The organism is Moraxella sp. TY6 (genome assembly GCF_048551375.1).
Classification (GTDB): domain Bacteria; phylum Pseudomonadota; class Gammaproteobacteria; order Pseudomonadales; family Moraxellaceae; genus Faucicola.
This window is the reverse complement of the sequence record NZ_JBLYZJ010000002.1, coordinates 57672-115342: the sequence shown is the minus strand read 5'-3', so window position 1 is coordinate 115342 and position 57671 is coordinate 57672. Positions and strand designations below refer to the sequence as shown.

Annotated in this window: 50 protein-coding genes and 1 tRNA gene (2 of these 51 cut by a window edge); 26 read left to right on the top strand and 25 right to left on the bottom strand. The window is 43.3% G+C overall.

Features of this window, described 5'->3' with window-relative positions; all coding sequences use genetic code 11:
* On the top strand, positions 1–302 hold the end of the coding sequence (gene recJ / locus ACK1U4_RS02405; protein WP_419400555.1) for a single-stranded-DNA-specific exonuclease RecJ. 1498 nt of this gene lie to the left of the window's left edge; the window shows 302 of its 1800 coding nt (coding positions 1499–1800); its start codon lies off the left edge, out of view; the stop codon is at positions 300–302.
* On the opposite strand, the gene pdxA is transcribed toward recJ, so the two are convergent.
* The 3 genes from pdxA to bfr (ACK1U4_RS02390) all read right to left on the bottom strand — a co-directional run bounded on the left by pdxA (position 299) and on the right by bfr (ACK1U4_RS02390) (position 2528).
* Positions 299–1324 carry a 4-hydroxythreonine-4-phosphate dehydrogenase PdxA gene (pdxA, locus tag ACK1U4_RS02400; protein ID WP_419400556.1) on the bottom strand — a complete coding sequence of 342 codons (1026 nt, stop codon included), beginning with the start codon at positions 1322–1324 and terminating at the stop codon, positions 299–301. The two genes, recJ and pdxA, sit on opposite strands and share 4 nt — an antisense overlap.
* 237 nt (positions 1325–1561) lie before the next feature.
* Positions 1562–2032, bottom strand: a complete 471-nt coding sequence (bfr, locus tag ACK1U4_RS02395; RefSeq protein ID WP_419400902.1) for a bacterioferritin — start codon at positions 2030–2032, stop codon at positions 1562–1564.
* A 16-nt stretch (positions 2033–2048) separates the two neighbouring features.
* Complete coding sequence (gene bfr / locus ACK1U4_RS02390) at positions 2049–2528, bottom strand: bacterioferritin (protein WP_419400901.1); 480 nt, start codon at positions 2526–2528, stop codon at positions 2049–2051.
* Between the two features lie 363 nt (positions 2529–2891).
* Between bfr (ACK1U4_RS02390) and ACK1U4_RS02385 the strand changes: the two genes are divergently transcribed.
* A complete protein-coding gene (locus tag ACK1U4_RS02385) occupies positions 2892–3299 on the top strand; it encodes a DoxX family protein (RefSeq protein WP_419400900.1) in 408 nt (135 codons plus the stop codon).
* Between the two features lie 2 nt (positions 3300–3301).
* Here the strand turns inward: ACK1U4_RS02385 and kdsB are convergent, their stop codons facing one another.
* From kdsB to ACK1U4_RS02335, 10 genes are all read right to left on the bottom strand, one after another.
* Entirely contained in the window at positions 3302–4114 is an 813-nt protein-coding gene (gene kdsB, locus ACK1U4_RS02380; protein WP_419400899.1) for a 3-deoxy-manno-octulosonate cytidylyltransferase, read from the bottom strand.
* Positions 4111–5244 (bottom strand): tetraacyldisaccharide 4'-kinase, encoded by a 1134-nt coding sequence (gene lpxK / locus ACK1U4_RS02375; protein ID WP_419400898.1) that lies wholly within the window; start codon positions 5242–5244, stop codon positions 4111–4113. Before lpxK ends, kdsB begins: the two co-directional genes overlap by 4 nt.
* Positions 5245–5456: 212 nt before the next feature.
* Positions 5457–7232 (bottom strand): lipid A export permease/ATP-binding protein MsbA, encoded by a 1776-nt coding sequence (gene msbA, locus ACK1U4_RS02370; RefSeq protein WP_419400897.1) that lies wholly within the window; start codon positions 7230–7232, stop codon positions 5457–5459.
* A gap of 19 nt (positions 7233–7251) precedes the next feature.
* Entirely contained in the window at positions 7252–7725 is a 474-nt protein-coding gene (locus tag ACK1U4_RS02365) for an ExbD/TolR family protein (RefSeq protein WP_419400896.1), read from the bottom strand.
* Between the two features lie 11 nt (positions 7726–7736).
* Complete coding sequence (locus ACK1U4_RS02360; RefSeq protein ID WP_419400895.1) at positions 7737–8405, bottom strand: MotA/TolQ/ExbB proton channel family protein; 669 nt, start codon at positions 8403–8405, stop codon at positions 7737–7739.
* Positions 8406–8416: 11 nt separating this feature from the next.
* Complete coding sequence (locus tag ACK1U4_RS02355; protein ID WP_419400894.1) at positions 8417–9604, bottom strand: ParB/RepB/Spo0J family partition protein; 1188 nt, start codon at positions 9602–9604, stop codon at positions 8417–8419.
* Positions 9605–9748: 144 nt separating this feature from the next.
* The gene (locus ACK1U4_RS02350; protein ID WP_419400893.1) at positions 9749–10549 is read right to left on the bottom strand and encodes a ParA family protein; all 801 of its coding nucleotides are present in this window, start codon (positions 10547–10549) and stop codon (positions 9749–9751) included.
* A 24-nt stretch (positions 10550–10573) separates the two neighbouring features.
* Positions 10574–11218 (bottom strand): 16S rRNA (guanine(527)-N(7))-methyltransferase RsmG, encoded by a 645-nt coding sequence (rsmG, locus tag ACK1U4_RS02345; protein ID WP_419400892.1) that lies wholly within the window; start codon positions 11216–11218, stop codon positions 10574–10576.
* A 211-nt stretch (positions 11219–11429) separates the two neighbouring features.
* Entirely contained in the window at positions 11430–13115 is a 1686-nt protein-coding gene (gene sthA / locus ACK1U4_RS02340; RefSeq protein WP_419400891.1) for a Si-specific NAD(P)(+) transhydrogenase, read from the bottom strand.
* Between the two features lie 165 nt (positions 13116–13280).
* Positions 13281–14159, bottom strand: a complete 879-nt coding sequence (locus tag ACK1U4_RS02335; protein WP_419400890.1) for a pyruvate, water dikinase regulatory protein — start codon at positions 14157–14159, stop codon at positions 13281–13283.
* A gap of 234 nt (positions 14160–14393) precedes the next feature.
* On the opposite strand from ACK1U4_RS02335, the gene ppsA reads away from it, so the two are divergent.
* From ppsA to yaaA, 13 genes are all read left to right on the top strand, one after another.
* Complete coding sequence (gene ppsA / locus ACK1U4_RS02330) at positions 14394–16763, top strand: phosphoenolpyruvate synthase (protein ID WP_419400889.1); 2370 nt, start codon at positions 14394–14396, stop codon at positions 16761–16763.
* A gap of 81 nt (positions 16764–16844) precedes the next feature.
* Positions 16845–18200, top strand: coding sequence for an adenosylmethionine--8-amino-7-oxononanoate transaminase (gene bioA / locus ACK1U4_RS02325; protein WP_419400888.1), 1356 nt, complete (start codon positions 16845–16847; stop codon positions 18198–18200).
* A gap of 257 nt (positions 18201–18457) precedes the next feature.
* The gene (locus tag ACK1U4_RS02320) at positions 18458–19255 is read left to right on the top strand and encodes a 16S rRNA (uracil(1498)-N(3))-methyltransferase (protein ID WP_419400887.1); all 798 of its coding nucleotides are present in this window, start codon (positions 18458–18460) and stop codon (positions 19253–19255) included.
* A 37-nt stretch (positions 19256–19292) separates the two neighbouring features.
* On the top strand, positions 19293–21158 hold the full coding sequence (locus tag ACK1U4_RS02315) for an EAL domain-containing protein (RefSeq protein ID WP_419400886.1): 1866 nt from the start codon (positions 19293–19295) through the stop codon (positions 21156–21158).
* A 255-nt stretch (positions 21159–21413) separates the two neighbouring features.
* Positions 21414–23207 carry an acyl-CoA dehydrogenase C-terminal domain-containing protein gene (locus tag ACK1U4_RS02310; protein WP_419400885.1) on the top strand — a complete coding sequence of 598 codons (1794 nt, stop codon included), beginning with the start codon at positions 21414–21416 and terminating at the stop codon, positions 23205–23207.
* A 141-nt stretch (positions 23208–23348) separates the two neighbouring features.
* A complete protein-coding gene (locus ACK1U4_RS02305) occupies positions 23349–23741 on the top strand; it encodes a hypothetical protein (RefSeq protein ID WP_419400884.1) in 393 nt (130 codons plus the stop codon).
* 169 nt (positions 23742–23910) lie between these two features.
* On the top strand, positions 23911–24333 hold the full coding sequence (rpsF, locus tag ACK1U4_RS02300) for a 30S ribosomal protein S6 (protein WP_419400883.1): 423 nt from the start codon (positions 23911–23913) through the stop codon (positions 24331–24333).
* Positions 24334–24348: 15 nt separating this feature from the next.
* On the top strand, positions 24349–24576 hold the full coding sequence (rpsR, locus tag ACK1U4_RS02295; RefSeq protein WP_419400882.1) for a 30S ribosomal protein S18: 228 nt from the start codon (positions 24349–24351) through the stop codon (positions 24574–24576).
* A 15-nt stretch (positions 24577–24591) separates the two neighbouring features.
* Positions 24592–25050 carry a 50S ribosomal protein L9 gene (rplI, locus tag ACK1U4_RS02290; protein ID WP_419400881.1) on the top strand — a complete coding sequence of 153 codons (459 nt, stop codon included), beginning with the start codon at positions 24592–24594 and terminating at the stop codon, positions 25048–25050.
* Positions 25051–25182: 132 nt separating this feature from the next.
* Complete coding sequence (gene dnaB, locus ACK1U4_RS02285) at positions 25183–26649, top strand: replicative DNA helicase (RefSeq protein ID WP_419400880.1); 1467 nt, start codon at positions 25183–25185, stop codon at positions 26647–26649.
* Between the two features lie 338 nt (positions 26650–26987).
* A complete protein-coding gene (gene alr, locus ACK1U4_RS02280) occupies positions 26988–28079 on the top strand; it encodes an alanine racemase (RefSeq protein ID WP_419400879.1) in 1092 nt (363 codons plus the stop codon).
* Between the two features lie 134 nt (positions 28080–28213).
* A complete protein-coding gene (argF, locus tag ACK1U4_RS02275) occupies positions 28214–29134 on the top strand; it encodes an ornithine carbamoyltransferase (protein WP_419400878.1) in 921 nt (306 codons plus the stop codon).
* Between the two features lie 282 nt (positions 29135–29416).
* Positions 29417–30223, top strand: a complete 807-nt coding sequence (gene yaaA / locus ACK1U4_RS02270) for a peroxide stress protein YaaA (protein WP_419400877.1) — start codon at positions 29417–29419, stop codon at positions 30221–30223.
* An 11-nt stretch (positions 30224–30234) separates the two neighbouring features.
* On the opposite strand, the gene ACK1U4_RS02265 is transcribed toward yaaA, so the two are convergent.
* The 4 genes from ACK1U4_RS02265 to ACK1U4_RS02250 form a co-directional block, all read right to left on the bottom strand.
* On the bottom strand, positions 30235–31308 hold the full coding sequence (locus tag ACK1U4_RS02265; RefSeq protein WP_419400876.1) for a hypothetical protein: 1074 nt from the start codon (positions 31306–31308) through the stop codon (positions 30235–30237).
* Positions 31305–31949 (bottom strand): DUF2625 domain-containing protein, encoded by a 645-nt coding sequence (locus ACK1U4_RS02260; RefSeq protein WP_419400875.1) that lies wholly within the window; start codon positions 31947–31949, stop codon positions 31305–31307. The genes ACK1U4_RS02265 and ACK1U4_RS02260 overlap by 4 nt, the downstream gene beginning before the upstream one ends.
* A 101-nt stretch (positions 31950–32050) precedes the next feature.
* Entirely contained in the window at positions 32051–33688 is a 1638-nt protein-coding gene (gene groL, locus ACK1U4_RS02255; RefSeq protein ID WP_419400874.1) for a chaperonin GroEL, read from the bottom strand.
* Between the two features lie 248 nt (positions 33689–33936).
* Positions 33937–34227 (bottom strand): co-chaperone GroES, encoded by a 291-nt coding sequence (locus ACK1U4_RS02250; RefSeq protein ID WP_419400906.1) that lies wholly within the window; start codon positions 34225–34227, stop codon positions 33937–33939.
* A 297-nt stretch (positions 34228–34524) separates the two neighbouring features.
* Here ACK1U4_RS02250 and ACK1U4_RS02245 point away from each other — a divergent pair, with 297 nt between their 5' ends.
* The 6 genes from ACK1U4_RS02245 (at position 34525) to ACK1U4_RS02220 (ending at position 40010) form a co-directional block, all read left to right on the top strand.
* Complete coding sequence (locus ACK1U4_RS02245) at positions 34525–35214, top strand: DUF3108 domain-containing protein (RefSeq protein ID WP_419400873.1); 690 nt, start codon at positions 34525–34527, stop codon at positions 35212–35214.
* 81 nt (positions 35215–35295) lie between these two features.
* Positions 35296–36042, top strand: coding sequence for a 7-cyano-7-deazaguanine synthase QueC (gene queC / locus ACK1U4_RS02240; RefSeq protein WP_419400872.1), 747 nt, complete (start codon positions 35296–35298; stop codon positions 36040–36042).
* A gap of 62 nt (positions 36043–36104) precedes the next feature.
* Positions 36105–36398, top strand: coding sequence for a hypothetical protein (locus tag ACK1U4_RS02235; RefSeq protein WP_419400871.1), 294 nt, complete (start codon positions 36105–36107; stop codon positions 36396–36398).
* A 180-nt stretch (positions 36399–36578) separates the two neighbouring features.
* A complete protein-coding gene (locus tag ACK1U4_RS02230; protein WP_419400870.1) occupies positions 36579–37064 on the top strand; it encodes a peroxiredoxin in 486 nt (161 codons plus the stop codon).
* 49 nt (positions 37065–37113) lie between these two features.
* Positions 37114–39381 (top strand): bifunctional 23S rRNA (guanine(2069)-N(7))-methyltransferase RlmK/23S rRNA (guanine(2445)-N(2))-methyltransferase RlmL, encoded by a 2268-nt coding sequence (gene rlmKL / locus ACK1U4_RS02225; protein WP_419400869.1) that lies wholly within the window; start codon positions 37114–37116, stop codon positions 39379–39381.
* A gap of 131 nt (positions 39382–39512) precedes the next feature.
* A complete protein-coding gene (locus ACK1U4_RS02220) occupies positions 39513–40010 on the top strand; it encodes a hemerythrin domain-containing protein (RefSeq protein ID WP_419400868.1) in 498 nt (165 codons plus the stop codon).
* Positions 40011–40100: 90 nt separating this feature from the next.
* Here ACK1U4_RS02220 and ACK1U4_RS02215 read toward each other — a convergent pair whose 3' ends face one another.
* On the bottom strand, positions 40101–40955 hold the full coding sequence (locus ACK1U4_RS02215) for a DUF4377 domain-containing protein (RefSeq protein ID WP_419400867.1): 855 nt from the start codon (positions 40953–40955) through the stop codon (positions 40101–40103).
* Between the two features lie 354 nt (positions 40956–41309).
* On the opposite strand from ACK1U4_RS02215, the gene ACK1U4_RS02210 reads away from it, so the two are divergent.
* The 4 genes from ACK1U4_RS02210 (at position 41310) to ACK1U4_RS02195 (ending at position 45966) form a co-directional block, all read left to right on the top strand.
* A complete protein-coding gene (locus ACK1U4_RS02210) occupies positions 41310–42611 on the top strand; it encodes an efflux RND transporter periplasmic adaptor subunit (protein ID WP_419400866.1) in 1302 nt (433 codons plus the stop codon).
* A gap of 17 nt (positions 42612–42628) precedes the next feature.
* On the top strand, positions 42629–44710 hold the full coding sequence (locus ACK1U4_RS02205; RefSeq protein ID WP_419400865.1) for a MacB family efflux pump subunit: 2082 nt from the start codon (positions 42629–42631) through the stop codon (positions 44708–44710).
* 345 nt (positions 44711–45055) lie between these two features.
* Positions 45056–45131 (top strand) — tRNA-Lys (locus tag ACK1U4_RS02200).
* A 178-nt stretch (positions 45132–45309) separates the two neighbouring features.
* On the top strand, positions 45310–45966 hold the full coding sequence (locus ACK1U4_RS02195; RefSeq protein ID WP_419400864.1) for a trimeric intracellular cation channel family protein: 657 nt from the start codon (positions 45310–45312) through the stop codon (positions 45964–45966).
* Positions 45967–46182: 216 nt separating this feature from the next.
* Here ACK1U4_RS02195 and ACK1U4_RS02190 read toward each other — a convergent pair whose 3' ends face one another.
* From ACK1U4_RS02190 to ACK1U4_RS02175, 4 genes are all read right to left on the bottom strand, one after another.
* The gene (locus tag ACK1U4_RS02190) at positions 46183–46461 is read right to left on the bottom strand and encodes a hypothetical protein (RefSeq protein ID WP_419400863.1); all 279 of its coding nucleotides are present in this window, start codon (positions 46459–46461) and stop codon (positions 46183–46185) included.
* 172 nt (positions 46462–46633) lie between these two features.
* On the bottom strand, positions 46634–48646 hold the full coding sequence (gene ligA, locus ACK1U4_RS02185) for an NAD-dependent DNA ligase LigA (RefSeq protein ID WP_419400862.1): 2013 nt from the start codon (positions 48644–48646) through the stop codon (positions 46634–46636).
* A gap of 121 nt (positions 48647–48767) precedes the next feature.
* Complete coding sequence (locus ACK1U4_RS02180) at positions 48768–49721, bottom strand: cell division protein ZipA C-terminal FtsZ-binding domain-containing protein (RefSeq protein ID WP_419400861.1); 954 nt, start codon at positions 49719–49721, stop codon at positions 48768–48770.
* Between the two features lie 133 nt (positions 49722–49854).
* Positions 49855–53607, bottom strand: coding sequence for an AAA family ATPase (locus ACK1U4_RS02175; protein ID WP_419400860.1), 3753 nt, complete (start codon positions 53605–53607; stop codon positions 49855–49857).
* 327 nt (positions 53608–53934) lie between these two features.
* Here ACK1U4_RS02175 and ACK1U4_RS02170 point away from each other — a divergent pair, with 327 nt between their 5' ends.
* Positions 53935–56019, top strand: a complete 2085-nt coding sequence (locus ACK1U4_RS02170; RefSeq protein WP_419400859.1) for a phospholipase D family protein — start codon at positions 53935–53937, stop codon at positions 56017–56019.
* Between the two features lie 11 nt (positions 56020–56030).
* Here ACK1U4_RS02170 and iscX read toward each other — a convergent pair whose 3' ends face one another.
* The 3 genes from iscX to ACK1U4_RS02155 all read right to left on the bottom strand — a co-directional run.
* The gene (gene iscX / locus ACK1U4_RS02165; protein WP_419400858.1) at positions 56031–56231 is read right to left on the bottom strand and encodes a Fe-S cluster assembly protein IscX; all 201 of its coding nucleotides are present in this window, start codon (positions 56229–56231) and stop codon (positions 56031–56033) included.
* Positions 56232–56240: 9 nt separating this feature from the next.
* Positions 56241–56741: an acyl-CoA thioesterase gene (locus tag ACK1U4_RS02160; protein ID WP_419400857.1), complete on the bottom strand. Its 501-nt coding sequence runs from the start codon at positions 56739–56741 to the stop codon at positions 56241–56243.
* Between the two features lie 84 nt (positions 56742–56825).
* A protein-coding gene (locus tag ACK1U4_RS02155) for an NAD(P)(+) transhydrogenase (Re/Si-specific) subunit beta (protein ID WP_419400905.1) crosses the window boundary here: on the bottom strand, positions 56826–57671 show its 3' portion. The gene runs 543 nt beyond the window's last position; 846 of the gene's 1389 nt are visible here — the last part of the coding sequence; the start codon falls outside the window, past its right edge; its stop codon occupies positions 56826–56828.

Here is a 57671-nt window from a genome sequence, read left to right as displayed (position 1 = left end):
TCGAGGCACTTAACGAACTTGCCATTTGGGGCAATGGCTTTGCACCGCCGATATTTGATGAAGTGTTTGTGGTGCAAGATGTTCGTGTGCTAAAAGACAAACACCTCAAATTATGGCTATCTCATCCACAAGTGGCATTTACCCTTGAGGCGATTTGGTTTAATGCGGATTTGGAAGCGGTGAATATCAGCCAAATTAACCGCAGTATTAGCCAAATTCATGTATTATTTGAACTACAAAAAAACACCTTTAATGAGCAACAAAGCTTACAATTATTGGTGAAAAAAGCGGTGTTGATTTAATACGCATCGCCAGCCATTTGATTCGCATAAATAATCGCATGATACAAACTTTCCGCACTCGCCTGCCCTGTCCCTGCAAGGTCAAGGGCAGTACCGTGGTCAACCGAAGTGCGAATATACGGCAAACCCAAAGTAATATTCACCGTTTCACCAAAACCATGTGATTTGAGTGGAGCAAGCCCTTGGTCATGGTACATGGCAATAATGGTATCCGCTTGCGATACATATTTTTTGGTAAACAGCGTATCGGCAGGCATGGCGAGGCTGATATCCACCCCTTGATTAATAAAACCTTGCAACACAGGATTAATCACATCTCGCTCTTCTGTTCCCAAATGCCCATGTTCACCTGCGTGTGGATTCAGTCCACAGACCAAAATTTTTGGGTTTTTTAAGCCAAATTTCATTTGGCAATCAGCTAGCACAATTTGTACGGTTTTTCGCACTTCATCTTGGGTAATGGCATTCGGTACATCTTTCAACGGTAAATGGGTGGTCACAAGGGCAACTTTCATGGTTTGATTAGCAAGCATCATCACCACTTTATCCAAGCCAGCTTGCTCCATAAAAAACTCAGTATGGCCCATAAAATGTGGGTCAAGCGTCATAATCACTGACTTTTGGAGCGGTGCAGTGACAATCCCTGCCACTTGCCCACGCATCGCCAAATCATGTGCCAGTTGTAGCTGTGCGAGTACCATTGGGGCATTGGCAACATCTAGCACCCCTACAGTCACAGGATGTTGGGTAGGAATAGGTAATAAATAAAAATTATGGTTGGGCGCATTGGGGGTCAAGTTTGCCAAGTCTTGCACATCAATATTATTAAAAACAATTGATTTGCTAAGGCTATGATTAGCCAATAATTGCTGTTGGCGTTGCTCAAAGGCATTCTTGTCCGCCAATACCACGATGGGACGCTGACTTTCTAATTTGCCCTTATCAGCTAACATTAGCACAATATCCATACCAATGCCTGCTGGTTCGCCTGTGGTAATCAATAAGGGTGCTTGTGCTATCATAATTTTGCCCTATTTCTTAAATCACCCCCGTTACTTATAAAGTTAGGACTTACGCAAAAATGCCATTTGTAGGTTGGGTGGAAGCATGACACCCAACATAAACCATTGAAATTGTTGGGTATCGCAAGCTCTACCCAACCTACGATTTGGTTAAATGCGTAAGTTCTAAAAGTATAAAGAGAGGGCTTTGCCTTGCAGATAAACCGCAATGCTTTAAATCGTACTTAGGGCGTGTCCCTAATCTTGCATCAAACTTTGGGTGTATTTTTCGATACCAATACGCTCGATAATTTCTTGTTGCGTTTCGAGCCAATCAATATACTCTTCGCTACCATCTTTCAGCTTGACCAATAATTGACGAGAAACAAAGTCTTGTTCGGTTTCACACAAGGCAATCGCTTGACGTAAGATATCAGTTTTTTGGTATTCTAATTTTAGGTCACATGCCAAAATCTCAGCCACGTTTTCGCCAATTAAAATTTTACCCAATTCTTGTAAATTTGGCAGACCATCAAGGATCAAAATTCGCTCAATCAAGTCATCCGCCCACTTCATTTCATGGATAGATTGATGATATAGCTTGTCGTTGAGTTCGTGCAATCCCCAATTTTTGGCGATACGTGCATGCAGAAAATATTGATTAATCCCAATCAACGCTTGTCCTAGCACTTGATTTAACGCACGAATTACCTGTTTATTCACTTGCATTTGTTTATCCTTATTATCAGTTGTCAATATCGCCTAATTGCGACTGTAAATAATTTGGTAAACCAATCATGTCAATCAAACGCAACTGTTGTTCAAGCCAATGGGCGTGGTCTTCTTCGGTGTCAATCAGCTGTGCGACTAATATTTCACGTGTCACATAGTCATGTTCTTGTTCACATAAGGCAATCCCATCTTTAAGGTGTTGACGCACTTTGTATTCTAGCTCTAAGTCAGCTTTTAGCATACTTGGTACATCATGCCCAACATGAATCGGCTCGACACGCATATTTGGTGTACTTTCAAGCATCAATACACGGTTAATCAAGGCTTTGGCATGGTCAGTTTCTTCTTCCATCTCATGTGCCATACGAGCGTGGAGTTTGAGGTAATGCCATTCTTGGTACATTTGAGCATGGATAAAATACTGATCTCTCGCCCCTAGCTCACCACCAATCAGAAAATTTAGATAATCGACAACTTTTTGGCTACCTTTCATGGGCATGCTCCTTGAGTGAATAATGGATGATATCGTGTTTAAATTTGGCATAATATGTTGGTATCTTGGACGTATGTAATACATTAACACAACAAATGTTTTATTTTATATCAACAGTCAAATATAAAGATAAAATCAGTATAACAAAACTTATCAAACTTAACAAATGCCTTATACTCTAAATTCAACAATCATTTAGTAGAATCAGCATTAGACTATTTAGTTACAAATCGCAGGATTACTTACCAATAATTAACCATATTTCACAAAAAACTCACATTTCTATGTGGTATATCCCAGCATTTCTTTATAGAATAAAGCCCTTATTATTGAATTTTACTTAACAAATTAAAGGTTATTTTTATGAAAACTGCATTTTCTGGCATGGCAACGCATCAACCGTATTTTTTGGGTATCTTACGTATCGTGGCAGGCTATTGCTTTTTTTTACATGGCACACAAAAATTATTTGGTATCCCTGCCACCGACAAAGTTATTGATTTGGCTTCATTAATGGGGGCAAGTGGTATTTTGGAATTTATCCTAGGGGGGATGATTTTGGTGGGTTTCCAAACTCGTCTAGCAGGATTTTTGGCATCTGGGATGATAGCAATCGGTTATTTTATCGCCCATGCCAAATTAGGCAATTTTTGGCTACCATTACAAAATAGAGGCGAAGCAGCGGTGCTATTTTGCTTTATTTTCTTATACTTATGGTCGGCAGGTGGTGGCAAATGGGCGTTGGATAACCTATTAGCGAAGCATAAATAATACTATTCTACCGCCAAAAAGTCCGTTAAATCCATCATATTTAATCTATCCAAATCCCCTTGGGTATCCACGCCAGCAGGTAATTGCACACTTGCCACATCAATGGCAATACGGAAACCATGCTCCATAATCCGCAGTTGCTCAAGGCTTTCAAGCTGTTCTAGCTTGCCTTGTTGCCAACTGCCAAACTGCTGAAGCAAATTCACTCGATACGCATACAGCCCCAAATGACGTAACGCATTGTTTGGTTTATCGCTCATTACAGGTGGCGTATCATTCATCGCTATATCACGGTCACAGGGAATCGGTGAACGGCTAAAATACAAGGCTTCGTTATTGACAGTTTTGACTACTTTCACCACCGAGGGGCGATAAAATTCCTCAAAGGTCAAAATCGGCTCGGCAAGGGTCGCCATCACGCAATCGGTTTTTTGTAATAACAGCTCAGTGACTTGTGCAATCAAGCTTTTCGGCACAAGTGGCTCATCCCCTTGCATATTGATGACGATATCTTGGGGCGACCAATTAAGTTGTTGGGCGACTTCGGCAAGGCGGTCTGTACCAGAAGCGTGGTCTGGGGAAGTCATAATAACTTGCACGGCAAGTTGGTTATTTTGGCAGTAGTCTTGGCAAATATCGGCAATCGCTTGGCTATCGGTGGCGACAAAGATATCATCGGCAATGCCTGCTTGTTGTACGGCGACAGCACGGTCAATGACCCATAAAATCATGGGTTTATCGTGAATTTCTAGAAGTGGCTTGTTGGGTAGACGGGTGCTTTTTAAGCGAGCTGGGATGACGAGGTGTTTGTTCATAATTCTGATTTGATTCCTAATTCTAATAATTGGTTATCCAACGCATGATAAACCGTTTCGGACAATTCCGCCACCACTGGCAACACCCAAATCCGAAGTTTCAAACCCTCTGCAAATTCACCATTATCCACTTGTAACAATAAGCGAATTTTCACCGCATCTTTTGCCGTCACGATAATCGGCAAATCATTGGGTAAATCCGTAAAATCTGCCAATGTAAATTTATGATGGTCATTTAACGGTTTCTCAATCAAATCAAACCCTAATTTGCTTAGGCTATTAAAAAACCGCTTCGGATAACCAATCCCTGTCATCGCAATCACTTGTTGCGGTGGTAAAGATTGACTTTCTTGTTTTAGATTACTTAGGCTATTTTGATGATTCTTAACTTGAGTATTTTCAAACAGCGGAATGGGATTTTGTTCAACTAATCGCATAAACAATGGATTTTGTCGAAAGCTATCGAGCATATTTTTTGGCAATAAATCATCTGATAATTGCCAATTTTTTTGATGAAAAATTACTGTGGTGTTGGGCTGTCGCAAGCGAGCTATCGGCTCACGCAAAAACCCAGTGGGTAGCACTTGCCGATTGCCAAAGCCCCTATCTCCATCCACCACAATCCAATTATGGTCACGGTCAAGGGCATGATGTTGCAAGCCATCATCGGCTAATATCAGTTGAATATTGGGGAAGTGTTGTAGTAATAAATCAATCGCTTGTCCACGGTTGGGACATACTGCCATCGGCATAGCTTGACCTGTGGCTTGGGTATTTTGCACTATCAGACAAGGTTCGTCACCGACTTGGGAGGGCGTAGATTTTGGGGTAACAAGGCTAGGCATTTGACTGACATCACCGCCATAGCCACGACTGATTACACCGACTTGCACGCCTTGGGCTTGTAGATACTGCACCAAGGCAATGATAAAGGGCGTTTTACCACTACCGCCTACCGTGATATTGCCAATTACCCACACAGGCACTGTAGGATAAAAAGTTTTTTTTAGCCCCAAATCGTAGCTTTTTTTATTCAGCCAAGACACACCACGGTATAGCAGGGTCAATGGGTATAATACCCATAGCCAAAGCGACTTTTTTTGCCATGCGTTAAGAAATACTTGCTCCATGATAAATCCGTGGTAGGGGTCATCGTAAGGGCATAATGCTTATGCCCTGTTGTTAAATTTGAAATTTGGGCTTATGTAACAGACCTCTTTCCAATCTACTGAATTTAATTAAAATCTTTTATTTAACCCCACCCCAACCCTCCCCTTAACAGGGGAGGGAGCAGTTCTCCCCCTGACAAGGGGGAGTTAGAGGGGGTATGGAAAGAGGTCTATTATGCGTTATCAATCATATCATCATCAAAATGGCGGTCGTATAATTTAGCATAAGCCCCTTGTTTTGCCATCAAGGTCGCATGGTTGCCAACTTCGACAATTTTCCCTTTATCCATGACCACGATTTTATCCGCATTTTGGATAGTCGTCAGACGGTGGGCAATAACAATGGTAGTGCGGTTTTGCATGACGGTTTCTAGGGCTTTTTGGATATAAAACTCTGACTCATTATCCAAGGCACTGGTGGCTTCGTCAAGGATTAGGATTGGGGCATCTTTGAGCAAGGCTCTGGCAATCGACAAGCGTTGACGTTGACCGCCCGATAGTTGCAAGCCCTCTGCCCCAATCACGGTATCATAGCCATTTGGTAGATTCATAATAAAATCATGGGCATACGCAGATTGACTGGCTTGAATGACCGCCTCACGGCTTTTATTTGCCAATTCGCCATAGGCAATATTGTTGTGAATGGTGGTGTTAAATAAAATCACTTGCTGATTGACGCTCGAAATTTGCGACCGCAAACTGGCAAGTGTCATTTCATCAATCGCCACGCCATCAAGGTAAATATTGCCCTCACTGATATTGACCGCACGCATCAAGGCATTGACTAGCGTGGTTTTACCTGCCCCACTGCGTCCGACCAATGCCACGGTTTCCCCTGTCTTGATATCAAGGTGAAAATCTTGAATGGCAAACTCCCCTGCCCCATAGCCAATACTAACGTGATTAAACTGGATATTGCCTTGCAAGGTTGGGGTTTTTGTGCCTGTATCAACTTCAGCTGGCTCATCAATTAAGGCAAATACCGAATCTGCTGCTGCTAAACCACGTTGTAAGCCTTGATTCACATCGGTTAATGAACGCACAGGTTTACTTAACAATCCTGCTGCCCCAATATAAGCAATGAATTGCCCTGCAGTCATATTATCCATGACTTCTGGGCGTAATGCCAACCACACCACCACCGACATGGCACACGCCAAAATCAACTGAATAGCAGGGGTGTTAATGCTATTGGTCACGACAATTTTTAGACCTTTTTGTAGATTATCGTGCGAGGCTTGGTCAAATCGCCCAAACTCATAGCCTTGACCACCATAATTTTTTACCACTTGATAGCCATTAATCACTTCATTGGTAATGTGACTAACCTCACCCATTGACTGTTGAATATCACCAGACAGTTTGCGAAAGCGTTTGCTAGCATGTCTAACCAAATAAAAAATCGGTGGCAACACCACAAATAACATCAGACTTAACCGCCAATTAATGTACAACATGGTTGCCAATAAACTAATAACAGTCAATCCATCTCGAAGTAAGGTTTTCAGCGTTTCAGTGCTTGCTGAGGTGACTTGCTCGACATCAAAAATCAATTTGGCAGAAATTTGCCCTGCGTTATGGTTAAGATAAAATTGACTAGGAAGTATCAGTAACTTGTCAAACACCTGCACTCGCAAGCGATACACCAAATTACGAGAAATCAAAGCACTATAATAATTACCCAAAAATGACCCAAGTCCACGCACCACAAACAAAGCAATAATCAGCAAAGGAAATACATTCATATACTGACGATTTTGTTGATTGATGGCATCAATAATAAACTGCATCAGCTTTGCCACGCCTGCCTCGGTCAAGGCATTCAACGCAAAACCAATCACCACCAACACAATATATTTCCAATAGGGCGTGATATAGGTTAATAATCGTTGATAAGTTTGCCAACGGCTAGGCGAAGATGGTAATAAAGACTGGGTAGGCTTTGTCATGGTAACTCAGATGAGGGAATCAAGGATTGGTTGGCTTAGTGGCTGGAGAAGCAGACTTAGTAGCAGTCGCTTCAGCCGAACCTGCTGGCACAACGGTACTGATATTGAGGTTCATAAAGCCCATTTTGCCTGCCACATCCATCACACGCACCACGGACTGATGAGAAGTATTGGCATCCGCCGAAATCACAAATAACAACTTACGATTATCCCCTGTTTCTTGGCGAATCATCGAGCTAAGCTCTGCCTCACCACTGCCTGCAAGGGCAATACCATTGACCAAATAGCTACCGTCTTTTTGGACAGCCACTTCGACTCGTTGGTCTTTTTCGGTAATTTTGACCCCTTCGGCTTGTGGCAACACAATATTCAGTTTGCTAAAGTGATTAAACGTGGTGGATAACAGTAAAAACACGATTAAAAATAACAAACAATCAATCATGGGTGTCAGATTGATATCAATCGGTTCAACTGTGGGTTTTCTAAAACGCATCGTTCAACCTCTTATTCAGGCAAAATTTCTTTGGCTGGCTGTTTGGTGGCACTACTAGGCTGAACAGCCACTCGTTTATTATCCAACAACTCTTGCACCATCAAGCCTGCTTCTTGTTCAAAATAAGCATTAATATCCACGATTTTACGTTGGAAATAACGGTACGCAATCACGGCAGGAATCGCCACCACCATACCACCTGCGGTAGTAATCAAGGCTTGCGACACGCCAGCCGCCAGCATGGTCGGGTCTTGCATTTCGCCTGCGGTAATCGCCAAAAATGAGGTAATAATCCCAAGCACCGTACCGAGTAAACCCAATAAAGGAGCAATTGCCCCAATCGTACCAAGCATATTGATGTTTTTTTCGAGGCGATGGATTTGCACACTGGCACGGTTTTCCATGTGCATGGTCATCGAGTCCAGCCCATATTGACGATATAGCAATCCTGTCGCCAAAATATCGCCCAACGGTGAGTTATCTTTGACAGTCAAAAGGTCATCACGACTAATATCACCTTGCTCAACCAATCGCCCAATCAATTGCTCTCGAAGGCGTGTAGGGGCAACATTTGCCATTCGCAATTTAACCCCCCGTTCAAACATGATAATTACCATCAAAATTGAACATGCAATAATGGGAGTCATCAACCACCCACCTGCTTTAACTAACTCCCACATGACTTTCCTCTTTACTGCGATTGTAGTTGTGCTAACAAATTTTGTAATTCTTCTGCACTATGAAAAAATATTTCAATACTGCCTTTATCCGTTGATGAGCCTTTGACTTTTACCATCGCCCCCAAGCTTTCTGATAGTTGTTGATTTAGACGTAAACGCTCATAATCCAAGGTTTTTTGTGGCTTTGGTGTTTCTTGGGGATTTAAAATATCTTTAATTAGCTGTTCAGTCTGTCTGACGGTCAGTTGCTCATTGATAATTTTTTTGGCAATAATCGGCTGTTGTTCACTAGATAGAGCAAGCAAGGCTCTGGCGTGCCCCATGTCAATTTTGGTTTCATTGAGTGCTTGCTTCACGTCATCATGCAATTGATTCAAACGCAATAAATTTGATACCGTGGTACGTGCTTTACCCACCACATCGGCAATTTGGGCATGACTCATGCCAAACTCGTCATGGAAACGTTGCAACGCTACCGCTTGTTCCATCACCGATAAATCTTCACGTTGGATATTTTCAATCAGTGCCAACGCAATCGCCAAATCATCCGACATCGGACGCACAATCGCAGGAATATGGGTCAACCCTGCAATTTGGGCAGCTCGCCAACGGCGTTCCCCTGCGATGATTTCATGGGTAATCTCAGCAGTCGCTCCCACTTTAATGAGGGGGCGAATCACGATGGGTTGCATCACACCATGCTGGCGAATAGAAGTGGCAAGCTCTTGCAATGCCTCTTCCCCCAAATCAATGCGAGGTTGGTATTTGCCTCGTTGTAGGCGATTGACATCAAAATTGAGTAGGTTTAACCCCATTTCGCTGTTATTAGAAGCCTCATTGGTGATGGAGGCGGATTTGGTTGGGGTAATTGAGGCACTTGGTGAAGTGGTTAATGGTTGATGGGTTGATTTTTTGGTCTTTTTGGCATTAGCTAAAGGCACAGACGGATTGGCTGTCAAAGCATCAGACACTTTATCAGCCACATTATCAGATTCAGATAATGATGCAACGGCAGTCATATCAACGGCTAAATCAGTTGGGCTGGTCAAATCACCATCAAAATTTGCATTGGCAAGACTGTCATTGGCAAGGCTCACACTGGTATTTGCCAGTGTCCCTGCAATCAACTTTTCTTTTTTTATCGAGCCAAGCAACGCATCAAGCCCACGATTGGACGCAAGTCCACGTTTTTTTACCATGTCAATATCCCATTACACCAAGTTTTGCCAACCCATCAATTACACAGTCAAAGCAAAAATATAAAGCCTATTATATTAGCAGATATTATGGTTATCATAAACTACTTTTGGCGTTTTATTCGCCATTGCCATCAATCAAAAATTTTACACTAATTGTAATTGTTTGCTTTGCTGAATCACTTCATTGGCAAGTTTGCTATACGCATACGCCCCACGAGAGCCTTCATCATAGTCAAACACCGACATACCGTGGGCAGGGGCTTCGGCAAGACGAATATTACGAGGAATAACGGTGTGAAATAAAATCGAGCCAAAATGCTCAATCAATTCTCGTGACACATCATTGGCAAGCGTATTGCGTGAATCAAACATGGTACGTAACACGCCACGAATGTGTAAATTGGGATTAAGTTCGGTCAAGCGTTCGATGGTTTGGGATAAATCTGCCAAACCCTCCAATGCAAAATACTCACACTGCATGGGAATAACTACCCCACGAGTGGCACACATGGCATTAATGGTCAATAAACTCAGACTTGGGGCACAATCAATAATGACAAAATCATACGGCTTAAGCGTACGTCCCTGTTTGACAATCGGCTCTTTTAGGGCTTGCATGGCGTTTGCTAAAATCGCATGATTTTGCGGAATTTGGCTAAGGCTTAAATCACTGCCCGACAGGTCATTGTTTGCCCCTATCACATCATAGCCTGCCTCAGATTTGACAATCGCTTGATGAATCGGCAAACCATCTAGCAACACATCGGCAATGCTATACTCAAGCTCACGCTTATCCACGCCAGAAGCAGTGGTGGCATTGCCTTGGGCATCAAGGTCAATCAATAGCACTTTTTTGCGTTTTTGTGCCAATGCCCCTGCGAGGTTCACGGCTGTGGTCGTCTTCCCCACACCGCCTTTTTGATTTGCAATTGCTAAAATATCCATGCCACCACTCTATTTTTTACATTTTTACTGTTTTTTTAGATGAATCAAATGCCGTTCTTCATTAAGGTTCGGCACACGGAGGCGTATGCTACCAATCTGCCATTGATTTTGCAACTGGCTGATTTCATCGGTCGGTTCAACGCCTTTCATCGCCCAAATTTCACCACCTTCTGCCAGTTTTGGTTCACTCACCGTCACAAAGTCCACCAATGAGGCAAATGCTCGTGAGGTAATTAGGTCATACTGCCCCTCATGCTCCTCAATGCGACTGGCGACTGGGGTAAGATTTTTGACACCCAATTCACTGATGACTTGCTTGATAAAGCGAATTTTTTTGCTATTGCTATCAAGGGCTGTCACCGCTCGCTCGGGTTGACAAATCGCAATCATCACCGCAGGCAACCCTGCCCCTGTACCAATATCAAGCAATCGCCCTTGGGGTAAATGTGGCACAACCGCAAGGCTATCAATGATATGTTTGAGTAAGGCAGTGGGAATATCTTTGATAGCGGTAAGGTTATAGGCTTTATTCCAAAATAATAACTGTTGCAGATAATACAAGAGTTGCTGATACTGCTCATCGCTTAACACCAAACCCAACTCGCCACAGGCTTGCTGGAGCGTGGGGCGGTGCGATTCATACACTGCATTTAATGCTAATTTACTCATAAAACACCTAAGCAATTGAAAAACTTTAAATTATAATTTCCACGACCCCCTCTAACTCCCCCTTTTTCAAAGGGGGACTTGCCCACCGTTTTAGTCTAAGTTATGGGGGCATAGCCCCCTCTTTCGTAAAGAGGGGGTTGGGGGAGATTTAAATGATAGCAATATCAATGGCTTATAATTTTTATTAACCCGAACTCAGGTTACTTATGAATTAGAAAACACGATTTAAACCATTTAACGCTGCCACACGATATGCTTCCGCCATCGTTGGGTAATTGAAAGTGGTATTGACAAAGTATTCTAAGGTATTGCCACCTTTACTTTCCATTACGGCTTGTCCGATGTGAATAATCTCTGACGCATGGTTGCCATAGCAGTGAATCCCTAAAATCTCAAGGGTTTCACGGTGGAATAAAATTTTGAGTACCCCACTACGTTCACCAATGATTTGGGCTCTTGCCAAATGTTTAAAAAACGCCTGTCCCACTTCGTAAGGGACTTTCTCTTCGGTCAGTTCTTTTTCGTTTTTACCAATACTCGAAATCTCTGGAATGGTATAAATCCCAGTCGGTACGCTACGCACAGGTTGGGCATTTTCATCACCCACCATATAGGCTGCCGCACAACGCCCTTGGTCATACGCCGCCGAAGCCAACGAAGGCCAACCGATAACATCACCTGCGGCATAAATATGCGGAACACTGGTTTGGTAATGTTCATTGACTTTAAGCTGTCCACGACTATTGGCTTCTAGCCCTACTGCCTGTAAGTTTAGGCTGTCGGTATTACCAGAGCGTCCATTACACCACATAAAGGCATCGGATTTGATGCGTTTACCGCTTTTGAGGTACAAAATCACATAATCATCAAAGGTTTCAAGGCGTTCGATTTCTTCTTTATTACGAATCAACACGCCAAATTGACGAAAGTCATGTGACAAGGCATCGGAAATTTCATCATCAAGGTAGCTTAATAGTTGGTCTTGGGTGTTAATCAAATCAACCTTATAGCCCAAGCCTGTAAAAATTGACGCATATTCACAGCCAATCACGCCTGCCCCATAAATAATGATGCGTTGCACCACATAATCCATCTGCAAAATTTTGTCCGAATCAAACACCCGTGGATGGCTAAAATCCACCAAATCTGGACGATATGGACGACTACCCACGGTAATAATGGCTTGCTCAAAAGTAATGTCTTGCTCCGTGCCATCTACCATATCAATGTGTAAGGTATGTTTATCTTTAAAGCTACCCCAACCATTAATCAAGTCGATTTGGTTGCGTTCATAAAAACGGGTATGCGTTTCGACTTGGCTTCGCACCACTTCACGGGCTTTGGTCAAGACTTTATTCAGTGGAATTTGATGATAATCAATGCCTTGATTTAAGATAGGGTCACGGCGATTGGCAATGATGTTAAACACCGACTGACGCAAGGCTTTACTGGGAATTGTACCAACATGGGTACAGTTACCGCCCACCTGCTTACGTGGGTCAATCACCGCAACTTTTCGCCCACTTTTGGCAATTTTCATGGCAGCTGCTTCCCCTGCAGGCCCTGCCCCTAACACAACAGCATCATAGTCGTATTGGGTTTCTTGGCGGTCGCTACGTTTGTAGCGTTTGAGGTGAATACGTGTGCTATCTAGCGGACTAATCAAGTCAAAATGTACGGACGTATCTTCAAAATGGGTTTCTTTATCATCATGCTCACCGATACTCACGGTATTGGCTTTGATATCTGAGTCTTTTAACTCGGATTTGGTACTGGTTTTGACTGCATTGTTTGGTGCAATTATTGTGGCTGACGCATTTGGGGTTGGATTGTCAGTTGTTGTTGGGGTATTTGCCACGTTGGTTTCCTTGTGAATTTCTTTGGGTTTTTTTGCCATGTTAGCCTCTGATTATTACTATTTTTTAATCTCCCCCAACCCCCTCTTTACGAAAGAGGGGGCTTTACCCGCTATATACCTATAAAAAGATATTAAGCCCCCCCTTTGGAAAAGGGGGATTTAGGGAGATTTAAATTTACAATATTTATATCACTTACGTTACTTCTAAATAATCCGTCTTTTTAATCCTGTCATTTGTAAAATCCGTGTAGCGATTTCTTCGATTGACATGGTTGATACGTCAATGTTGGGAATACTTTGTGAAATATAAATACCTTGAATGGCTCGCAGTTCTTGTTGGCACTGTTGATAACTGGCATAACGACTACCTGCACGGCGTTCATTACGGATTTTCACCAATCTATCAGTATCAATCACCAAACCAAACAATTTTTCACGATATGGTACAAGGGCTTTTGGTAAAGTATTTTCGTATAAATCATCTTCGGTCAACGGGTAGTTGGCTGCTCGAATACCAAATTGTAATGCCAAATATAAAGATGTTGGGGTTTTCCCAGAACGTGACACGCCCACCAAAATAATATCTGCCGCATCATAATGAATGGTTCTCGCCCCATCGTCATTATCAAGGGCAAAATGCACCGCATCAATACGGGCTTTATAGGTGTCAGAATCCACATTATCATGGGCATTGCCTGTATGGGCGGAAGGTTCGACTTGGATTTCTTCGGCAATTTTACCAATCAAGCCTTCATAAATATCCAAATTATACGCATTTGCCCCATTAATCCGCTCACGAATCACAGGGTCAACGATGGTATCAAATACCAATGGCTTCATGCCGTCACGCTGATGAGCAAGATTGATTTGATTCACTGCTTCATCCGCACGGTCAAGGGTATCAACATACGGAATCACCCGAGTTTCAAACGGCACATTGGGAAATTGGCTCAAAATTGAGCGTCCCAAGGTTTCTGAAGTGATGGCAGTGCCGTCAGAAATAAAAAACACGCTACGTAACGCTTGTGAATTTTCAAAGGTCAATGCGTCTTTATTTTGGATGGTGGCTTTGATTTGTTGCATAAGGCGATGTGTCCTTGTATTAAAGCTTATCCTAGCTGGGCGATTTTTGTTATTATACGCAAGTTAAGCAATTAATTCTAACAAAACTGGGGATTTTTGGCTGATAGATAAGCATTAATTGCTAAAATAAGGTCAAAATTTATTGTATCCCCACTCGAAATTTATAAAAAATATCGTTATAATCTCGACAAAATAGTCGCATTTTTCTAACTTATCACTCATGGAGACAGCACCTTGAACCCACAAGTTATCTCACTCGACCAACTCGGCAAAAATGACATTGACAAAGTAGGCGGTAAAAATGCCTCACTGGGTGAAATGATTAGCCACCTCACCGACTTAGGTGTCAGCGTACCCGGTGGTTTTGCCACCACATCAGAAGCTTTCAATAAGTTTTTGCACGACACAGGCTTGAGCGAAAAAATCAGTGCTGAACTCAAAGGCTTAGATGTCAATGATGTCCACGCCTTGACCACCACGGGTAAAAAAATCCGTGACATGATTATCGAACAAGAATTGCCCAAAGACCTTGAGCAAGAAATCCGTGATGCTTTTGCCGAAATGAGCCAAGGGAATGATATCGCAGTTGCCGTGCGTTCATCAGCGACCGCTGAAGACTTGCCAGATGCGTCATTTGCAGGTCAACAAGAAACCTTCCTAAATATCCGTGGTATCGACAATATTTTGGTTGCTATCAAAGAAGTATTTGCCTCACTATACAACGACCGTGCTATCGCTTACCGTGTACACAAAGGCTTTGAACATGCTGGCGTTGCCTTATCAGCAGGCGTTCAACGCATGGTTCGCTCAGAAACAGGTACATCAGGCGTGATGTTCACCATTGATACCGAAAGTGGCTTTGAAGACGTGGTATTCATCACCGCAAGCTACGGCTTGGGTGAAATGGTGGTACAAGGTGCAGTCAACCCTGACGAATACTACATTTCTAAAACCCTACTTAACAATGGTAAACCTGCCATTATCCGCCGTAACCTTGGCTCAAAACAACAAAAAATGATTTATGCTGACGCCTTCTCAGCAGGTAAATCAGTCAAAATCGTCCCAGTCGAAAAAACTGAACGCAACCAATTTGCCCTAAGCAATGACGAATTACTTGAGCTTGCCAAACAAGCCATCATTATCGAAAAACACTACGGTCATGCGATGGACATCGAATGGGCAAAAGATGGCGATGATGGCAAACTTTACATCGTTCAAGCTCGCCCAGAAACCGTGAAAAGCCGTGAAAACCATAACGTCATGGAACGCTACGTCCTTAAAGAAAAAGGTGACGTGATTGTCGAAGGTCGTTCAATCGGTCAACGTATCGGCTCTGGTACAGTGCGTGTGGTCAACTCAATCCATGAAATGGACAAAGTTCAAGATGGTGATGTACTGGTTTCTGACATGACTGACCCAGACTGGGAACCTGTGATGAAACGTGCATCAGCCATCGTCACCAACCGTGGCGGTCGTACTTGTCACGCAGCCATCATCGCTCGTGAATTGGGCGTGCCTGCAGTAGTCGGTTCTGGTAATGCCACCGAGCTATTGACCGATGGTCAAGAAGTTACCGTATCATGTGCCGAAGGTGATACTGGCTTTATTTACGAAGGCAAATTGGACTTTGAAATCCAAAATAACTCCATTGAATCTATGCCAGAACTTGCGTTCAAAGTGATGATGAACGTGGGTAATCCAGACCGTGCCTTTAGTTTTGCCCAAATCCCTAACAAAGGGGTCGGCTTGGCTCGTCTTGAATTTATCATCAACCGTATGATTGGCGTGCATCCAAAAGCCCTACTCAATATGAACACCCTACCTCGTGAAATCGTTCAAGCGATTCAAGAGCGTATGGCAGGCTACGCCACCCCTGTGGACTTCTACGTTGATAAATTGGTCGAAGGTATCTCAACCCTAGCCGTTGCGTTCCATGACAAACCTGTCATCGTGCGTATGTCGGACTTCAAATCAAACGAATATGCCAACCTTATCGGTGGTAAACTATACGAGCCATCTGAAGAAAACCCAATGTTGGGCTTCCGTGGTGCAAGCCGTTATGTGTCAGAAAACTTCCGTGATTGCTTTGAGTTAGAATGCCGTGCGTTAAAACGTGTACGTGATGACATGGGTTTGACCAATGTTGAAATTATGATTCCATTCGTACGTACCACCAACGAAGCTGCCAAAGTGCTTGAGCTACTTGAGAAAAATGGTCTAAAACGTGGTGAAAATGGTTTGCGTGTCATTATGATGTGCGAGCTACCAACCAATGCGTTATTGGCCGAAGACTATCTTGAATACTTCGATGGTTTCTCAATCGGTTCTAACGACTTGACCCAGTTGACCCTTGGTCTAGACCGTGACTCTGGTATCGTTTCACAACTATTTGACGAGCGTGACCCTGCGGTCAAAAAATTGCTCAAAATGGCAATTGAAGCCTGTAACAAAGCAGGTAAATACGTGGGCATCTGCGGTCAAGGGCCTTCTGACCACCCAGACTTGGCAATGTGGCTAATGGAACAAGGTATTGACTCTGTGTCATTAAACCCTGACTCAGTGCTAGATACTTGGTTCTTCTTGGCAGGTCAAGACCAAAAATAATCGGTCTACACCACCCAAAAAAGCCACAATATGATATTGTGGCTTTTTATTTAAACTGACTAACTATCTGAGTAATTTACCATGTCCGCACTCTGGCTACCTTGCACCCAAATGCAAGCCCTCGAACACACCCCACCCCTCGAAATCGTCAAAGGCGAAGGCAGTTATCTATTTGACAAACACAGCAAATGCTACCTCGACATGATAAGCTCATGGTGGGTCAATCTACACGGACATTGCCACCCCTACATCAATGCCAAAATCAAAACCCAACTCGACACCCTTGAACATACGCTAATTGCCGGGGTCACGCATCCACCGATTATACAACTTGCCGAAAAATTGGTGGGCATCACGCCCAAACCTTTAACCAAAGCCTTTTTTGCTGACAGTGGTTCTGGGGCGGTGGAAGTGGCATTAAAAATGAGCCTACAAGCATGGCAACAGCAAGGCTTCCACAAAAAGACCAAATTTATATCCCTCGAACATGGCTATCATGGCGAAACCGTGGGTAGCTTGTCTGTAACCGATATTCCACTTTTTAGTAAGCAATACAAAGACTTAATCGTCAGTCAAATCCGTGTCCCCTCGCCTGCCCATATTTTTAAACCGCATGATATGACCGCAGAGCAATACGAACAGCAATGTTTAAGCGACTTGGAAAATGTGTTAAAACAGCAAGCCGAAAATGTGTGTGCCATGATTGTTGAGCCATTGGTACAAGGGGCGACAGGTATGGCGATGTATTCGCCCAATTATCTACTTGGCGTGGCGAAACTTGCCGAACAATACCAGATTCATGTGATTTATGATGAAATTGCCGTTGGCTTTGGGCGAACTGGGACGATGTTTGCGGTCGAGCAAATGCTGGCTTTAGCGAATGATAATGAAAAAGACACGCTTTGCCCCGACTTTATTTGTTTGTCCAAAGGCTTGACCGCAGGCTATTTGCCGATGTCGTGTGTGATGACAACCGAAGCGATTTACCAAACCTTTTATGATGAAAAAGTGGAAAAAGGCTTTTTACATTCGCACAGTTTTACAGGCAATCCATTGGCGTGTGCGTCTGCATTGGCATCGCTTGAGATTTTTGAGCGTGACAACGTGATTGAACGAAATCAAACGTTAATACAGGCAATGGCGGATGGTTTACAAAGCTTAATCGCACAAGGTTTACCGATTATTCATCCTCGCCAAACAGGGATGATTGTGGCGTTTACCCTTGATTTTGCCGATGTGCGTGGCAAGGCGTTGGCGACTGCGTGTCTTGAGCATGGCGTGATGATACGTCCGATTGGCAATCATGTGTACTTGATACCGCCTTACTGTACCAGTATTGAACAGATTAAAGAGGTGTTTGAAGTTTTGGCACAAGGTATAAAGGCTTTGCAAAATATTCAGCCAACCGTTGAAAATAATAACTTGAACTTACCTTAATGACAGGACTTAAGAATTTTTACCGCCTGTAGGTTGGGTTGAGTTTGCGAAACCCAACATTTTCAATCTTTTGTGTTGGGTGTCATGCTTCCACCCAACCTACAATAAACTCATACTATTTGGTTATTATTCACAGTCGTAGGGGCGTATTGAATACGCCCTGTTTAAAATTTTAAAGATTGGGCTTATGCAATAAGCCCCTACGAATAACACGATTGCATAGATTATCATTTAAAAACTTTTGAGTTAACATTAATATGAGACGATTTTTTTACAATCAACCCAATGTATTAACCGTAGGTGAAAGCATACCACTTACCGAAGATATTTTTCATCATTGGTGCAAGGTACTCCGAGCCAATATCGGCGACACTGCCCTATTCTTTGACGGCACAGGCGGTGAATACACAGTAACTTTGAGTGAAATTAGCAAAAAATCCGCCCTTGTCAAAGTTGAAAGTTTTGACCCCATCGACCGTGCTTTACCTTATGAGGTGCATATTGGCTTGGTGATGAGCCGTGGCGAACGCATGGATTATGCCATCCAAAAAGCCACCGAAATGGGTGTGACTACCATTCAGCTACTCACCAGTGAACGTTGCGAAGTCCGACTAAAACCCGACCAAATCAGCAAAAAACTTGAACACTGGCAAGGGGTTGCAATTTCGGCTTGTGAGCAATGTGGGCTAAATCTTGTGCCAAAAATTTTACCACCCATCGAATTAGGCTCATTTATATTGTCAGATAGCCAACAATTTGCTAGAATGTCCTCAAAACAAGAACCAACAAATAACGATTGTTTAAAGCTCGTGTTAGCCGTCCCAAAACAACAATCACACATCGCCCAAAACATTGTCAGTATCAAATCACATTTGGCAAGCGAGCCGATTCGCCCCATTGTGTTGTTAATTGGCTCTGAGGGCGGACTTGCCGACCATGAAGTCACACAAGCGATGGATGCAGGCTATTTGGCATGGCAAATTGGTGAGCGTGTGCTACGCACCGAAACCGCCCCTGTGGTGGCATTGGCGACTTTGCAGGCGTTTTTAGTTTAAGCCACTTTAAAGCAATTAGGGGAATGTTGCTAAAATTATGTTTACGTCTGTAACTGACCCACGCTCACTCGCCTCTTATTTGGATTATCAAAAGTTGGCTTTTTATGGCTTCCATTTTGATGAGGCTTTCTTTGATAAGCACCTAAATGGCTCTCAAATCGGCAATTTATTCGCCCAAGTTTTATCGTGTTTCTCGGACAGTTTATTTATTTTAGATAGCGAATTACGCTATATTTGTTGTAATGAGCAATTTTTAAAAACCACCGCTCTACCCTTTGAGTTGCTAAATGGACGTAATTTTTCCTTTTATGCCACGCCAAATTTACCTGCTTATTTTGCCACCGAGTTTAATCAAATCACCACGTTGTTACGAGCCAAACAACCCGTAGATACCTCCCTAACCATATCTCGAAGCGGTGATACAGAGCTATTTATTCACCTTAAAATCACGCCCTACACTGACAAAAATAACCAAACTTTGTTTATTGGTATGATTCAAAACCTCAATCGCAATATGCACCTTTATCAACAGTTATCCGAAAGTCTAAATTATGACCGTTTGACAGGTTTACAGGATTATGAAGGGTTTTACCAAAATTTTTCGTTGGCGATTCAGGGTATCCGTGAGCAACCCCATCGCTATATTGAGCTATATTTATTTCGAGTGCATATTGATAAATTACACCTATTTTATGAAACATTGGGGGTGGTGGATACTGACCAGTTAATTGTGCAATTTGTTAGACGTATCAAAGACTTAAACAGCACCAATGTCGGTCTAAAAGGCATGGCTCGCTTGGGGGGTGGTGATTTTGCGATGTTTGTACGCACCCATGATATTGCTTTTGTGTATGAATATTTGGAAAAACTTAGTCAGTTACTTGAGTTGCCTTTTATCATCAAAAACAAACATTTATATGTTAGATTATCCATTGGTATCGCCCAATTTCCCAAAGATAGTCAAACCACCGAAAGTTTATTAACACAAGCAGAAATTGCCTTAAATCACGCCCAGCTTAACGGTGGTGACGACATAAGTTGGTATGAAAAACTGAACTATCAACCCACCATCCCTAATGAACATTTATTGAGTACATTTCACGAGGCTCTCAAAAATTCGCAAGTTGTGCCGTATTTTCAACCAAAATTTTTATTTGATTCGCCACAAAGTGCCGTTTTTGAGGCGTTGGTGCGGTGGCAACACCCAAATTTAGGTATTTTACAACCTGCTCAATTTTTGGGTGAAGTCTTAATGACACTGTCCCAACCGTTATTTGAAAGCATGATTCATTCATGTATTCATCAAATTATCGCTTGGAAACGCATGGGTCATGCCAGTATTATTTGTATCAATATCGATGCACGGCAACTCAATCACCCTCGTTTTGTCGAGTTTGTCAATGAATTGGTCGAGAAATATGACTGTTTTACCAAATATATTGAATTTGAGTTGACAGAAATCGCTCATTTGGTCGACCATCAGCAAGGTTATGAGATCCTACATCATTTTCACCAAGCAGGGATACGTTTGGCGATTGATGATTTTGGCGTGGGGTTTGCCACGTTAGACTATTTGGTCAATTTACCTGTGGATACCATCAAGATTGACCGAACTTTTATTGATAATATTTTAAATGATGAGAAAAAACAAAAGCTTGTCAAATCTATGGTTGCCATGGCTCATGCCCTTGATATTAAAGTGATTGCTGAAGGCATAGAAAACCAACAACAATTGGATTATTTGCGTCAAATCGGCTGTGATGGGATTCAAGGCTATTATTATGGCAAACCGATGTCGGCGATTGATGCGACAGATTGGCTATATCAACATTTTGAGGTGGATTTTGATTATGATGAACATTGGCAAGCATTGTTTCGCCAATTAGACCAACCCAATGCCTAATTTTCGTATTTTCAATGCACAACTAGCGGTTTTTTATGACCCTATAGTCATGGCATGGCTCTTGTAACTTGGGGCAAAGTTTCCTATCTTAATGGTTGAAATGATTGATATTACAACTGACGCATTTTGATAAATTGTAGGTTGGGTTGAGCGTGTGAAGCCCAACGTTATCAACCAAAGTTATCAAAAACTTATGTGTAATTCCTAAATATTAGCCTACAGTTACCAATGAATAATTGAAAAAAGGATAGTCCCATGCAATATAAAGCCCCCCTTCGTGATATGAAATTCGTGATGCACGAGTTGCTAAAATTTGAAGAACATTTTAACGCCATCCCTGCCTACGCCCATGTGGATAGAGAAACGCTCGATAGCTTTGTCGAAGCTGGGGCAAGCTTTGCCGAAAACGAACTATCGCCACTTAATCGCACAGGCGATGAAGAAGGCTGTCGTTTTGAAAATGGCAATGTATACACCCCAACTGGCTTTAAAGAGGCCTACAAACAATATTGCGAATTGGGCTTCCCATCACTCTGTGCTGACCCAGAATTTGACGGTCAAGGTATGCCATTGTCGTTGGGTTCAGCCATCAATGAGATGACAGGCACAGCGAACTGGTCATTTTCAATGTACCCCGGATTATCAGAAGGGGCAATTCGTACCATCGAACATCACGGTACAGACGAGCAAAAACAACATTATTTGCTAAAACTTATCAGCGGTGAATGGACTGGTACAATGTGTTTGACCGAAGCTCATGCAGGGTCAGATTTGGGGATTATCCGCACCAAAGCCGAGCCAAATGATGACGGTAGCTATGCCATCACAGGTCAAAAAATCTTTATTTCCGCTGGCGAACACGACATGGCGGACAATATCGTACATATCGTGCTAGCTCGCTTGCCCAATGCCCCACAAGGTACAAAAGGTATTTCGCTATTTATCGTACCAAAATTTAATGTCAATGCAGACGGCTCTATCGGTGAGCGTAATGCCGTGACTTGTGGTTCAATCGAACACAAAATGGGTATCAAGGCCTCTGCCACAGCGGTGTTAAACTTTGACAAAGCCAAAGGCTTTTTGATTGCTGAGCCAAATAAAGGCTTAAATGCCATGTTTACCTTTATGAATACTGCTCGTATTGGCACAGCAATTCAAGGTTTGACGGCTTCTGAATTTGCGTTCCAAGGTGGCTTGATGTATGCCAAAGAGCGTCTTGCCATGCGTGCATTAAGCGGTGCAAAAGCCCCAGAACAAGTGGCTGACCCTATCATCGTGCATCCTGCGGTGCGTAATATGCTATTGACCTCCAAAGCCTTTGCCGAAGGCGGTCGTGCGTTAGTATATTATCTATCACAATTTGCCGATGTGGTTGCCAAAGGCGAGGGCGAAGCCCAAGTATATGCCGACCAAATGCTATCACTATTGACCCCTATCGCCAAAGCCTTCTTGACCGAAACTGGCTACGAGTCTGCCAATCACGGCGTGCAAGTGTATGGCGGTCACGGCTTTATTCGTGAGTGGGGTATGGAACAAAACGTGCGTGACACTCGTATCGCCTGTTTATACGAAGGTACGACCGAAATCCAATCACTTGACCTACTAGGTCGTAAAGTATTGGGTTCAAACGGCAAGCTATTGGCAAACTTTAGCAAAGTTATTCATAAATTCTGCGAAGAAAACAAAGACAATGACGACATGGGCGAATTTGTCCGTCCATTGGCTCGCCTAAACAAAGAATGGGGCGATTTGACCAGCCGTATCGGTATGCAAGCGGTCGAAAACCCAGACGCAGTGGGTGGTGCATCAGTCGATTATATGTATTTTAGTGGTTATGTGACCCTTGCCTATCTATGGGCAAGAATGGCATTGGTGGCGAAAGAAGCTCTAAAAGGTGACACCACCGAAACCAAATTCTACACTGCCAAAATCAAAACCGCTCAATTCTACTTTGCCAAACTGTTACCACGCACGTTGACCCATGTCAAACGCATTGATACCGGACTTGAACCATTGATGAGCATGGAAATTGACGAATTTCAATTTTAATTGATGTCAATGTTAATTACGAAAAAGGGCGTTTTAACGCTCTTTTTTTTGCCTGTCTTTTATGCACTTCAATGGCTTCGTGCTATAATCTGAAACGATAACTCACTAAAATAAACTAGCCAACCAACAAAAGGAAAAACCATGAAAATCCTAACCAAACTTACCACCTTATTCGCACCTATCGCTCTATTGGCAGGTTGTGCCTCAACAGGTGGCGTGGCAATCGACCCAAACGTAGCTATTGGCACAGCCAGCAATGTTGGCATGGCAGTATTCCAAACCGCTGTTGACCAAAAATGCCGTAGCGAACTGACTGCCAACCAATACTATAAACTTGCCAGTATCGCCATGACCGATGAACAAAAAACCAACCTTCAAACCAACGTCTGTGGCTGTGTCAGCCAAAGTGCCAGCCAAAACGTCAATGTGATTGACCTTGCGACCGCTGCCTCTAGCCCAACCACACGCACTGCCTTAGTCACCAAAACTGTTAGCGGTGCATTACAAACTTGCGTTGGTCAATTCGTTAAATAAATGATTGCTAAATCACAATACCCCCTTGAGTTTTACTTGCAAACTCGCTAAAACTCAAGTATAATACTGCACCTTATTGCATTGCTTTCAGCGAAATTTCGCCGAAAGCCTTTCAATCTCCTTGCTATTGACATGGGGTCAATGGCTGTTTAATCCGTGAGGAGTCTTTATGAGACATTATGAACTGGTATTATTGGTTCACCCAGACCAAAGCGACCAAGTAGTCGGTATGGTTGAGCGTTACATCAACTTAGTAAAAGAGCAAGGTGGTGCTATCCATCGCCTAGAAGATTGGGGTCGCCGTCAATTAGCTTACCCAATCAACAAAGTACACAAAGCTCACTATGTACTACTTAACATCGAAGCAGGTCAAACCACCCTTGACGAGCTAGAAGAATTATTCCGTTACAACGATGCGATTATCCGTAGCTTAGTTATCCGCCGTGATGAAGCGATTACCGAAGAATCACCACTTGCCAAAAGTGCTGAAGAAAAACGTGCTCGCAAAGCCTCACGTAGAACTGATGCAAATCAAGATGACTATCAATCAGCCGATGATGAGTCAGAAGATGATGCTGACAACAACGAATAATTAAGGAGAATAATCATGGCACGTTTTTACCGTCGTCGTAAATTTTGCCGTTTCACTGCTGAAGGTATCAGCCATATCGATTATAAAGATATCGAAATCCTAAAACAGTATGTGACTGAAAGTGGCAAAATCGTACCAAGCCGTATCACTGGTACTTCTACTAAATACCAACGCCAACTAGCCGTAGCTATCAAACAAGCTCGCTACCTTGCGTTGATTCCGTACACTGACAGCCAAAAATAATCTAAGGAGTGATAGATGCAAGTTATCTTATTACAACGTATCGCAAACTTAGGTAAACTAGGCGATACAGTAAACGTAAAAGCAGGCTATGGTCGTAACTACCTTGTACCACAAGGTAAAGCCCTACCAGCTACTGCAATTAACATCGAAAAATTTGAAGCACGCCGTGCCGAACTAGAAAAAGTTGAAGCCGAAGAATTAGCCGCTGCTAATGCTCGTGCCGAAGCCCTACAAGACGTGAATGTTATCATTCGTGCCAAGTCTGGTGACGAAGGTAAACTATTCGGTTCAATCGGTACTCGTGACATCGCTGATGCCTTGACCAAATCTGGCTTGCCAGTTGACCGTTCAGAAGTTAAACTTCCTGAAGGTGCATTGCGTCAAGTTGGCGAATACAACGTGGATATCCAATTACACCACGATGTAATGACCAACATTTTGGTAACTATTTTAGCAGAAGAAAGCAACGCTTAATTTGCAAAATTTTTGCCAATGTAGTGATAAAAAGAGATAGCGTTTGCTATCTCTTTTTTTTGAAAAATCTATTGGTATTTTACCCCAAAATTGGGTATAGTTGACCTCCATTTTGAGTCGATAGAGGTGGCTATGGTCGAAAATACAGATGATAAAAAACTGACCGAACAACAGGTCACACACCCCACCGAATCCGCAAAATCCCAGCTAAAAGCCACACCCCTCACCCAACATCAACCGCATAGCATTGATATTGAAAAGTCTGTGTTAGCCTCATTGATGAGCCTTGATGAATCCTTTGAACGGATTTCGGACATTATCGCCAAAAGTGATTTTTATGCCCAACGTCATCAGTTAATTTTTGAAGCCATCAGTCATCTTGCCAATGCCAGTGAACCCTATGATGTGGTGATGGTGATGGATTGGCTGGATTCACAAAAACTGCTCGAATCGGCAGGTGGTAGCGATTATTTGGGTAATATTTTATCCCAAAGTCCAGCGACTTTATTTAACCTCACCGCCTATGCCCAACGGGTGCGTGAGCTTGCGACTTTACGCCAAATCATCAAAGCAGGCAATCATATGCTAGAGTTGGCGTATGATAGCAAAGACCAAAGCGTCAGCGACATTTTGGACAGTGTCGAAAGTGAAATTTTTTCGATTAATGAGCAATACAGTCGCCGTGCCAGCCAAAAAGGTCCAACCAAAATCAATAGCGTCATCACCAATGTCATGCAGTCAATTCAAGAACTCAAAGACAACCCAGATGGCATGATTGGATTACAGACCCCTTTTGTTGAGCTGAATAATAAAACCCAAGGCTTACAATCAGGTGACTTGATTATTGTGGCTGCTCGTCCTTCGATGGGTAAAACTACTTTTGCCATGAATTTGGCAGAAAGTATTTTATTTAATACCGATTTGCCTGTGGTGGTGTTTTCGATGGAAATGCCTGCTGAGTCGATTGTCATGCGTCTATTGTCCTCATGGGGGGCGATTAATCAGACACATTTGCGTTCTGGACAAATGAATGAGGACGAATGGGGCAAACTTGCCAATGCGATTGCCCATTTGCATGAAAAGAAACTATATATTGACGATAGCACTGCCCTACCCCCTTCTGAGGTACGGTCACGTTGTCGGCGTATTGCCAAGGATAATGGTGGCAAGCTCGGTATGGTGATGGTGGATTATCTTCAATTGATGAAAGTACCTAGTCTTGATGGTAACCGTGTTGGTGAGATTTCTGAGATTTCTCGAAGCCTCAAGGCTTTGGCTCGTGAAATGAACTGCCCTGTGGTGGCATTATCACAGCTTAACCGAAGCCTTGAAAATCGCCCCAATAAACGCCCCATTATGTCGGATTTGCGTGAATCTGGTGCGATTGAGCAAGATGCGGATTTAATTATGTTTATTTACCGTGATGAGGTATATAATGAAAACAGCGATGCCAAAGGTATGGCTGAAATCATCATTGGTAAACAGCGTAATGGCCCGATTGGTACGGTACGCTTGTCATTTGAGGGACAATTTACCCGTTTTGGCAATTTAACCCCAGAATTTTATCAAGGTGATACTTTTAGTGCGTCAGATGAGTAATTTTTTTAACATAGGACTTACGCATTTAACCAAATCGTAGGTTGGGTAGAGCTTGCGATACCCAACAATTTAAATGGTTTATGTTGGGTATCATTCTTCCACCCAACCTACAAATGGCATTTTTGCGTAAGTCCTATAACAATAAGATTTACTCAAAAACAGAAACATTAAAATTAAACCAAAACCCAAAAATTAAAATCGTAGGGGCGTAATGCTTATGCCCTATTTGAGATTTGAAATACTGGGCTTATGCAATAAGCCCCTACAACACCCTATTTATTGGGTTTGGTATTACATCAATCCTACACGATTAATCTATCCTACAACTATCAATTATTATGCGTCAAACCACCGTTACCATCAATTTATCCGCCCTTGCCCATAATGTGCAACGGGTCAAACAATACGCCCCCACCGCCCAAGTAATGGCAATGGTCAAAGCCAATGCTTATGGTCATGGGGCAGTCGCTTGTTTACCTGCCTTTGACCATATCGATGCGTTAGGGGTGGCGTGTCTTACCGAAGCCCTCGCCCTACGCCAAGCCCATTGGACAAAAAAAATCGTCATCATCGAAGGGGCATTTAGCGAGCCAGAATGGCAAACTTGCCTTGAGCAACATATTGACTGTGTGATTCATCAGCAAAACCAACTTGACTGGGCTTTGGCTCATTTACCAACATCATCAACAGCCACTGTTTGGCTCAAATTTAACACAGGTATGAACCGTTTGGGCTTTGATGAGGATGAGATTTTACCGATTGCCAAACAATTACATGAAAAAGGTTATCAGGTTGTTTTGACCAGTCATTTTGCCAATGCTGATGTCAAAGACCACCCCAGTAATCACGCTCAAATTGCCAAATTTGACCGAGTATTATCACAGCTAAAACAACAAGTTAGCCCCACCACCATTCAAGGCTCATTGTGTAACTCAGCAGGCATTATCAACTTTCCCAAACAGCATCACGACTGGGTACGAGCAGGGATTATGCTATATGGGGCAACGCCCTTGGCAGATGCGTCTGCTGATAAGCTAAATTTACAGCCTGTGATGCAGTTTGATGCCCAAATCATGGCAACCCATGAGCTACAAGTTGGCGAATGTGTTGGCTATGGCAGTCGTTGGCAAGCCGATAAACCCAGCCATATCGCTATCGTTAGCGTAGGCTATGCCGATGGCTACCCTCGTGTGGTCAACCAGTCTGCGTATGTCACTGCAAATGATAAAAAGTTGCCCATCATTGGACGAGTGGCGATGGATATGTTGATGGTGGATATCACAGGGGTAGCAGATATGGATGTCGGTACGTCCGTGCAATTATGGGGCGAGTCGCCTTGTATTGATGAAGTCGCCAATTGGAATGATACCATTGGCTATGAATTAATGTGTTTGGTGACACAGCGTCCGATTTGGCGATGGAATAAATGATTCAATCGTGATTTTTTACCCATGTTCGGTTTATTTTCATCAATTTAATGCCCCAACTGGCTAGACAGATGCGTTAAATCCGTTATACTGGTCGTTTATGGTTTTTTATTTTATCACTATCCGTAGGACAGGCAATGAGTATCCGCCATTTTTTGACGCTATTAGATTTAAGCCGTGACGAATTAATGCAAGTTTTGCACCGTGCCAGTGAACTTCGCCAAATGCAACATGAGGGCGTGGTATATCAACCGTTTGTTGGTCGTACTCTTGGCATGATTTTTGAGAAGTCTAGCACTCGCACTCGTATCTCATTTGAAACAGGCATGGGACAGTTTGGCGGTCATGCGATTTTTTTATCGCCTCGTGATACCCAATTAGGGCGTGGTGAGCCGATTGAAGATTCAGCAAGGGTCATCTCTCGTATGGTCGATATCGTGATGATTCGCACATTTGGACATGATATTGTCGAAAAATTTGCCGAATATTCGCAAGTCCCTGTCATCAATGCCTTGACTGACGAACAGCACCCTTGCCAATTGCTTGCTGATATGCAAACCTTTATGGAACACCGTGGCAGTATCGAAGGCAAAACCGTGACGTGGGTCGGTGATGGCAATAATATGTGTGCCTCCTTTATCCATGCCGCCCATCAATTTGGCTTCCAACTGCGTGTCACTGCCCCTTATGGCTTTGAGCCAAATCCTGATTTAATCAAACAATATTCGCACTGTGTCGATTTGGTCGAAGATGTCAATGAAGCGGTCAAAGGCTCGCACTTGATTGCCACGGATGTGTGGGCAAGTATGGGGCAAGAAAGCGAACAAAATACTCGAGCCAGACGTTTCGCCCAATATATGGTCACTCGCTCTCTACTTGATAAAGCTGACCCAGACGTGCTATTTATGCACTGCCTCCCTGCTCACCGTGGCGAAGAAATCTCATTTGACCTACTCGACGACCCTCGTGCTGTCGTTTGGGATGAGGCCGAAAACCGATTACACGCCCAAAAAGCCTTGATGGAATTTTTGTTAAAAGATAAAATCAAACTTTCTTAATATGGTCAACTAAATTACGAATCATATCTTTGAATAGTGTGTAAAAAGTAATTAAAGTAAGTTTTGATAATCGTAAGGTGCGTCATACGCACCCTTAAAAAAGCAAAGTCTATCTAAATGGTGCGTGAAACGCACCTTACATTCGATAGACTTTTTAAGACTTATCACTTTGACATTATCTATTTTTGATATCTTGGGCGTAAGCATTACACCCCTACTCTTTACACTGATTGCTAAAATAAACCCCTAATAATCATCCCCATAAAAACACGGAATTTCGCCATGTATTTTGTCTTATCGCCTGCCAAAAACCTTAACGAAAACAACGATGTGACTTTTTACTTTGGCAAAGAGTACAGCCAACCAACGCTTATGCCTCAAGCCTGCGAGCTGATGCGTGTGCTAAAACCACTCGAACCCACCGACCTCTCTGCCTTGATGGGGATTTCGGCAAACCTTGCTGAACTTAATGCTGTCCGTAATCAACAATGGGCGTGGGATGAGAAAAAACCTTTTACTATCGACAATAGCGATACGCCTGCCAAACCTGCGGTATATTTATTTGATGGTGATGTTTATACAGGGCTAGATGCTTACAATCTTAATCGTGAAGAAATTGGTTTTTTAAATCAACATCTTGGCATTTTATCTGGGTTATATGGCTTGCTAAAACCCTTGGATTTGATGCTACCGTATCGGCTGGAAATGGGGACTAAACTAAAAAATCTTAAAGGCAAAGATTTATACCAATTTTGGGGTGATAGCATCACGGATTTAATCAATCAACGGATGGCAGAAAATGATGATAAAGTCTTGGTAAATTTAGCCTCTAACGAATATTTTAAAGCGGTGAATGCCAAAAAAATTCACGCTGAGATTGTCACGCCTCGTTTTGAAGATGGCAAAGATGGTAAGTATAAAGTAGTGAGTTTTTATGCCAAAAAAGCCCGTGGTTTGATGGTACGCTATGCCTGTGAAAATGGCGTGCAAACTGTTGATGAGCTAAAGGATTTTGATTTGGATGGTTATTATTTTGTCGAAAATGCGTCTAGTTCAACAGAGTTGGTGTTTAGACGAGATAACGATTAAAAAAATACCCATTAAGCCAATGGCAAATTGATTTTTGCCTTGCATAACTTATCATGTAAATCTAAAAATTTGGCAATGTTGGGATGAATTTCGGCATTGCCAATTTTTTTGATAAAATGACACGCTGAATAGTGTTGGGCGGTTTGGTGATATTGATTTAACCATTGCTGATTTTGTTGTTGAAATTTGACAGGGATATCATCACGCCAAAAATCTTGATAACCCAAAAATTGCGTTTTAATCCCCATTCGCCACGGCTTGCCAGTTACTCTAGCTCGAAAACATTGTTGCACTTTACACAGCTTTTGATACACCGTATCAACAGGTAAATTATCAAAGCAAATTTGGGTAAATTCATCGTTAGCCGTGAAATTATCATGCAAAGCAATGAGGCGAAAGCCTTGTGGGGTTTGGTAAAGGTTAAAACTGGCTTGGGGATTTTGTTGTAAAAATGGTGTGAGGATTTTTTGCAACATCGCCAAATAGCCACCTTCATTCTCAATATGAGTGGTTAATAACTGGTTTTGTTGTACCTTTAATACCTTATTCCTTTTATTATTGATTTTAAAAATAATAAAAAATGTAATCAGCAATACACAAAAAAATAAAAATATCCAAACGCTTAAATGTAAATTTGGTAATATCGTTCCTAGTATCAAAGCAACTACCCACGCCCACCACCCTGAAATATGTTTAACTGGTAATAATTCGGTGGCTATGATAGGTAAAAATTGATTGTCAAAATAATCGTTATCAATATCCAGAATCAATACATTTTCGACATTAAGGCAAGTCGCCCCATAACTATTGATAGTGGTGACGGCATTTAGGTTGTCATAACGCTCAACGACTTGCTCACGAATCGGCAGACCACTTTCATCAAGATACTTGCCTTTACCATCGTAGCGTTTTATGTATTTTTCGCCTGCTAGAATGCGTGTGCGAGCGTCTTCACAGCGTGCAATTGCATGGTTTTTGGCATCTTCAAGGCTAATATCCGACCAACCAAAACGAAAGACTTCTCTTGGTTTGTTTTTATAATCAAAGTCGATACGGTGGCTTGACCAATAATTGGGGATTTTCATAGTGTTATAAGCGATTGTTTAAATTTAAAATCTTCTAAAATTGGTACGACTTTTTTACTAACATTTTCAATACTTTTGCTTTCTGCCGTCCATAAAAAAGGCATAAAAGAAAAAACTTCATCGGTCGTCAGATTGGCGATATCCTGTTGCCAGTTTTTCCAATAAAAATTGGCATAAAACTGGTCTATCGCCCCACAAAATACCCAGTAGATAAAATCCGAATACCCAATATTTAAGCTTTCCCATGCTAACGTATCTGGGGCAAAATAAAATACATCGCCCAAATTGCCCTCCAATGCACCGCCATTTATGGCAAAATAGCCACCCACTACATCATCAGCAATCAGTAAAAAGCCGTCACTTTGGGTTTGTTGATTCCATGTATCCAAACTACGGTTTAATCGCTCACTACCCGAACCCAAAATCCGCAACCAACCATGATTGATTAGGATTCCGCCTGTTTCATAGATGATTGCCCCTAGCGTAGAGCGTGTGGTGACCTGCATTGCCAATAGAGTTTGCTCGGCTTGTTGTGGATTTTTGGGTAAAGTTTCGATTGAATTGGTAGCTTGTTGTTGCCATTCTTGCACCAAATGCCAAGCAGGGTCATTGTGATTGACTAAGTCCTCTAATGTCATCATTTTCTCCAGTAAAAAACCCCATTAAACATCAGTTTAACAGGGTTTTATTTGTATTGGTAGGGGCGTAATGCCTACGCCCTAAGCCGTTTAATGTAATCAGATTACATCATTCCGCCCATGCCACCCATTCCGCCCATGCCACCCATCGCAGGGGCATTGTCTTTAGCAGGTAAATCAGTAATCATGGCTTCAGTCGTCAACATCAAACCTGCTACCGAGGCAGCGTGTTCAAGTGCAGAGCGAGTGACTTTTGCAGGGTCAAGGATACCCATTTCTAGCATATCGCCATATTCACCAGTGGCAGCGTTATAACCGTAGTTACCTTCACCGCCTTTCACTTGATTCACCACAACAGAGGCTTCATCACCTGCATTGCTGACGATTTGACGAAGTGGAGCTTCCATCGCACGGCGTAGGATATTAATACCTGCGACTTGGTCATCATTATCGCCTTTAACGCTGTCAAGGGCAGAGATAGCACGCACCAACGCCACACCACCACCTGCAACCACACCTTCTTCAACAGCGGCACGAGTTGCGTGTAGGGCATCATCAACACGGTCTTTTTTCTCTTTCATTTCGGTTTCGGTCGCCGCACCGACTTTGATGACGGCAACACCACCAGCAAGTTTGGCGATACGCTCTTGCAGTTTTTCTTTGTCGTAGTCAGAGTTTGATTCCTCCACTTGACGGCGGATAGAGGCGACACGGTCGTCAATTTCGGCTTTTTGACCTGCACCATCCACAATCACGGTGTTTTCTTTACCAACAGTGACTTTCTTAGCAGTACCCAATACTGATAGGTCAGCCGTTTCTAGGCTCATGCCTAGCTCTTCTGATACCACAGTACCACCAGTCAAGATAGCGATGTCTTGTAGCATGGCTTTACGGCGGTCACCAAATCCAGGGGCTTTCACAGCACACACCTTGAGACCACCACGCATGTTGTTCACAACTAGCGTAGCCAATGCTTCGTTCTCGACGTCTTCAGCGATGATAAGCAGTGGTTTGCCCGCTTTCATCACGTTTTCTAGTAGTGGAATCAATTCACGGATATTGCTGATTTTTTTGTCCACCAATAGAATTAATGGATTTTCAAGTTCAGCGGTCAGCGTGTCGGCTTTGTTGGCGAAGTATGGGCTGATGTAGCCACGGTCAAACTGCATACCTTCAACCACTTCAAGGGTATCTTCAAAGCCTGAACCTTCTTCAACGGTAATCACGCCTTCTTTACCCACTTTTTCCATGGCTTGAGCGATTAAATCACCAATGGTTTGGTCAGAGTTGGCAGAGATAGAACCAACTTGAGCGATGGCTTTGCTATCGTTAGCAGGGGTAGAGATGGCATGAATTTTCTCTACTACGGCACGCACACCTTTATCGATACCACGTTTTAAGTCCATTGGGTTCATACCAGCGGCAACTGATTTCATACCTTCTTGCAAGATAGCTTGTGCAAGTACAGTTGCAGTGGTAGTACCGTCACCAGCCACGTCGTTGGTTTTGCTAGCCACTTCACGCACCAACTGTGCACCCATGTTTTCAAATTTGTCTTCTAGCTCGATTTCTTTGGCAACTGATACACCGTCTTTGGTGATGGTTGGGGCACCAAATGACTTGTCAATCACTACGTTACGACCTTTTGGCCCTAAAGTGACTTTAACTGCGTTTGCCAATACGTTGACACCGTCAATCATTTTGCTACGAGCGTCAATACCAAATTTTACGTCTTTTGCCATTTTTTACTCCAATAATTTTTTGATTTTAAATTGATTTAACTTATCTTAACCCCCTCTAACTCCCTCTTATCAGGGGGAGAACCCTCCCACCCCTGTTAAAGGGAGGGTTGGGGTGGGGTCATAGATATTGGTATTTAAATTTGTATCATTACTTATATGAATCTAAATTTTAATCCCCCTAAATCCCCCTTTTTCAAAGGGGGACTTCCCCCTCCCTTTGTGAAAGGGAGGGTTGGGGAGGGATTTTATTATGCTTCTAGCACACCCAATACATCGCTTTCTTTCATAATCAATAATTCTTCACCGTCAACTTTAACGGTTGAGCCAGCGTATTGACCGAATAGGACTTTGTCGCCGACTTTGACATCTAATGCACGCACGCCATTGTCAGTGATTTGACCATTACCCACAGCGATGACTTCACCTTGGGCAGGTTTTTCTTGGGCATTACCAGCAAGTAAAAGACCGCCAGCGGTTTTTTGCTCTTCTTCGCTACGGCGTACTACGATACGGTCATGTAAAGGACGAATTTTCATTATTAACTCCATCAATTTCCACAAATATTTATTTAAGGTGACGGCTAAATGCCGTTTGCGGTGGTTTTGCTCGTGTGATTGGCACACTAACAAACTGATTTTAACAATGGGGTTGGTGGTGAATTTGTTCAAGCCGTTTATCGTAATTTTTTTTGATTTTATAAATGTCATTGCTACGATTATCACGCTAACCTGTCATAACGCTAATATTTTGTTACAAATTCGGCAAAAGGCTTGTATTTTAGTGGGTGGGGTTTTATCTTAGTAAAAACTGAATCCATTTATTAACTGGGGAATACCATGAATTTAACCAAACTTGCGACCTTAACTACCCTTGCTACCGCAACTGCCATCGCTAGCGTGCCTGCAATTGCAAATGTTGCTCCGTTTTCGGCAAGCTATAATTTTAGCATCGAGGGCAAATATAACGGCTCTGCCACTCGCACCCTTAAACAAAACGGCAATCAATATAACTACGATGTCAATGCCAACGTGGGCAAGCTCGCTTCGGCTCGACAAACCACGGTTTTTGCCAATAATAATGGCTTGGTATCGCCCATCACTAGCACCACGCAATACAAAATTTTGGGAGCAGGTCGCACCACGACACTAAATTTCAACCCTGCCAAAAAACAATTTACCAGTAACTACAAAGGCGAAAATAAAACCATCGCCATGCCCCAAATTGCCTATGATGATTTGAGCCTTGAGGTGCAAATTCGAGAGGATTTAAAAGCCAATCGCTTCCGTGGTAGCTATAATATGGCTGACCGTAATAAAGTCGAAAGCGTGCCTTTTACCAAGTCAGCAATGACTAAAATCACCGTGCCTGCAGGGACATTTGATGTGGTGCGAATCGACCGTGTGCATGATGATAAATCACGCCAAACCAGTTTTTGGCTTGCCCCTAGCTTGGATTATTTGCCTGTAAAAGTCGTGCAAAATGATGATGGTAAAAAAATGGAAATGAATCTTGCCAAAGTTAATTAAACTTTGATTAAACAAAGCAGTCAATGCGTCAATTTTCTGCTAAAATAAGCCCATTTGTTATGGGCTTATTTTTTTACATTTATGACGACTTTAACCACACCTACATCCCCTACCACCTCCAATCCCACCCAAAATGCCGTTGTACTGCTGTCGGGGGGGTTGGATTCTGTCACTTGTTTATATTGGGCAAAAGCCAATTTTGCCAAGGTCACCGCAGTGAGTTTTAATTATGGGCAACGCCATAATAGTGAACTTAATTCTGCGATTAAAATCGCCAAACATGCAGGGGTTGACCACCGCATTATCAATATTGACCTTGCACAACTCGGTGGCTCGGCATTGACCGACCAATCAATCGCTGTGCCTGATGCCAAACACACCGATTTTAGCGACCCCACGGATATTCACAATAATGCCAATATCCCTGTGACGTATGTCCCTGCTCGCAATACCATCTTTTTATCCTATGCTTTAGCAGTGGCGGAAGTGACCCAAGCCAGTGCGATTGTGATTGGGGTCAATACGGTGGACTATTCGGGCTATCCTGACTGTCGCCCAGAGTATATCCATGCCTTTGAAGTCATGGCAAACCTCGCCACCAAAGCAGGCGTGACAGGACATCATCTCAGCATTGCTACGCCTTTGTTGCATTTGAGTAAATCAGCTATCATCAAATTGGGCGTATCGCTCGGCGTGGATTATAGCCAAACCGTGTCTTGTTATAAGGCAGACAGCGAAGGGAGAGCCTGTGGGCAGTGCGATAGCTGTTATTTGCGTCAGCAAGGTTTTTTACAAGCTGAAATAGATGACCCTACCATTTATCAGTAATCTAATTGTAGCAAGGCAGTCTGCCAAGCTGATTACATGTTTATTTTGACGAGGAAAATATAATGAAACATTTTGCCCTATTAACTGCCGTTGCGATGTTTGGTTTGCCTGCTGTTGCTCAAGCTAACACTCAGCAAGTAAATGCCTGTGTCACGCAGATGACTGAAAAAAACATCATGGATAAAGCATCGGCTCAAAAAGTTTGTAGCTGTGTGGTCAAAGAACAAGCCAAAATTACCCGAGCCCAAAAAACTGAATTGGATAACTGGGTAAAAAGTGGTAAAGACGTGCGTCAAAACAAAACTTTCCAAACCATCAGTGGCAAAATGAAAGCCTGTAGTGCAGGGATTAAATAACTGAATAAATCTTATTAAAATCTCCCCCAACCCCCTCTTTACAAAAGAGGGGGCTTTGTTCAGAAATAAATTTGATATGAGGGAAAAGTCCCCCTTTTAAAAAGGGGGATTTAGGGGGATTATATGTAAAATGTTAATACCTCTTATCCCGAGTTCAGGTTAATAAATAAAGGATTATGAATGCCCACTTTACCCAATTTTACCGTCCAACTTGTGCAAGCCGTAGATGAAAATTTTGAGCAATTTTCTCACCCTACGCTTACCCTTACGGATTTTATCACCCAACAGCAAACAGGGCTGATTTTGTACTTTTATCCCAAAGACAATACCGCAGGGTGTAGCGTGCAAGCCCAAGATTTTAGTGAGCATCAACAAGCATTGCAACAGTTGGGTTTTAGCGTGATTGGTGTTTCTCGTGATAGCGTCAAAAGTCACGAGAAATTTATTGCCAATAAGCAGATTAATTTTCCGCTTGTCAGTGATACCGAGCAACAACTGTGCAAGCATTTTGGTGTGATTGGCGAAAAAAATATGTATGGCAAAAAGGTACTGGGCGTGGTGCGTTCGACTTTTGTTTTTGATAAACAGGGTAATCTACTGCACGAATTTCGTAATGTGCGAGCCAAAGGGCATTTAACCGCATTATTAGAAACGCTCAAACCCTAAAAACGTGCTAAAATACGCCAAATTTTCTTTTTTATGATTTGGCACTTTTATGACCACACCTGCAACATCCCTTGACCAAACTTTCCCCGTCATCATCACCTGTGCTGATGGGCTAGAAGCCCCCTTACTCACCGAATTGACCAGTTTTGGTATTACCAGTCAAATTGAGCAAATGGGACGAATTTCTGCCAATCTCAGCCTTGCCCAAATTTATCAAGTATGCCTATGGTCACGAGTGGCTTCTCGTGTACTACTGCCACTGGGTAAGAAAAATATCAATGCGGAATACGACATTGCCGAGCAGTTATACGGTTTTGCCAAAACCATCAAATGGACGCAGTTGTTTACCCTTGAACAAACCTTTGCCATTCGCCTTACCCTTGACAAGCGAGTGCAAGCGAACCAACAATTTGCCATGCTTCGTGTTAAAGATGCGATTGCCGACCAATTTAACGAACAGTTTGGCAGTCGCCCCAATGTCGATAAAAACCCAGATTTTGCCATCATTGCCACCGTCAGCGACAAACAAGCCTTTTTATACCTCGACCTCTCTGGCACAAGCCTACACCGCCGTGGCTACCGTGTGGCGATGACCGATGCCCCACTTAAAGAAAACCTCGCTGCCGCCTTACTGTACTCGCTAGATTTTCACCGCAACGCTTATGACACCATCGTTGACCCCATGTGTGGCTCTGGCACGCTCGTCATTGAGGCGTTGCTGATGTCGGCAGATTATGCCGTGGGACTGGATAAAGCCGAGCGAGATTTTGGCTTTTATGCGTGGCAACACCACGATAAGCCACTGTGGCAAAGCATGGTCAAAGACGCTCAAGACCGCTTCCACCAACGCTTAGAGCAAATGATTAATGGTGATATGCCAAATGTATTTGCCTTTGACATGGACGCAGGGGCGATTAAAGCCACCCATAAAAATCTGATGGCTTCTGGCTTAACCCCCATTATCAACCGCATTACCCTACAGCAACGCTCACTTGCTACGCTGAACATGGCAATCGAAAAGCAAGTCAACGGTTGGCAACGTCCGCTATTTATCACCAATCCGCCGTATGGCGAGCGATTGGGCGAGGAAGTGCTAATTCGCCCCATGTATCAAGGCTTTGGCAAAAAACTACAACACCTATTTGCCCACTCACCAGCCACTGTGACGCTTGGGGTACTGGCAGGTAAAGTCGAAGAAGCCGACACCTTGCCCCTCAATGACCCCAAAACCTTACGCTGTCACAATGGGGCGTTAACCGTGTATTTCCGCTACGGTGAACTACTAAAAACCAAAGAACAAAACTTAATCAGCCTATTTGAAAAACGTGAAATCGTGGTCGAAGAAGGGCAAGATTTTGTCAATCGCCTGCAAAAAAATCTTGCCAATCTTAAAAAATTGGCAAATAAACAACAAGTTACCAATTTACGCATTTATGATGCGGACTTGCCAGATTTTAAAGTCGCTGTCGATATTTATGGGCAATTTGTCCATGTCCAAGAGTACGCTGCCCCAAAATCCATCCCACCAGAAACCGCCAAAAAACGCTTTAACCTTGCGTTGCACGGTATCCGTGAGGTGTTAAATGTCAACCGTGAGCAAGTCTTTATCAAAACTCGTGCCAAACAATCAGGTAATGAACAATACGAAAAAAAGGCTTCTTCGGGTAAATTTCACATTGTCAGCGAGCCGACTGCCAATCACCAACGTGCGTATTTTTTGGTGAATTTTAGCGATTATTTGGACACAGGGCTGTTTCTTGACCACCGCTCAATGCGAAAAATCATTGGGGAAAATAGCCGTGGCAAAAACGTATTGAACCTATTTGCTTATACCTGTACCGCCAGTGTTCATGCAGGGTTGGGCGGAGCAAAGTCGGTGACTTCGGTGGATTTATCACAAAATTACCTCGACTGGGGCAAAAAGAACTTTGCGTTAAATGGCTTGCCAGATTTGCCCAATTATCAGTTTATTGCCCAAGATATTTTTGAATGGATTAAAGACAATACGGAACAATACGATGTGATTTTTATTGACCCACCGACCTTTTCTAATTCCAAAAAATTTCACGGCACATTTGATGTCCAACGTGACCATGTAGCACTGATTAACCGTGCGATGAACCGCTTGACGGCGGAAGGTGTGTTGTACTTTTCTAATAACTTTACCAAGTTCGCACTCGATGAATCGATAAAAGAGCGTTATGTTGTCGAAGAATTAACCAACCAAACCATTGGCTTCGATTATGACCTTAAAAAGCCCATTCATCAGTCTTGGGCGATTCGGCAACAACAAGCCGCTAAAAAAACGGTAAAATAGAGGGAGAATAGCAACTATAGTTGTTTAAACTAGAAATAAGACATTGTTGTAGGGATATATTGCATACGCCCAAAATGTTGAAGTCTGATTTCTGATTTAATTCACTATAATATTAATTAAAGGGGAACTTGATGAAACTTGTCGAAGCATTACAACAAAGCCACAGCCAACTTAGACGAATTGCTGATGATTTATTGATAGCAAGTGATACTCACTATCAATCGTTGTATTTTGAGCAATTATGGCAACAATTCTTCGTGCATGAGCGTGCCGAAGAATATGTGGTCTTTCGAGTAATGAATGATAAACTCATTGAAAATAATCAGTTTACCGAGCAAGCCTTAGACTTTGCAGTCAATGAACATCATTATTTTGAAAATTTTGTCGAAAATATCGTGATGATGCCAAAAGATAATGAAGAACGCCCCAAACTCATTCGAGAATTAATTAGTCAGCTAGAAAGCCACATGCAACACGAGGAAGCCTATATTTTCCCACGCTTTCGAGAACAAATCAGCGATGAGAAAAACCAAGAATTGGTGGATATGTATATTCAAAAATGCCGTGAATTTAATCGTGGCTATACCCATGATAGTCCTGTCAAACTTGAATCAGCCGTGGCTGGTTAATCAAGTCAAATTATAGGGGCGTATTCAATATTGATGGGGATATAGCCCCTTCTTTTATCAAGAAGGGGCTGGGGATATTTCAATAAAACATCAAGGTTTACCCTTACCTACCACCGCACTTTCTACCACCGAATCTAACACATACAAACGCCCATACCCCATGGTGTCTTTGGGTGGTGTGCGATAGCGTTGTACTCGGATGATTTGGCGTAAAGCGGGGTCATGTCGATAGCCATCAATCGTTTCATGTAATAATTGCCACTCGCCTGCCCCAGTTTTGATGCCTTGGCTATCATAACGAACTTCACGCACTTGTAAGCACCGCTTACCTGTCACAGCGTCACAAGGCTGGTCAAGGGGATTGACCTCCAAAAACAGCGTTTCGCCTTTGCCGTATTGGGTTTGTGGTTTGAGTTTGCCTTGCCATGTCAACGTGCTATTGTCTGCGGTGGTTTGCACCAATATAGCAGATTGCGTGTTTGATGCTTGCCAAACAAACTTGCTATTGCCTGTCATTTTTTGGCGAAGCGTGTTTTCTGCACTATCGAGTTTGCCACAGCCCATTAAAGTGGAAATTACCATACCTTTGCTAATCGCCATACCTGATTGATAATTCACAGTTTTTGATATAGCATTACAGCCAACACTATAGCTCATACCCAAATTACCCTCGGCATTTTGTTGGGTTTGTTTAAAATCAAGCGTAACCTTGGCTTTATCTTTCGCAATGCCATAAGTGCTCAAGTCCAACGCTTGAATCACCTTTCCTGCATTGTCTTTTGCCTCGACCAATTGCCACTGATAATTTTGTAAATCAGTCGCAGTGGGGATTTGCTGAGAGAGTGGGGTTGTTGGTTTTGATGGATTGGTTGACATAGGCTGAGTTTGGCAAGCGGTCAATGTCATTATAGTGGCGATACTGGTCATCATCAGGAAAGGTTTCATAGAATGGCTCTTTATAAAAGGTTTAAACGCATTAAACACATAATCAAAACTTCATTGTTTGATAAGATAATCTTTTATTACCAAATTGTGTTGCGTATTTTTGTAATATTTTCTTACACAGTTTTTCTAACCACTTCTAACCATCCTAAACTTCTCAATAAAAACCCATCCAACCTAGCAAGTCCCACGTAAGATTTTTTACAAACCAATGCTAATTTGTTTAGCAAACATTGATTATAATAAGTTGTTTACCAAATAAACATTTTATTGTTGCAAATGATTATTATTTTCAATTATGATAGCCGTTTTGCAACCCCCTCGCTTGTACCTGTAGACTGAGTTTTAGGCTTTTATATGACTTCCACCCAAAAAAAATGGTTAAAACGTTCGCTGATTGCCCTGTTCGTATTAGGCTGTATCGCCCTTGCTTATTGGTATCTCAAGCCCAAGCCCAAACAGCCCGACTATATCACTGCCACAGTCGAAAAAAGCAGTATCGAAAATAGCGTGATGGCGACAGGTAAAGTCGAGGGCTTAAATCAGGTCGATGTGGGGGCTCAAGTATCTGGCGAAGTCACCAAGCTGTATGTTGACGTGGGACAAACGGTGAAAAAAGGCGACCCCATCGCCCAAATTGACCCACTCACCATGAAAAATACGCTAACCACCCAACAAGCCAATTTACAGCAAAGTGTCGCAAGCCTTGAAAGCACCAAGGCAAACTATGCCACTCGCCAAGCATCATTGGCAACTGCCCAAGCCGAACTCAAAAGCAAACTGGCAAGCCTACAACAAGCCCAAAAAGAATACCAACGATTGGCTTCATTGATGTCCATGAATGCGGTGTCAAAACAAGAGCTAGAACAAGCCCAAACAGCGGTCAAAAATGCCGAAGCCAGCGTGGAATCCGCCCAGTCCGCCATCAAAACTGCCAAAGCCAATCTCGTGGCAGGTGAAGCTGACATTGCCAACGCCCAAGCCGACATCAAAAAATCCCAAACTCAAGTCAGCACCGCCCAACAAAACCTTGGCTACACCCAAATTGTCGCCCCCATGTCTGGCACAGTCATCTCCATCACCACCAAACAAGGGCAAACCGTCAACGCCAACCAAACTGCCCCCACCATCGTGACCTTGGCGGACTTGAGCAATGTGCGTATCAAAGCCAAAATCTCTGAAGCCGATGTGATTAACCTCAAAGCAGGTATGCCTGTGTATTTTAACATCATCGGTAATCCTGATAAAAAATTCAACGCCACCCTCACTGCCATTGAGCCTGCCCCAGAAGGCACGACTGCTGAAAGCAAATCATCTAGCAGTGATTCGGCGGTGTATTATATGGGCTATTTTGACGTACCCAACCCAGACGGACAGCTACGCATTAACATGACCGCCCAAGTATATATCGTGCAGAATAAAGCTGAAAACGTGCTAAACGTCCCTGCCGCTGCCATCAAAACCGACCCCAAAATCGGTAGCTATGTGCAAGTGCTAAAAGCCGACAATACCACAGCAAAACAAGCGGTAAAAACTGGCGTGACCAATCGCATTAATACCCAAATTATTAGTGGGCTAAATCAAGGTGATAAAGTAGTCATCAGCGAAGCCTCGGACAATGCCAATAAAAGCAAAAGTAACAAACCCCCAATGATGTAATTTGAGAAAACGTATCAATGCTAAATCCCAATACCGTCAAAAAACCCATCATTGAAGTCAAGGGCTTAATCCGAGAATTTCCTGCTGGGGAAGAAAAAATACGGGTCCTCCACGGCGTTGACCTTACCATTTATCAAGGCGAAATGGTCGCCATCATTGGACAATCAGGCTCTGGCAAATCCACGCTGATGAACATTTTGGGCTGTCTTGACCAAGCCACCGCAGGCAGTTACCACATCTATGGCAAAGCCGTTGACCAATTCAGTGCCGATGAACTCGCCCAACTTCGCCGAGAGCATTTTGGCTTTATTTTTCAACGCTATCATTTATTGGGCGATATCAACGCCCAAGACAATGTTGCCGTACCTGCCGTGTATGCAGGCATGCCCGCAAGCCAACGTGAACAGCGAGCCACCCAACTACTGACCGATTTGGGTTTGGGTGAAAAAACCCAAAACCGCCCCAGTCAACTATCTGGCGGTCAACAACAACGTGTGTCGATTGCACGAGCCTTGATGAATGGCGGTGATATCATCCTTGCCGATGAGCCGACTGGGGCGTTAGACAGCCAATCGGGCAAAGATGTCCTTGCCATTTTGCGTAACCTCAACGCCCAAGGGCATACCATCATCATGGTTACGCATGACCCCAATATCGCCAAACAAGCCCAACGAGTCATTGAAATCAAAGACGGCTATATTCTCAAAGATTACTACACGGACGCTGTCGAACCTAGCAATGCCAATGATTTTGACAATGTTAAAAACGCCACCCTACCCAGCACTGACAACCAAAACAGCCTTAATGAAAATCACCAAAGCCAAAAAAACAACCTGCAAATCACGCCCACTCAAAAACCCAACGGTCAAAAAGTAGGATTATCCGCATTTTTTGACCGTCTGGGTGAAGCCTTTAAAATGTCGATTTTGGCAATGAAAGCCCACAAAATGCGAACGCTACTGACCATGCTAGGTATTATTATCGGCATTGCCTCTGTGGTATCGGTGGTCGGCTTGGGGCAAGGCTCACAACAAAAAATCCTATCGGACATCAGCTCATTAGGCACAAATACCCTCACCGTGCGAGATGGCTATAAATTTGGCGACCCTCGCAGACGTTATCACGATGACAACCTCACCGATGACGATGCCGAAGCGGTCGCCCAACAGCCCTACGTCCAAAGCGTCAGCCCTGTGGTCGGCACAAGCGTCACCGCTCGCTACCGTCAAACCGAAACCTCCGTCAATATCAGTGGCGTGGGCAAAGACTACCTAAGCGTCACAGGCGAAAAAATCAACCAAGGGCAAATGTTTGACAATAACAGCGTCAAAGCCCTTACTCAAGACGTGATTATTGATGACAATGCCAAAAAAACCTTTTTTGCAGACATTGCCAACCCTATCGGACAGGTTATTTTAGTCGGTAACGTACCTGCACGAGTGGTCGGCGTGCTTGAACCCTCCAAAAAAGCCTTTGGTCCAAGCTCTGACACGCCCACCCTATATATGCCCTACTCGACCGTCATGCGAAGAATGCTTGGCACAAGCCATGTGGATAGCTTTGTGGTATTGTTAAAAGATACCATTTCTAGCAGTGCCGCCGAGCAAGCCGTGACCGACCTCATCCAGCAACGCCACGGTACAGATGATTTTCGCATCCAAAACCTTGATTCCATCCGCCAAACCATCGAATCCACCACAGGCACGATGACGTTATTGGTATCATCAATCGCCATTATTTCGTTAATTGTGGGTGGCATTGGCGTGATGAACATCATGCTGGTATCCGTCACTGAACGCACCAGTGAAATCGGTGTACGGATGGCAGTCGGTGCAAGACAAAGCGACATCATGCAACAATTTTTGATTGAGGCGATTTTGGTCTGTATCTTGGGGGGTATCTTGGGGGTAAGCTTGGCGTTCGCCATTGGCTCATTAATCAACCACTTTGCCCAAGGTAACTTTCAAGTGGTCTTCTCCACCACCGCCATCATCACAGCGGTACTTTGCTCGACCTTAATTGGGGTGATTTTTGGTTTTGTCCCTGCCAAAAATGCCGCCAAACTCAACCCTGTCGATGCGTTAAGTGGTGGCGAATAAACAACGTCTTAACGCATTAGACCGCTTTCTAAAGTACTAAGCGGGTGGGCTAGCAAAGTGTTACCCACGAAATATCATGTTAAAAATGAGGGTTAAATATAACTTGCATGGTTTTTTACAAGTTTTTCGCATTATTTTCAAAATAATTAAAAATAATGCTTGCAAAGGATTTTTTTATACGTATAATATGCACTCACTTAACGGCAACACTGTTAAGAAAAGTCGTTTAAAGCATTGATATTGTAAGAATTAACAGCACAATATTTGCTTAACACTTAGGAATTTCTATTTAAAGAAATTACTTCGCGAACCTAAAATTGCAGTGCAATTTTTTCACGGTTCTCAGGATCGTTAGCTCAGTTGGTAGAGCAGTGGACTTTTAATCCATTGGTCCCGCGTTCGAGTCGCGGACGATCCACCATTTTCTACCCCATCAATGAATTTTGATGGGGTTTTTTATTGCCTAAATTATTATAATAACCGTAAAACCGAATAATAGACCTCTTTCCAAACCACCAAGCGTGGGTTAGCAAAGCGTTACCCACGATATATTGTGTTAAAAATTAGGTATGGAAAGAGCTTTAATATGGAATGACAAAATGATGGTCACAGATTTGGCAGTTTGGGGAAATAATTTACGCTTAGGCGTTGAGGTCATTGGCACGGTGGCATTTGCCATGTCAGGGATTTTTGCAGGCTTACAAAAACGGATGGATGTATTCGGCATTGCGGTGTTGGGATTTTTGTCAGCATTCGGTGGCGGTACATTGCGAGATATTTTATTGGATAAGCGACCATTTTTTTGGGTGCAAAATGAGCTAATTTTATGGTTGGTGTTTGGGTTGTGTGGTTTGGCAGTGTTTATCAATGGTGTTAGACGTTATCGCATTACCGATGGTGCGATACAATTTGCCGATGCGTTGGGGCTTGGGCTATTTGTCGCCTCTGGTGTACAAGCTTCGTTACTCGCCCAAATGCCGATGGCAGTGGCGGTGATTATGGGGATTATCACTGGGGTGTTTGGTGGTGTGATGCGTGATATCGCTTGCAATGAGATGCCGACCGTGTTTTTTGACTATCGTCCTTATGCGATGTGTGCGTTGGTGGGCGGTTGGGTGTATGCGTTGTTGGCAGTGTATACTTCGCTTGTGCCGTGGTTGGTGTTGGTTATCAGTGCCACTACCACCACAGGCTTACGCTTGATGGCGATGTGGTTTGATTATCATTTACCTGGTTGGCGACAAAAAGCGGATTGATGGTTTTGGTAAATTATACCAAACCCAAAAGTTAAAGTCGTAGGGGCGTAATGCTTACGCCCAATTTGAAATTTTAAACATCGGGCTTATGCAATAAGCCCCTACAATATAATATTTATTGGATTTGGTATTAAATCATTCCCCCTATCCTAAAAAACAAGCATAAAAAAACCAAGTCAAATGACTTGGCTTTTTGTTATCAATAGCGACTAACGATTATTTTTGGTATGGGTAGCTTGGTGTGGTGCTTAGTACATAACCTGTTGCACCACCTGCGGCAGCCCCAATCGCAGCAGCTTTACCGATATCTTCACGGTTGCCATCAGATTTTGCCAATGCACCAATCGCAGCCCCTGCAATGGCAGTATTCATGGCGGCACGAGCTGAACCTGATTGAGCGGTTGTGCCATAACCTGTATTGGTGGCACAGCCTGTCATGGCGATGGCAGAACTGGCGACTAAACCAACGATGGCAATATTTTTTAGTGATTTCATGGGGTTTTCCTCATGGCATGGTGAAATAAATTGGATAAATCGGTGATTCATTGAAATATAAATTGCTAAATCAGTGAAATTTAGCTGTATGATAGAGCAATTTATTTGCCAATTTGTTGGGAAAAACAGGCGTTTCTTTGAGTTTTTTGTAAAGAATTTTGCTGTTTTTAATCTATACCGAATTTAGCATCATTAAAAACTCATCTTCCGTCACCACTTTCACCCCCAATTTTTCGGCATTGGCAAGTTTACTCCCTGCTTTCTCGCCTGCCAACAATGCCGTGGTTTTGGCAGACACACTGCCCGACACTTTCGCCCCTAACGCCTGCAACTTGGCTTTGGCTTCATCACGCCCCATACTGGTCAGCGTGCCTGTAATCACCCAACTTTGACCTTTGAGCGGTTGATTGCCGACTGGCTCATTACTCACCTTTTCCCACACGATGCCTGCAGTTATCAAGCGGTTGATGACTTCCAAATTGTGTTCAGCTCGGAAAAACTCATAAATCGACTGGGCGGTAATTTCACCGACATCAGGGGTTTGTTGCAACTGCTCGATACTGGCGTTCATCAGTTCTGGCAAATCGCCAAATTGGGTCGCCAAATTCAAAGCGGTACTCTCGCCCACCCCACGAATCCCCAACGCAAAAATAAATCTTGGCAAGGTGGTATTTTTACTGTTTTCAATGGCAGTCAGCATATTTTCGACCGACTTTTCACCCAACTTTTCTAGGGTCAAAAGCTTATCACGGTGATTTTTTAAATCGTAAATATCGGCAACCGTTTTGACAATGCCATGCTCAAAAAAGCTAATCAGCCAACGCTCGCCCAGTCCATCAATATCCATCGCCTTACGACTGACAAAGTGAATCAACGCCTCTTGTTGTTGGGCAGGGCAAAACAGCCCGCCTGTACAACGTGCCAACGCCTCACCCTCAGGCAAAATCACTGCCGAATCACACACAGGGCAATGCGTGGGTAAACGGACGGTTTCGGTATCGCTAGGGCGTTCCTCAAGCCACACACGAGTGACTTTGGGAATCACATCCCCTGCCCGATGCACGCTGACCATATCGTCCACACGGATATCAAGGCGGTGAATCTCACCAATGTTGTGCAAAGTCACATTGCTGACGGTCACACCACCAACATTGACAGGCTCAAGCTTGCCGACAGGGGTAAGTTGCCCTGTACGTCCGACTTGCCATTCGATAGCGTTGAGGCGTGTCATCACGGTTTCGGCAGGGAATTTATAGGCGGTCGCCCAACGTGGCTCACGGCTCAAAAAGCCAAGCTGACTTTGTAGGCTTAAATCATTGACTTTTACCACAATGCCATCAATGTCAAAGGCTAAATTAGGGCGTTTTTCGATGACCGATAAATAATAATCTTGCAACGCATTTGGGGTATCGACCAATGCAATATCGCTAATGGTAAAGCCCAAACTTTGTAGCCAATACAAGGTGTCGGACTGGGTTGTGATATCATTTGGCAAGCCCTGCACCACCGAATACGCATAAAATGCCAATGGGCGATTTTTGGCGATATTAGGGTCAAGCTGACGTAAGCTACCTGCGGCGGCGTTCCTTGGATTGGCAAAAGTTTTTTCGCCCTTGGCTTCGGCTTCACGGTTGAGTTTGGCAAAGCCCGCTCTTGGCATGAGTACCTCACCTCGCACTTCAAGGCGTGGGATATCCACCGCTAAGGTAAGGGGTAAATTGCGAATGGTTTTGACATTTTGGGTGATGTCCTCGCCCGTCTGCCCATCGCCTCGTGTCACGCCTTGCACCAATTTGCCATGCTCATAAATCAGCGATACAGCCAAACCGTCAAGCTTTAACTCAATTTCATATTGCGGATGTTGCTGACTGTCGGCAAGGCGGTCATTAACCCTTCGCATAAAGTTTTGCAAGTCTTCAAAATTAAATAAGTTGCCCAATGACAGCATGGGAATGGCGTGGGTAACTTGTCCAAAAGACGGCAAGGGTTTATCACCAACGCTACCTGTTGGACTATCGGATTGTATAAGGTCAGGATGTTGGTTTTCTAATTCGACCAATGTTAACCGAAGTTGGTCGTATTCGCTGTCCTCAAGGGTGGGATTGTCAAGGACATAGTAGGCGTGATTGTGGGCTTTGAGTTGGCTGATTAAGCCACGCATTTGGGTGATAATTGGATTTGTCATAGTAGGTCTTTTGATAAGGTAGAATTTGATAGCAAAATGGTAAAAGGTTTGAGGGTTTTACACAAGCGTAAACATAAAAAAAACGACAATGGCTGTCGTTTCTTTCGCAGGCAATCATGGGTTATTTACCAAAATCCACGGCAATTTCACGCATCATTTGGGCGTTTTCTTTATTAATTAACTCGCCTGTTTCATCATACACACTGGCATTCAAATCATGGGCTAATAATCCAGCAATGCTCATCATACTGTCAAAGCCTTGAACTGCCTTGGGATGCGGTAACGATAAAAATAACACCAAGCCTTTTAGGTATTGCATGGGTAATTTATTCAAATCAAACGGTAAAATCCCATCTTCCGTAATCATCATCATGCTAAACCACAAAAGTCCAGTTCCATCCTTGTTTTCGTAGCGATGGAACATATTCATCGCACCAAATTTGATGCCATATTTATCAAATAAATTTAATAAATCACGCCCACCAATTCGCCCAAACTGCTCATTGGGGAAGATACTGATATTAATATTCTGCACGGCATTATTAAGTGGGTTATTTTGTTCTTGGTCAATTTGGGCTTGGATATGCGTATCCAAAATCGGACTAGTCAGTTCAAGTGTTTCTGCTTTTACTTGACTCTCATCAAAGGCATGCACCACAGGTCTAATGGTTTCGGTCGCATTTGCCAATAAACTAAACGCATCATCATGCTCGACCGTTGCCACAGGTGCTGGATTTTCTTGGGCAGGGGCTGAAACGTGCGTAGATTTAGTAATAACACTTTGGCTATCTAGTAGCTGTTGGTCAATGAGTAGCTCTGTATTGTCAGCACTTAGCACCACGTCTGCGGATGCGTTGTCCAATACCACTTCGTCCTGTCGCTTCAACGTTTCAACCACTGCTGGACGTTGGTGGCGAGGTAAAATCGGCAAACCATCTTTATCATGCTCGATGGCTTCTGTATTTAATGATACGACTTGCTTGGCTTTTAATGCCTTGCTAATCATATATATACCCCAAACAATCGCTATTACCGCCATTATCATCAAAATAAGTTGAGTAAATGTCACAGACATAATCACTACCTTGTTATTAATTTCACTATTTTTAGGTTTATCGCTATTGCCATTAATATTTTGCTAAATATACTAGCATGAGTTACTGTTTTGAGCTACCAAAAACCAACTTTTGATGCAATTTAACTGGCTTTTAATTGGCTTGCAAATAATCTGCGACTTCGCTCATATCCACACTCACTAGCTTTGAAATCCCTGCGATTGGCATTGTCACGCCTTTGAGTTCATCAGCGATTTGCATCGACAGCTTATTATGGCTGATAAAAATAAACTGCACGTCTTTGGCAAGCTGTTCAATCAAGCGAGTAAAACGCTCGACATTGGCATCATCCAGTGGTGCATCGACTTCATCAAGCACACAAAATGGGGCAGGTTGCTGTTTAAAAATCGCAAACACAAGGCTCAATGCGGTCAAGGTTTTTTCACCGCCTGACAGCAAGGCAAGACGGCTATTCTTTTTACCTTTCGGCTGTGCCATCAATTCAAGCCCAGACTGCCAGCCATCCGCTCCATCTTCGCTCAAAATCAACTCAGCTTTACCACCGCCAAACACTTGGGTAAATAGTCGATTAAGCTCCAAATTAACATCAGCAAGCATGCCCAAAAACAACGCCTTGGTTTGACTATCAATCTGCTTGATGGCTTGTTGTAGCTTGTCGATACTGGCGGTCAAGTCGCTGATTTGCTCAGCTAACGGCTCAAGTCGGCTATTGACTTCGGTCAGTTCTGCCATTGCGGTGTGATTAACTGCCCCTAGCTGTTGGATTTGGCTTTTTAATTGATTAATTTGGTTTTGTAGGGTCTTACGCTCAGTTTTGCCAAGTAAGGATAATGTTTGGCTGTTATCGGCATTTTCAGCCGTTTCAGTTTTATCTGTCAAATGCTCAAAGTTTGGCAATGCCCATTCTCGTTCACCAAATTGCTCGACAATCAAGCCCAAGGTTTGTTTTGCCAATGCCAAAGCGGTGTCGGTGGTATGGCATTGTTGTTGTAAATTGGCAAAACTCGCCTGCTCGGCATGAAACGCCTGTTGGATATGGCTAAAATGTTGTTCTAATTCTGCCAGTTTCTCGGCTAATTGCTGTAACGTCTGATTGGCGGTCGCTAAATTTTCGGCTTGTTCATTGACGTGTTGCTGTAAGATTGGCAATTGTTCGGTTTGCTGATGGATTTTTTGCTGAAGTTCGCTGTGTTCGGCTTGGATTCTCGCTTGGTCTTGTTCGGCTTTGGCAAGTTGTTGTTCACTGACAGTGATTTGCAGTTGCCCTGTGGCAAGCTGTTGGTTTAGCCCTTGTTGTTGTTGCTCTAGGGTTCGTTGCTGAGTGGTAAGGGTTTGTAACTGCTCATCAAGCTGTTGGCGTGTTTCGATTTTTTGGTGCAAAATTGGCTTTAAAGTCGCTAATTCTTCGCCCAAGTCACTGACTTTTTGTTGCTCTTGGCTGATATTGTTGCTTAGGCTATTTTTTTCTTTAGTTAGCCGAATTTCGTCTGTATCAAGGCGTTGCTTATCGTTTTGTAATTTATCAAAGGCGGACTGGTAACGGTGTTCACGTTGGATTTTTGCCGTGGCGAGGCTTTGCTTTTGCCCCATTAATTGCGTCAATTCTTGGCGTGCGGTACGGTCTTGGGCTTGCCATTCTTCAAGACTGACAGTCGCCTGTTGCAACGCCATGCTGACACGTTCAAGTTGCGGTTTTTGTTTATCAATCAAATTTTGCAATTCATCAATGCGGGTTTGATGTTGGATTTTTTGGCTTAAACCCAGTGTGGGCGTGGTTTGATTTTTTTTATCACTATGTAAATCTGCTATCAACGCAGATAGATTGATGACTAGCGTTTGATGGAGCAAATATAAGATTTCTTCCGCTTTTACCAATAACCAATCTTCGGCTAATTGGGGCTGAATTTGGGCAAAAAATGCTTCAAATTCTGCATGGCTCACCTCACCATTATACAGCCAAATCCGTTCAAAAATCGCAACACTAGGGCTTTGAATTAAATCGGAAAATTTTAGCCAATTTGCTACATCAATCAGCTTAGTGGAAGGACTTTGATTTTGCGAAAATTGTTTTTGGGAAAACAACGTCACCGCTTGATTAAATTGATTAAAATTAAGGTTGGCATTGGTTAAATCATTGTCAAAAACCGCCCAATTTGCCATCAATGCCAACACGCTATCCAATGTTTCAACGTGGGTTTTACCTTGCTCGGTTAGCGTCAACGTGTGTGCTAACAGCGGTAACGTTGGCGAATTGTCGTTGGCATTCTTTTGGTTTTTTGCCAATGTTTGCTTGGCTTGTTGTTCTTGTTCATTTAAGCGGTCGAGCAGATTTTGCAAGGTTTGCTGTTCGGTTTGCCATGTGTGGCGTTGTTGCTCAAGTTGGCGATGCTGACGAGTTAGGCTCTCGACCTCGTCCGCTTGGTCGGCTAGCTCTTCTTGGCGTGCGATAATGCGATTTTCTAGGCGTTCGATAGTATCGGTGAGTTTTGCTAGTTGGCTGTCACTAGCTTCATCACTACCGTCACCTGAACCCACATCAAAATCGGCAAATTCGCTATCAAATTGAGCTTTGGCGGTTTGCCATGTTTGCAAGGCATGGGCGTGTTCTTGCTCACGTTTTTTCAGTCGTTGTTGGTTGCTATCGTGGTGCTTTAAGCCATTTTCAGCCACCGCCAGTTGTTTTTCAAGGTCTTGTTTTTGTTGGTTTAATTTCACCAACTCACTTGCCACATCTTGACGTTGGTTTTTTAGCTCGTGTTGCTCATCTCGCAAGCGATTGATTTGCTCAGTTAACACAGATAATTGTTGGGGTAAGTTGACAATTTTTTGTTGGGCTTGCTGTTTTTGCTCAGTTAATTGCTGTTGATAGTCGGCAAAACGGCTAATTTCAGCGGTCAACACCGTCAAGCGTTGGTTATCATTTTCCAGTTGCTTGTCGGCTTGGGTGACAAGGCTTTGGGCTTCATGGTGCTGTTGCCAGTGTTGTCCTGCGAGGTTTTGCTGATGTTGATAGGCAAGTTGTTGCTCGCTGATATGGCGTTGGGCGGTCTGTTGCTCGCTCATTAACTGGTTAATTTCGGTTTTTTTAGCAGTCACTTGTTGGCTAATTTTACCAAATTCTTGCTGTAACTGCTGTTGTTTTTGCCACGCCTGCCCATAATCATCGATTAACAATTGCTGGCTGGCATTATCCATTTCGGTTTGCCATGTTTGGGCAAGCTTTGCGGTTTTGGCTTGGCTTTCAAGGCGTTTTTGTTGCACTGCCAATTCGCTTGCCATGTCGTGCAAACGTGCCAAATTATCTTCGGCAGTGGTGAGTTGTTTTTGGGTTTCTTCACGGCGACTTTGGTAGCGTGACACCCCAGAGGCTTCTTCGATAAACTCACGCAGTTGCAAGGCATTGGCATCAATAATCCGCCCAATCATGCCCTGCTCAATCACCGCATACGACCTCGCCCCCAAGCCTGTGCCAAGAAAAATATCCACCACATCACGTCTACGCACCTTTGTGCCGTTGATAAAATAATCGGATTTGCCGTCCTTGCTCATCTGACGGCGGACGGATAGCTCGTGATACAGGTTGAGGGGGTGATGAATACCGCCTTTGCCATCTTCGTCACCTTGGGTATGTTCAAAAACAAGTTCAACACTGGCAAGGCTTTTGGCAGGTTTGTCCTGTGTGCCTGCAAAAATCACGTCACTCATCGCACCGCCACGCAGTTGTTTGGCAGACGACTCGCCCAATACCCAACGAATCGCATCAATGACGTTGGATTTGCCACAGCCATTAGGCCCAACAATGGCAGTGATGTTCTTGGGAAAGTGAAAGGTGGATGGGTTGGCGAAGGATTTAAAGCCAGCGAGTTTGAGTTGTTTTAACCGCATTTTTGATGTTTTAAATGAATAAAAAAGGCGGTTATTTTAGCAAAAATTTAGCGTTTATTCATTACAATGTTTACCGATAAATAACTTGATATGACTTGTGTAATGCCAAATTTATTGCATAATACCTACAATCTCACTCAAATACTCAATAACTTGTAAATAACTGAACAAATTTAAACGATTAAAACCGTTCGTGGTGAGCTTGTCGAACCTGAGAAGCACTGCTTCGCAAGACGAGCCTAGCGAAGTGGGTTTTCCTACCCTTCGACAAGCTCAGGGCGAATGGAAAACCGTTGATAATTTTTTCCTTTTACTTATAAGATAATTTTGTTTCGGCACTTAGGACTAAAAGATTTGGCATTGGTAGCCCTTGACTCACTTGTATTGAATTTACTGCCACTGGATTTGCTAGCGGAAGATTGGTTTCGTTGGCTCACACATCTAAGTTGGGTGTATGATTATGGCTTATGGATAATCATCGCTATTGTTTCGTTAATTATTTTGTTAGTTGGTATTGCCAATCACCGTTTACCAAGCCTTGAGGGGATTAAAGATAGTTATTTTTTACATGAACAACTCGGCGAAAACAACCGCTTACGCCAGCTTTTATCTCGCTTTGAACACCAAACAGATATTGATGATACCACACCAACCTCAGACAATGCCCAATCGGATTTATCAGGTATTTATGCCATTTATGATGGCAATGAAGCGTTAAACATCCGAGTGTTACTCGCTCAACTTGCCGAAAACACCCTCGATTTACAATATTATATGTGGCATGACGATGCCTCAGGTCGATTGTTGTTTTATGAGATTTGGCGAGCTGCCGAGCGTGGCGTGCGAGTGCGTCTGCTGTTGGACGATAACAATACCGTTGGCATAGACCCTGTATTGCAAACGCTTGATAGCCATCCGAATATTGAAGTGCGGTTATTTAATCCATTTATGAATCGCTATTTTCGTATATTCGGCTATCTTACTGCCCTAAAACGCCTCAATCGCCGTATGCACAATAAATCCTTTACTGTTGATAACCAAGCCTGTATTTTTGGTGGTCGCAACATCGGTGACGAGTATTTTAACATCAATGAAAAAGTCAACTTTGCCGACCTTGATGTATTGGCGATTGGCGAAGTGGTCAATGATGTATCGAGCGATTTTGACCGTTATTGGAACAGCCACGCCAGTTTTCCGTTATCCTTAATTGTCACCAAGTCACTCAAGCCTGTCGATTTATCCAAGCTTAATAATGACGAATACCAAACCCAAACGGCAAGCTATCGCAGAGCATTGAGTGATAGTGATTTTTTGGACAATTTATCATCAGGTGAACTGGAATTTTTATGGGTAAAAGTGGCATTTGTCAGCGACCCACCGACCAAGGCGTTACCCGATAATTTACTACAAAAAAACCGCATGACCCGTGCCGAAAAACACCAATTTCGTCAACAACGGCTTGAGAATTATCAGCTAATGTCACGCCCTTACAATACCCAAGAGTTGCGTGACCTTAATTCTAAACGCCCCACTGATGATGACAACCTCGAAACTAACGAAGACCTACATTTAATCGAGCAAATCGCCAGTAGCCTGTTATCCCCACAAAAAAGCCTAACGATTGTATCGCCTTATTTTGTACCGACTAAAGCTTGGACAAAGCAACTGGTTGCTCTATCGGAACGAGGCATTGAGGTCAATATTCTGACCAACTCACTGACTGCCAATGATGTGATAGCAGTACACGCAGGGTATATGCGATACCGTCTGCCATTGTTGATGGGGAACATTCGTTTATTTGAACTCAAAGCCAACCGTCAAACGATTGAACACAGCAGTGCAAATGCTCAACCCTCATCAGAGCAAGCAACACAGCAAGACTCAATGCAAAACGTATTAAAATCGCCACCGACAGAAGATACTAGCCTTGGGGGACAAATTTATCATCGCTTGACAAAACGCTTACACCGCCATACGGATAATCAGCAAGACCAAGCCTCTTCTCATACCAAACCGCATCGCCACCGACATAGCCGTCATTATCGCCGTCAGCACCGTGAACGCCACCGTTGGATTAATCGCAGTAGCTCAAGCCTACACGCCAAGACTTTCTCGATTGATGGCGAAAAATTGTTTGTTGGTTCGTTTAATTTTGACCCTCGCTCGGCTTCGGTCAATACCGAAATGGGGGCGATTATTCACAGTCCGATTTTGGCAGGTCAACTTGATGATACCATTGAGAATTGGCAAAAAGAATTGGCGTATGTGGTGGCGGTGGATAATGATAAGTTGCTATGGCAAGATTATAGCAGTGACCCATTCAAGGTATTTAGCGATGAGCCAGATAGCAACTGGAAACAACGGTTGTTGGTGTGGCTCATTGGTAAATTACCGATTGAGGATTTTTTATAAACAGTTAATTATCAATCCAATTCGTCAAGCCACGCCATTTGGATGGCTTCGAGGATTTTTTCATTGGATTTTTCTGGGTCATCGCCAAAGTCTTCAAGCTCAGTGATATAACGGTGCAAATCGGTAAAGCGAATATACTGCACATCGACATCAGGGTGTTTTTCCGCCAATTCGATTGCAATATCAAGGGTGTCGTTCCATTTGAGTGTCATAATCTTACCTTATTTAATGGTATCTAGTTGTTTAATCTCATTTAAATTCGTCTGCCAACTACGGATGGCAGGATGGTGTTGCTCGGCTTTATCTGCGATACAAGTGGTGGGTAAAATCTCACCCTCTGCCATTAACACAAACTTGGTCAACGCCACCGCTATCACCTTGCCTCGAACCACAAACTCATGGCGAAAATAAAAATACTTGCTATCCCATCCCAATACTTGACTGTTTAAGGTAACTTTATCAAAAAACCTACCTTGTTTTAGATACGTCATTTGCTGAGAAGCAATTATCCACCTTGCCCCTTCAATCGTGCTTTGTTGCATCAGCCACTGTTGTACATTCAGCTCAATAAAGCTCAAATAGCGATAGTTCGGCACATGGTCACGAAAGCCCATATCATGTGGCAAAATACGATAATCACGACTGACCACATCGGTGAATTTGGGTGTCTGTTTGGTTCTAAACGTCAAACATAAAATCAGGTAACGAAGTAATAAATTCATGAGCTTTCCTTGCTTATTTCAGTGGATTATAACAAATAAAAAACCCCGACAACATAGTCGAGGCTTTTATTAATAAACATGTTATTAGTGACCTGTACCATTAAGGTGACGAATCATGTCTTCGACTACTTTTTTGGCATCCCCAAAAATCATCATGGTTTTATCCATATAGAACAAGCTGTTATCAAGCCCTGCATAGCCTGCACTCATAGAACGCTTAATCACCATCACGGTTTGGGCTTTTGAGGCTTCCAAAATCGGCATACCAAAAATCGGTGAATTTGGGTCGTCTTTAGCCGCTGGGTTGACAACGTCATTTGCCCCAATAATCAAGACCACATCCGTACCTGCGAAGTCTGAGTTGATTTCATCCATTTCAAGGATATCTTCATACGGTACATCCGCTTCAGCAAGCAATACGTTCATGTGTCCTGGCATACGACCTGCGACAGGGTGAATCGCAAAGCGGACATCCACGCCTTCTTCTTTGAGCATCTCATATAGCTCTTTTACGGCATTTTGAGCACGACCTTGAGCCATACCATAGCCTGGCACGATGACCACACTGCTTGAGTTTTCCATCATAAAGGCAGCATCTTCTGGCGAACCTGTACGGTAGGTTTTTGGTCCTGTGTCTTCTTCACCTGCACTGCTTGAGGTAGTGGTAATACCACCGAATAACACGTTAAGAAGTGAGCGATTCATGGCTTTACACATGATGTAGGACAAAATCGCCCCTGATGAACCTACCAATGAGCCAGCGATAATCAACATTGAGTTGCCAAGGGTAAAACCAATCCCTGCCGCCGCCCAACCTGAAAATGAGTTGAGCAATGACACGACTACAGGCATATCACCGCCACCAATCGGGGCAATCCACATCCAACCAAACACCACTGCCAATGCGGTCATGGCATAGAAAGCTGGCAT

Bases quoted from the DNA above. Each gene is read 5' to 3' on its own strand.
- ACK1U4_RS02220 (WP_419400868.1), top strand. From the start codon at position 39,513: ATGAAACTTGTCGAAGCATTACAACAAAGCCACAGCCAACTTAGACGA.
- lpxK (WP_419400898.1), bottom strand. From the start codon at position 5,244: ATGGAGCAAGTATTTCTTAACGCATGGCAAAAAAAGTCGCTTTGGCTA.
- ACK1U4_RS02160 (WP_419400857.1), bottom strand. From the start codon at position 56,741: ATGAATTTATTACTTCGTTACCTGATTTTATGTTTGACGTTTAGAACC.
- ACK1U4_RS02190 (WP_419400863.1), bottom strand. From the start codon at position 46,461: ATGAAATCACTAAAAAATATTGCCATCGTTGGTTTAGTCGCCAGTTCT.
- bfr (WP_419400902.1), bottom strand. From the start codon at position 2,032: ATGCAAGTGAATAAACAGGTAATTCGTGCGTTAAATCAAGTGCTAGGA.
- ACK1U4_RS02350 (WP_419400893.1), bottom strand. From the start codon at position 10,549: ATGGATATTTTAGCAATTGCAAATCAAAAAGGCGGTGTGGGGAAGACG.
- ACK1U4_RS02305 (WP_419400884.1), top strand. From the start codon at position 23,349: ATGAAAATCCTAACCAAACTTACCACCTTATTCGCACCTATCGCTCTA.
- rplI (WP_419400881.1), top strand. From the start codon at position 24,592: ATGCAAGTTATCTTATTACAACGTATCGCAAACTTAGGTAAACTAGGC.
- ACK1U4_RS02215 (WP_419400867.1), bottom strand. From the start codon at position 40,955: ATGAAACCTTTCCTGATGATGACCAGTATCGCCACTATAATGACATTG.
- alr (WP_419400879.1), top strand. From the start codon at position 26,988: ATGCGTCAAACCACCGTTACCATCAATTTATCCGCCCTTGCCCATAAT.
- ACK1U4_RS02180 (WP_419400861.1), bottom strand. From the start codon at position 49,721: ATGTCTGTGACATTTACTCAACTTATTTTGATGATAATGGCGGTAATA.
- rsmG (WP_419400892.1), bottom strand. From the start codon at position 11,218: ATGAGTAAATTAGCATTAAATGCAGTGTATGAATCGCACCGCCCCACG.
- ACK1U4_RS02315 (WP_419400886.1), top strand. From the start codon at position 19,293: ATGTTTACGTCTGTAACTGACCCACGCTCACTCGCCTCTTATTTGGAT.
- rpsF (WP_419400883.1), top strand. From the start codon at position 23,911: ATGAGACATTATGAACTGGTATTATTGGTTCACCCAGACCAAAGCGAC.
- ACK1U4_RS02205 (WP_419400865.1), top strand. From the start codon at position 42,629: ATGCTAAATCCCAATACCGTCAAAAAACCCATCATTGAAGTCAAGGGC.
- queC (WP_419400872.1), top strand. From the start codon at position 35,296: ATGACGACTTTAACCACACCTACATCCCCTACCACCTCCAATCCCACC.
- ACK1U4_RS02335 (WP_419400890.1), bottom strand. From the start codon at position 14,159: ATGCAACAAATCAAAGCCACCATCCAAAATAAAGACGCATTGACCTTT.
- ACK1U4_RS02360 (WP_419400895.1), bottom strand. From the start codon at position 8,405: ATGTGGGAGTTAGTTAAAGCAGGTGGGTGGTTGATGACTCCCATTATT.
- ligA (WP_419400862.1), bottom strand. From the start codon at position 48,646: ATGACAAATCCAATTATCACCCAAATGCGTGGCTTAATCAGCCAACTC.
- ACK1U4_RS02260 (WP_419400875.1), bottom strand. From the start codon at position 31,949: ATGATGACATTAGAGGACTTAGTCAATCACAATGACCCTGCTTGGCAT.
- ACK1U4_RS02230 (WP_419400870.1), top strand. From the start codon at position 36,579: ATGCCCACTTTACCCAATTTTACCGTCCAACTTGTGCAAGCCGTAGAT.
- pdxA (WP_419400556.1), bottom strand. From the start codon at position 1,324: ATGATAGCACAAGCACCCTTATTGATTACCACAGGCGAACCAGCAGGC.
- ACK1U4_RS02385 (WP_419400900.1), top strand. From the start codon at position 2,892: ATGAAAACTGCATTTTCTGGCATGGCAACGCATCAACCGTATTTTTTG.
- ACK1U4_RS02235 (WP_419400871.1), top strand. From the start codon at position 36,105: ATGAAACATTTTGCCCTATTAACTGCCGTTGCGATGTTTGGTTTGCCT.
- ACK1U4_RS02320 (WP_419400887.1), top strand. From the start codon at position 18,458: ATGAGACGATTTTTTTACAATCAACCCAATGTATTAACCGTAGGTGAA.
- dnaB (WP_419400880.1), top strand. From the start codon at position 25,183: ATGGTCGAAAATACAGATGATAAAAAACTGACCGAACAACAGGTCACA.
- rpsR (WP_419400882.1), top strand. From the start codon at position 24,349: ATGGCACGTTTTTACCGTCGTCGTAAATTTTGCCGTTTCACTGCTGAA.
- kdsB (WP_419400899.1), bottom strand. From the start codon at position 4,114: ATGAACAAACACCTCGTCATCCCAGCTCGCTTAAAAAGCACCCGTCTA.
- ACK1U4_RS02365 (WP_419400896.1), bottom strand. From the start codon at position 7,725: ATGCGTTTTAGAAAACCCACAGTTGAACCGATTGATATCAATCTGACA.
- bioA (WP_419400888.1), top strand. From the start codon at position 16,845: ATGTCCGCACTCTGGCTACCTTGCACCCAAATGCAAGCCCTCGAACAC.
- yaaA (WP_419400877.1), top strand. From the start codon at position 29,417: ATGTATTTTGTCTTATCGCCTGCCAAAAACCTTAACGAAAACAACGAT.
- ACK1U4_RS02195 (WP_419400864.1), top strand. From the start codon at position 45,310: ATGATGGTCACAGATTTGGCAGTTTGGGGAAATAATTTACGCTTAGGC.
- bfr (WP_419400901.1), bottom strand. From the start codon at position 2,528: ATGAAAGGTAGCCAAAAAGTTGTCGATTATCTAAATTTTCTGATTGGT.
- ACK1U4_RS02175 (WP_419400860.1), bottom strand. From the start codon at position 53,607: ATGCGGTTAAAACAACTCAAACTCGCTGGCTTTAAATCCTTCGCCAAC.
- ACK1U4_RS02310 (WP_419400885.1), top strand. From the start codon at position 21,414: ATGCAATATAAAGCCCCCCTTCGTGATATGAAATTCGTGATGCACGAG.
- iscX (WP_419400858.1), bottom strand. From the start codon at position 56,231: ATGACACTCAAATGGAACGACACCCTTGATATTGCAATCGAATTGGCG.
- groL (WP_419400874.1), bottom strand. From the start codon at position 33,688: ATGGCAAAAGACGTAAAATTTGGTATTGACGCTCGTAGCAAAATGATT.
- rlmKL (WP_419400869.1), top strand. From the start codon at position 37,114: ATGACCACACCTGCAACATCCCTTGACCAAACTTTCCCCGTCATCATC.
- ACK1U4_RS02355 (WP_419400894.1), bottom strand. From the start codon at position 9,604: ATGGTAAAAAAACGTGGACTTGCGTCCAATCGTGGGCTTGATGCGTTG.
- ACK1U4_RS02265 (WP_419400876.1), bottom strand. From the start codon at position 31,308: ATGAAAATCCCCAATTATTGGTCAAGCCACCGTATCGACTTTGATTAT.
- ACK1U4_RS02245 (WP_419400873.1), top strand. From the start codon at position 34,525: ATGAATTTAACCAAACTTGCGACCTTAACTACCCTTGCTACCGCAACT.
- sthA (WP_419400891.1), bottom strand. From the start codon at position 13,115: ATGGCAAAAAAACCCAAAGAAATTCACAAGGAAACCAACGTGGCAAAT.
- msbA (WP_419400897.1), bottom strand. From the start codon at position 7,232: ATGACAAAGCCTACCCAGTCTTTATTACCATCTTCGCCTAGCCGTTGG.
- argF (WP_419400878.1), top strand. From the start codon at position 28,214: ATGAGTATCCGCCATTTTTTGACGCTATTAGATTTAAGCCGTGACGAA.
- ACK1U4_RS02210 (WP_419400866.1), top strand. From the start codon at position 41,310: ATGACTTCCACCCAAAAAAAATGGTTAAAACGTTCGCTGATTGCCCTG.